This window comes from Streptomyces sp. NPDC026672, assembly GCF_040638185.1.
GTDB lineage: Bacteria > Actinomycetota > Actinomycetes > Streptomycetales > Streptomycetaceae > Streptomyces.
In genome coordinates, this window is sequence record NZ_JBEZXS010000020.1 from 1 (window position 1) to 55,085 (window position 55,085).

Consider the following 55,085-nt stretch of genomic DNA (forward strand, 5'->3'; position numbering starts at 1 on the left):
GGTTGATAGGCCGGATCTGGAAGCCAGGTGACTGGTGGAGGTGACCGGTACTAATAGGCCGAGGGCTTGTCCTCAGTTGCTCGCGTCCACTGTGTTGGTTCTGAAACCACGAACAACCCCACCCCCTATGGGGGGTGGTGCGGGTGTTGAGTGTTTCATAGTGTTTCGGTGGTCATAGCGTGAGGGAAACGCCCGGTTACATTCCGAACCCGGAAGCTAAGCCTTACAGCGCCGATGGTACTGCAGGGGGGACCCTGTGGGAGAGTAGGACACCGCCGAACAAATTGTGAGAAGGAGCTCCAACTCCAGGTGAAAGCCTGTGAGTTGGGGCTTCTTTTTTTGTTCGCGTCCATGCTGTGCCCGCGCTAGCGTGGCCCGCATGACTGCCTTGCCCAGCGATGACTATGTGATCCGTGCGATACGCGCCGACGAGTGGCAGAACGTGAAGCGGCTGCGGCTCGTCGCCCTCCAGGACCCGGTCGCGCACCTCGCCTTCCTGGAGTCGTACGAGACCGCCGCCGCCAGGCCGGACGTCTTCTGGCAGGACAGGGCTCAGGGAAGCATCGGCGAGACGGACGGTGCACGGCAGATCATCGCCGAGGCCCCCGACGGGACCTGGGCCGGCAGCGTGACCGTCCTCATCGAGGAGGCCGGAAGCATCGACTGGGCCGGGCACTCCGTCGATCAGCGGCAGGGACACGTCGTCGGAGTGTTCGTGCGTCCCGAACACCGCGGCAACGGGCTCATCAAGAGGCTGTTCGACGCCGCTCTGGACTGGGCCTGGGGGCACGGGGCCGAGCGGACGCGACTGCTGGTGCACGAGGACAACGGGCGGGCCCAGGCGGCGTACCGCAAGGTGGGGTTCGTGCCGAGCGGGGCCACCGTGGTGTTCGAGAAGGACGCCGGACAGCGGGAGCTGGAGTTCGTCGTCGAGCGGGGCTGACCGCCGCGGGCGCCGTCAGACGGGGAGTTCGTGGTGCGGCCAGCGGGCGCGGGCCTGTTCGCGGCTGCGCAGCAGGGCGAGGGTCGGCAGTCCCTGGTCCGTTCCTGTCGACAGCAGGTCCGGGAGTTGGGGGAGCGGGGCCACGGCCGCGACGTCGTCCAGGACGAGGGTCAGTGGTGGGTCGAGCCGACCGGAGGATGACCGTTCGGCCATGTGCCGGCCGTGCTCGACCACGCTTGAGACGAGAGCCGTCAGGAGGGGCATCGCACCCGGGTTCGTCCTGGGGTCCTCGATGGATTCACCGACCACATAAAGCGTTCCCCCTTCGTTGACGAAGGAATCCAAGGCGATCGCATCACTTCGATGGGGTGTGCACGCCTCGCGGATGTTGACCGTGAACAGCGCGGCGAGGGCTCGGCCGGCCAACTGCTGGGCCATGTCCCGGCGTTCGGGGTGGGCCGTCAGCGCGGCCTCCAGCTCGCCCGCGGCACCGGAGGCCGCCTTGGGGTTCGTACGGAGGGTGCGCACCGCGTCCTGGATCTGGGTGCCCTGGGTCCAGCGGTGGACGTGGCGGATGGTGCGGGCTTCTATCGCCGCGGCGTGCAGATAGCTGCGGAGCAGGGTCTCGGCGGTGTCGGCGACCGCCTGGTCGAGCCGGGCCGTCGGGCGGACGGGCGCGAGCAGGGCCGTGGCCCTGGCCAGCGCCGTCTGTCTGTCCTCGCAGCCCGCCGTGGGGGACCAGTGGAGGCGGGACGGGGTGTCGCACAGGTGCGTGGGGTCGTAGAGGAGGGTGGGGCCCAGTTTGGCCCTGCCGTCCTTGGTGTCCTGCCACACGTCGGCGTTGGAGGTCACGACGAGCACGGGGCCCGGCGCGTCCGTGATGGCTTGGACGGCCGTAAGACGTCGGGCGGCGGCCGGCGCGTAGTGGACCGGGCCGGGACGCTCCCAGGCGGCCGCCGGAGCGCCGTTCGCCGGCGGTGCGGCGAGTGGGACGGCGGCGACCGGTTCGAGGCCGGGAGCGGGGGTCGGGGTGCCCTGAGGGCCGGGGAAGCCGGGTGCCGGGGGCGCGGTTTCCGGGAGGGGCTCCGTCCTCGGCACCGGGACCTCGTGGAGCGGGGGCCGTTCCTCCCGCACCGGGGCCGGGGGCATGGCCTTGGCCGCAGGAGGCGAGACACGCGCGGCCGTGTCCTGGCGGCGCCGTGCCCGGCCCGCCCGCCATCGCGCCACCGTGCCCATGACGAAGACCGTCAGCACGAACAGGACCATCAGCTGACCGATGAACAGGCCCCAGAAGAGGCCGTACCCGGAGAGCTGGTCCGGCGGCGTGGTCGGCCAGGCGCCCGCCATGTCGTGGGGCCGGGTGACGAGGTGGCGCATGGCGAGCGCCGTGCGCGGGAACGTCACCCCGGCCGGCCAGGAGCCGTGCGAGAAGAGACCGGCGAGGCCCGTGGCGGTCCACACCAGCAGGGTCATGCCGAGGAGGAAGGCGAGGAGCCCGACGAGCAGGCCGTCGGGCATGCCGCCCTGGCCGGAGCGGCCGGGCTCCCGTTCTTCGGGTCTCATCTCAGGCCACCGTGGACTCGGACGGCCCGTATCCGTCCAGTTCGAGGTGTTGCTCCACGAAGGCCGCCGCCCGTTCCTCCGCCTCCAGCTCGGCGGCGAACAGCGCGTCGTCGGTGTCCTGGTCGGTGGAGGACTCGGTCATCGCGCGGTCGGTGAAGACCAGGGCGCGTTCCGCCTCGGTGACCAGGTGCTTGACCACCTGGACGTTGCCGTTGACGTCCCACACCGCGATGCCGGGGGTGAGGGTGGGGATGATCTCCACGGCCCAGCGCGGCAGGCCGATGACCCGGCCGGTGGCGCGGGCCTCGTCGGCCTTCTGGGCGTAGATGGTGCGGGTCGAGGCCATCTTGAGGATCGCGGCGGCCTCCTTGGCCGCCGCTCCGTCCACCACGTCGGACAGGTGGTGGACGACGGCCACGAAGGACAGGCCGAGTCGGCGCCCGAACTTCAGCAGCCGCTGGAACAGCTGGGCCACGAAGGGGCTGTTGATGATGTGCCACGCCTCCTCGACCAGGAAGATGCGCTTCTTCCGGTCGGGGCGGATCCAGGTGTGCTCCAGCCACACGCCGACGATCGCCATGAGGATGGGCATGGCGATGGAGTTGCGGTCGATGTGGGAGAGGTCGAAGACGATCAGCGGGGCGTCGAGGTCGATGCCGACGGTCGTGGGGCCGTCGAACATGCCCCTCAGGTCACCGTCGACGAGCCGGTCGATGACCAGCGCCACGTCCAGGCCCCAGGCGCGTACGTCGTCCAGGGCGACGTTCATCGCCTCGGCCGACTCCGGCTCGGGGTGCCGCAGTTGCTCGACGATGTCGGAGAGGACCGGCTGGCGTTCGACGATGGTCTCGTTGACGTAGGCGTGCGCGACCTTGAGGGCGAAGCCGGAGCGTTCGTCGAGGCCGTGGCCCATCGCGACCTCGATGATGGTGCGCAGCAGGGCGAGCTGGCCGGTCGTGGTGATCGACGGGTCCAGCGGGTTGAGGCGGATGCCGTGGTCCAGGGCGGCCATCGGGTCCAGGCGGATGGGCGTTATCCCCAGCTCCTGGGCGATGAGGTTCCATTCGCCGACGCCGTCCTCGCCCTGGGCGTCGAGGACGACGACCTGCCGGTCGCGGAAGCGCAACTGGCGCAGCACGTACGTCTTCTCCAGCGCCGACTTGCCGTTGCCGGACTCGCCGAGGACCAGCCAGTGCGGGGCGGGGAGCTGCTGTCCGTACAGCTGGAAGGGGTCGTAGATGTAGCCCTTCCCGGAGTACACCTCGCGGCCGATGATGACGCCGGAGTCGCCGAGGCCGGGAGCCGCGGTGGGCAGGTAGACCGCCTGGGCCTGGCCGGTGGACGTGCGCACCGGCAGCCGGGTCGTCTCGACCTTCCCGAAGAGGAAGGACGTGAAGGCTTCGGTGAGGGCGGACAGCGGATCCCGCATGAGGTCCTACCTCCGGATGCCGGTGGCGAAGGGAAGTGTGTTCACGAAGGCGCGGTGGTGCTCGCGGTCGCACCACTCCAGCTTCAGGTACGACTTTCCGGCCGAGGCCCTTATCGTCCGCTTGTCACGGGCCAGGGCCTCGGGGGAGCGGGAGGAGACGGTGATGTAGCCGACGAGGTTGACTCCGGCGGCGCCGCTGGCGAGGTCCTCGCCGCGCTGGTCGAGACGGTTGTGGGCGGCGATGTCGCGCGGGTCGACCGTGCGGTTCATCTTGGCGGCGCGGCTGGCCTCGGCCTCGTCGTTGGTCTTCTCGGTCAGCATGCGCTCGATGGCGACCTCGGTGGGTTCGAGGTCCATGGTGACGGCGACCGTGCGGATCACGTCCGGGGTGTGGACGAGGAGCGGGGCCAGGAAGTTGACGCCCACCGGGGTCATCGGCCACTCCTTGACCCAGGCCGTGGAGTGGCACCAGGGGGCGCGGGTGCTGGACTCGCGGGTCTTGGCCTTGAGGTAGGTGGGCTCCATGGCGTCGAGCTCGGCCGGCCAGGCGTTGCGCCTGGTCATCGCCTGGATGTGGTCGATCGGGTGGTCGGGGTCGTACATGGAGTGGATCAGCGAGGCCAGCCGGCCCTGGCCGAGGGGCTGGCGGACGCGGATGTCCGCCTCCTGGAGCCGGGAGCAGATGTCGGTCAGCTCACGGGCCATGACGACGGCGAGCCCCGCGTCCCGGTCCAGCTTGCGGCCCGCGTGGGGCCGGGCGGCGCGGGCCATGGCCTGGGCCTCGGCGGAGAGTTCGCGGGTGTAGTGCATGCAGGCGACGAGGTAGGCGCGGTGCTGCTCGCTGCTGGTGGACACCATGGACTGGAGCTGGTCGTAGGACCGGGCGAGCCAGTCGGGCGCCTTGTCGTCCCCGCGGACGGCGACGTCCTTGGCGTGGGCGTCGGGGTCGGCGGGGAGGGTGCGGGCGAGCATCTGGATGCGGGTGACGAAGCCGTCGCCGTTGGCCACGTGCTTGAGCAGCGTGCCGAAGCGGTCGACGAGGGCCTCCTGGTCCTCGGAGTCGCGCAGGCCGACGCCGGGGCCCTCGATCTCGATGGCGGCGGTGACGGTCTTGCGGTCGGCGTGCAGGAGCACGGCGATCTCGTCGGGGCCGAAGGGCGCGGCGAGCCAGCTGATGCGGCCGATGCCGGGGGGCGGGCCGATCTCGACCTCGCGTCCGTCGAGGCGGGTGCCGGCCTCCATGGCGGTCGACCGGTAGAGGGTGCCGTTGCGCAGCGTCCGCTTGTAACTGCGGTTGATCTCGAACCACTTGTAGAACGTGCGGCGCTTGTACGGCACGTAGACCGCCGCGAGCGCGAGCATCGGGAAGCCCGTGAGCAGCACGATCCGCAGGGGCAGGACCGGGACCAGGAGGCCGCACATCATGCCGAGGAACGCGCCGGCGATGATGAGGGCGATCTCGCCTGACTCACGGTTGCGGCCGACGATCGCGTTCGGCCGCGCGCGGCCGATGAGATACGTACGGCGGGGCGTGATCGGATGGGACAGATGGGACTCGGTCGTCAACGCCCTTCACCTCCCGGGCGGTTGGAGCTGCTGTTGCGGGTGTTGCCGGCGTGCGGGGTGTTGACCGGGCTCGGCGTGCGGGGTGCGGGTGCGGCGGAGGGGACAGATCCGCCGCCGCCCGGGGTGCGGGTGCTGTGGGCGGCGACTCCGCCCGAGGCGGGGTTGGCCGGGCGCGGGGCGGAGCCGGACTGGCCGCCGCCTCCGTTGCTGTCGGCGCGGGCGCTGTGCGTCTTGATGCCCTGGGCGACCAGGGTCGCGGGGGAGCTGATGACGGCGGCGGCCTTGCCCTCGGCGCCCTGCATGATGCGGTTGTTGCGGGAGTTGGCGATGTCGTCGCCGAAGCCCGGGACGAAGCGGTAGATCATTCCGCTGGCGAAGATGGCGAGCAGGATGATGGCGAGGCCGGAGACGACCGCGCTGAGCGCGTTCGGGCCGTCGTCGGTGGCGAGGGCGCCGGCGAGGCCGAGCACGATGACGATGACCGGTTTGACGAGGATGACCGCGATCATGATGCCCGCCCAGCGGCGGACGTGGCCCCACAGGTTCTTGTCGACGAGGCCGGCGTAGACGACGACGCCGAGGAGGGCGCCGACGTACAGGAGGACGGCGCGCAGGAAGAGTTCCAGGTAGAGGACGCCCGCGGCGAGGATCGAGACGAGGGAGACCAGGATCAGCATGATCGGGCCGCCGCCGATGTCGGTGCCCTTCTTGAGGGCGCCGGAGAACGTGCCGAAGAACGTGTCGGTCTGGTCGCCGGTGGCCTTGGCGAGGACGTCGCTGACGCCGTCGGTCGCGGAGACGACGGTGTAGAGGATCAGGGGGGTGAAGGCGGAGGCGAGGACGGTGAGCCAGAGGAAGCCGACGGCTTCGGAGACGGCGGTGGTGAAGGGGACGCCGCGGACCGCCCTCTTGGCGACGGCCAGGAGCCACAGGACGAGGGTGAGGATGGCGGAGGCGGCGAAGACGATGGCGTACTGCTGGAGGAACTTCTGGTTGGTGAAGTCCACGGTCGCCGTGTCCTTCACGGCCTCACTGAGCTTGTCGACGGTCCAGGAGGCGGCGTCAGCACATCCCTTGGCGAGCGAGGAGAGGGGGTCGAGGGTGGAGGTCAGCGGATTATCAGCACCACCACCGCCACCTTCCCCACTGCTGCCTTTTTCGCAGTAGTCCCTGGCGGGGCCGTGGATCAGGTCGCAGGGGTTGTTGCTCGGGCCGGGCGTGGGAGTGGGAGCGGCGAGGGCATGCGTGGCCATGAGGACGGCCGCTGTCTGTACGGCTGTGACGGCGGCGGCCAACGTGAGTACGCGGCGGTTAGCGGGCATAGGTGAACCCTCCGTACTCCTCGACGGCCTTCGACATCTCATCGGCGCTGGAAGCTTTGTCGTCGCCGGGGACGGGCGCCGGGCCTTCCTTCTGGGAATGCTCGATGATCTTCCAGTCCCCGTCGGTCCACTCCAGTTTCATGGTGATGGTGAACCAGCTGTTGGTGACGGGGTTGGTGGAGTTCTCGCCCGCCAGTCCGAGCAGACCGCTGCACCACACCTCGACGGTCGCGGCGTCGGCCGAGGACCCGGTGGTTCTTGTACCGATCGGGCTCGTACGGGAGATGAACGTGTAGCCCTGTGGTGTCGACCCGTCCTCGTTGAGGCCGACGCTCTTGTTGAACGCCGGGGTGTACGCCTGGTCGAGGGACGACTGGAAGGAGGCGACCCGGGAGGAAGTGATGATGTCCCGGAGGATGGTGTCCCGCCTCGGCTTGCTGAACATCTCGGCCGAGCCCAGTGCCACCGCGTAGTTCGCCGCTGCGCTTTCTGCTCCCTGTTGGTTGTGGGAGAAGCCTGTGGGGATGCCCGTGGACTTGGTTCGGACGGGCTTGTCGCCGGTGGGGGACGTGGGCGCCGCCGCGGGCTTGTCCGCGTTGTCGTCCGGGGACGAACCGTCGTCGCTGCGGTTTGCGAAGGCGATCGCTGCGATCAGGAGGACCACCACGCCGACGACGGTGACCAGGCTGCGCGAGGACGAGCGGCCGCCGCGTCGCGCGCCGCCGTAGGGGTCGCGCTCGGGCAGCCGCGTGCGCGTCTGTCCCGTGTCGGCGTAACCGCCGGAGGACCCGTGCTCGTCTCCGAGACTCATGCCGCGTACGCCCCCTCGACGTCGTCCGGGAACAACGGTAGCCGTGCTGGTTCCCGCGCGGGCGCGGTGTGGTGACTCGACATCAGGGAAACGCAACCTCAGCCGGTGGGCACGACGGGCGGGTGGGGTAGGGGGACCGGGCGCGCCCGGAGGGGGACCGGGGCGGTGGGCTAGACGGCCATGCCGTACACGATGGTGAACAGCGTGCCGAGCGAGCCGATGATGAAGACGCCCGTGAGGCCGGCGATGATGAGGCCCTTGCCCTGTTCCGCACTGAAGGTGTCGCGCAGGGCGGTCGCGCCGATGCGCTGTTTGGCCGCACCCCAGACCGCGATGCCGAGGCAGAGCAGGATGGCCACGGCCATGACCACCTCGATCATGACCTTCGCCTCGTTGCCCAGGCTGCCGAAGGGACCCCAGTCGGGAGCGATCCCGCCGATGATGGTGTTGATGTCTCCCTTGTCGGCCGCAAAGAGCATGTAAGTCACCGCCCCTGGTGGGTAGTTCTGAGATCTCTCTGCGGTGTGCAGAGGTCACTCCTCATTCTTCCCGACAATGCCGCCGTCGTATGTCGACTTGACGTCACTCATTGGCGGGTTTCGTACGAACGCCTCGCATGGTCACTCTGTGTATCACGGCAGGTCACGCCGGGCAATGATGTGTGAGCGAAACCTGTCGTGTGGTTCCGTCGTTGACCATTTTTACGGTCTGGCACGGTTTCTGACGGCTGGTCGGGTGAGCCGTCCAGACGATGCTCTCATGCCGCCCCGCGCCGGGGCGGGGCGCGAAGGGGGCTCAGCGGAGCGGCGGGCGGCCGGTTGCCGGGGCCCGTGTGCTGATTGGCGCCACTCTGCTCCGGACTCTGCCGCGAAATGGACGTGAACCCGCTTCGGATGGGGGAGGGTTGGGGGGTGCGGAAATGGTGGTACGTGGGAGGGGCCGTCGTCGGGCTCGGAGTCAGCTTCGTGCTGCTGCTCGTCGTCGGTGTGTACGTCGTCGCCGGGAACCTGGTGAACGGCGCCGGCGGGGGCAGCGTGGGACTGGCCAAGGGTGCCGTGCCCGCCGCCTACAAGTCGCTCGTGCAACGCTGGGGCAACCTCTGCCCCGCCCTCAACCCCGCTCTGCTCGCCGCCCAGCTGTACCAGGAGAGCGGCTGGGACCCGAACATCGTCAGCCCGGCCGACGCCCGCGGCATCGCGCAGTTCATCCCCGGCACCTGGGCCACGCACGGCATCGACGCCAACGGTGACGGGAAGCGCGACATCTGGGACCCGAATGACGCGATTCCGTCGGCCGCCTCGTACGACTGTGAACTCGCCAAGTACGTCAAGGACGTCCCCGGGAACGTCAGCGACAACATGCTCGCCTCCTACAACGCGGGCGCGTACCGGGTCATCAGGGCGGGGGGGATTCCGGCCATCCGGGAGACCCAGAACTACGTCAGGACGATCCGCACGCTGGAGAAGAGCTTCGCCGCCCCCGTCTCCCGCGTCGACCCCAGCCGGCAGGCCGCAGGCGCCATCGCCTACGCCCAGGACAAGCTCGGCACGCCCTATCTCTGGGGTGGCAACGGCACCGCCGACCAGGGCGGACGCTTCGACTGCTCCGGTCTGACCAAGGCGGCGTACGAGCACGTGGGCATCACCCTGCCCCGGGTCGCCAACGACCAGTACAACGCAGGACCGCACCCCTCCCGCGACCAGTTGCTCCCCGGCGACCTGGTGTTCTTCTCGGACGACCTCACCGATTCGCGCGCCATCCGGCACGTGGGCATCTACGTGGGCGGCGGATACATGATCGACGCGCCGCGCACGGGCGCCGTCATCCGCTTCGACCCGGTCGACACCCCCGACTACTTCGGCGCCACCCGGGTCACCGAGGATGGCGCGAAAGCGCTCCCCACCGCGGTCTGAACCGAGCGTGAACCCACCCCCTGAGCTGCGGCGATGAGTCTCTCTTCGATAACGTCTGCGTGATCATTCGGTGGAGGGTGGAACCTATCAAGAGGAGCCGTGCGTTCCTGGTGACGTAGCCGAGCGGACGTCAGGACAGCGGAAGCCGATCTACAACCACGGGGGTGGACAGCGGCGCACGCGAGGTGCGCCGGGAGAACGACGAAGGGGCCGCAGCATCATGGCTGTACTCGCCGCATCCGGGTCCAACCCCGACGTCGACCTGCTCTACGACATCAACGGCCTCGCCAAGGACGCCCCGCACTGGTTCGACCGGATCATGGAGTTCGTCGGTGAGTACGGACTGCTGGTCGCCATGGTGCTGCTGGTCCTGTCCTGCTGGTGGTCCGTGCGGCGCAGGGCCGAGAGCGGGGACGAGGCCGCCGCGTCCGTGGCCGCGCTGGTCTGGGCGCCGCTGGCCGCCGGCCTCGCCGTCCTCGTGAACGTGCCGATACGCGGGTTCGTCGAGCGGCCCCGCCCCTTCCTCGACCACCAGGGCATCGACGTCCTCGTCCAGGGCAAGACCGACTACTCCTTCGTCAGCGACCACGCGACGATCACCATGGCCCTCGGTGTCGGTCTGTTCGTCGCCCACCGCAGGTTCGGCCTCGTCGGGATCGCCCTGGCCCTGTTCGAGGGCTTCTGCCGGGTCTACATGGGTGTGCACTACCCGACGGACGTCATCGGCGGCTTCGCGCTCGGCACGGCCGTCGTCCTGCTGCTCTCCCCGGCGGCCACGGCCCTGCTCACCCCGCTGTTCAAGGCCGTCGAACGCTCGCCCAGGGCCGGCCGGCTCGTCCGGCGCCGCTCCGGGTCCGGCGCGGCCGTCGCCCCCGGGGCACAGACCCCGAGCACGTCCCAGGAGCGCGACCTGGCGGCCTGAGCCGCCACCGGCTCCCGGCCCGCGCGTCGACTCCCGGCCCGCGCGCCGGGTCCGGTTCCGCGCCGCGTCCGGCCCCGCGGCGGTCGTCATGGCCGTCCCGGGGCCGTCACAGCCCCTGCGGGTAGGAGAAGAAGCCCTTCGGGTCGTACTGCTTCTTCACCCGGCCCAGCCGTGCCGCCGCGTCCCCGTAGTACGCGCCCCGCCAGTCCTTCAGGGCCGGGTCCGTGTAGTTCTGGTAGGCCGCCCCGGACGCGTACGGCCGCATCGCCTCGTGGGCCGAGTCCAGCCACGACCGGGCCGCCGTCCCGGAGGTGCCCGCGTCCCAGGACGCGATGTACTGCGCGAGCATCCGCGAGCGGCGGTGCACGAACGCCGTCGCCGTGGGCGACACCCGGTTGACGGCGCCGCCGAGGGCGGTCAGGGCGATGCTGCCCGGTCCGCCCCGCACCGCTTCCGTCCGCCTCAGCAGCGTCTGTATGCCCGCCGCAGACAGGGATCGGTCGAAGAAGTCCGAGTGCGCCGCGTACGTCTCGCGGCCCAGCGCGCCCTGCGGGGAGCGGCCGGGCGTGGAGCCGGGCAGATGGCAGCGGGCGTCGGTGGCGAAGGACGAGCAGCCGGCGTAGACCTCCATGGCCTCCTCGTAGCCGCGCCGACGCAGGGACACGCTCGTCGCCGAGGCGCCCGCGCGGTCCGCGAGGCGGTCGACGGCGTTCTGCAACTCGCCGTACGTGCCCAGGGAGACCACGAACAACGACACCGTGGGCCGGCCGCCGGGCTTGTTCTCCAGGTGCAGCGCGGACCAGATCTCGTCGTCCTGGTCCGGGCCCCACTCCTGCCAGGCCCGCAGCAGCGCCGCCGCCCCGCTCCACGGCCAGGTCAGATAGCCGGTCACGAGCTGCGGCGCGGGGTGGGTGCGGAACTCCAGCTCGGTGACGACGCCGAAGTTGCCGTTGCCCGCGCCGCGCAGGGCCCAGAAGAGATCGGCGTGGGTGGTCGCGTCCGCGGTGAGCCGCTTGCCGTCGGCGGTGACGAGGGTGGCGCGGGTGAGACTGTCGCAGGTCAGGCCGTAGGCGCGGGAGACCACTCCGTGGCCGCCGCCGAGGACCAGGCCCGAGACCCCGACGGTGGGGCAGGAGCCCGCCGGTATGGTCACGCCCTGCGCGGCGAGCGCCCGGTAGACGTCGATCAGTTTGGCGCCCGCGCCGATCACGGCCCGGCCGCCGCCCACCCGGATCCGGTTCAGCCGGGAGACGTCGACGACGAGCCGGCCGTCGCCGGAGGACCAACCCGCGTACGAGTGGCCGCCGTTGCGTATCGCGACCCGGGTTCCGTGGTGTTGGGCGTAGGTGAGCGCCGTACGGACGTCGTCCTCGTGCGCGACATAGGCGACCGCCGTCGGTTTCAAGCCGTCGAAGCGGGTGTTGTAGAGCAGCCGGGCCGTCTGCCAGGCGCGGTCGCCGGGGCGGACCAGGGTGCCGTCCAGGTCGCGGGCGAGGGCGGGGAGATCGGGGGCCCGCGCCGGACTGGTGGTCTTCGGGGACATCCGCGAGGATGTGGACGTAACTGACGTACCGGACGCGGGGCCGCCGGTCGTCGGCCGACCGGCCGGGTCTCCGCTGCACCCCGCCACCGCGGCTGTCGCCAGGGCGGCCGCACCGCCCGAGATGAAGCTGCGCCGTTCCATGTCCGTGCCTTTCGTCGCCTTCCGTGGAACGAGACGGAGTGCCGGCCCCCCGGGTTCCGCCGGCATCGCCGTACCCCTTCGTGTGCCCGGGGATCGTCCGGTTCTGCCGGGTCCGGGTCCGCCGTGCGCGGTGCGCGAGTGGGACCTTCACGTGCCCTCCCCGTGAGCATTCCGTGACCTAACCGGGCCGACGGCAGGGGTTCACCCGCCGTTCACTTCCGGCCATCGGCGGCTTCACCTGATCTGCCTAATTTCGGCCGTACCGGGTGCGGAGTGCGGCGTAAGGGCGCACACGCACCAAGACGACTTCGCACGCCGCCGAGGGTGGCGGCTCCTGGAAGGAACTCCCGAAAGTGAAGCTTCAGCGCAAGAACCGGCTGCGCGCCCTTTCCCTCGGTGCGGTCGCCGTCTCCGGCGCCCTGGCCCTGACGGCGTGCGGCTCCGACGACACCGGCAGCAAGTCGGGCAGCGGCGACTCCGCCTCCGCGTCCGCCCCTGCTTCGGCCGGTTCCATCAAGTGTGACGACGCGAAGGGTCAGCTGCTGTCGGACGGCTCGTCCGCGCAGAAGAACGCGATCGACGCCTGGGTGAAGAACTTCTCGCAGGCCTGTGGCGTGCAGATCAACTACAAGGCCGGCGGCTCCGGTGCGGGCGTCACCGCCTTCACCCAGGGTCAGATCCCGTGGGCCGGTTCGGACTCCGCGCTGAAGCCCGAAGAGGTCGAGGCCTCGAAGAAGGTCTGCTCCGGCGGCCAGGGCATCGACCTCCCGATGGTCGGTGGCCCCATCGCGGTCGGCTACAACCTCAGCGGCGTGGACAACCTGGTCCTGGACGCCCCCACCCTGGCGAAGATCTTCGACGGCAAGATCTCCAACTGGAACGACTCGGCGATCGCGAAGCTGAACCCCGACGCGAAGCTTCCCGACCTCAAGATCCAGGCGTTCCACCGCTCGGACGACTCGGGTACGACGGACAACTTCACCAAGTACCTGATCGCCACCACCCCGGACAACTGGAAGTACTCCGGCGGCAAGACCTGGCAGGCCAAGGGCGGCCAGTCCGCCGCGCAGTCCTCCGGTGTGGCCCAGCAGGTCAAGCAGACCAACGGCGCCATCGGCTACTTCGAGCTGTCCTACGTCGGTGACGGCGTCAAGGCCGTCAGCGTCAACACCGGCGCCAGCGCCCCCGTCGCGCCCAGCACCGACTCCGCCACCAAGGCCATCGCCGACGCCAAGGTCGTCGGCACCGGCAGCGACCTGGCGCTGAAGCTGAACTACACCACCAAGGCGGACGGCGCCTACCCGATCACCCTGGTCACCTACGAGATCGTCTGTGACAAGGGCAACAAGGCGGACACCCTGCCCGCCACCAAGGCCTTCCTCAACTACATCGCCTCCGAGGACGGCCAGAAGATCCTGAGCGGCATCGACTACGCCCCGATGCCCGACGAGATCATCACCAAGGTCCGCAGCACCATCGCGACCCTGAGCTGACCTGAGTGTGCGGTCCGGTCCCCACGGGGCCGGGCCGCACCGTCCGGTGCACCGCCGCCAGGGGCCGCACGTCTGTACGGCCCCCCGCTGAGCCGCCATCCGCACACGGCTCCGCAGACCGGAGAACCCGATGGACATAACGACGCACAACACAACAGACGCCCCTCCCCCCACACCCCAGCCGACCGAGGCGGAGCGCAAACGCGCCGCCCGCGGCGCCACCCGACCCGGTGACCGGATCTTCCTCGGTCTCTCCCGCGGGTCGGGCATCCTGCTGCTCGTGATCATGGCCGCGATCGCGGTCTTCCTCGCCTACCGCGCCTCCCTCGCGATCAGCAAGGACCACGGGAACTTCCTGACCACCTTCGAGTGGAACACCAACCTCAACCCGCCGGTCTTCGGCATCGCCGTCCTGGCCTTCGGCACGGTGATCTCCTCGATCATCGCCATGGCCCTCGCGGTGCCGGTGGCGGTCGCCATCGCGCTGTTCCTCACGCACTACGCCCCGCGCCGGCTCCGCGGCCCCATCGCGTACGTGATCGACCTCCTCGCCGCGGTGCCGTCCATCGTCTACGGCCTGTGGGGCGCCCTCATCCTCGTCCCGCACATGAACGGCCTCTTCGGCTGGCTCAACGACTACCTGGGCTGGACGGGCATCTTCTCCTGGGAGGGCGGCGCCCCCCGCTCGATGCTCACCGTCGGCATCCTGCTCGCGATCATGATCCTGCCGATCATCACCAACGTGAGCCGTGAGGTCTTCCGCCAGGTCCCGCAGATGCACGAGGAGGCGGCCCTCGCCCTCGGCGCCACGCGCTGGGAGGTGATCCGGATGGCCGTGCTGCCCTTCGGGCGCTCCGGTGTGATCTCCGCCTCGATGCTCGGCCTCGGTCGCGCGCTCGGCGAGACGATGGCCGTGGCCACCGTGCTCTCCCCGACCTTCGACATCCAGGCCAGCCTGCTCGACCCGGGCGGCGGCACCTTCGCCCAGAACATCGCCAGCAAGTTCGGTGAGGCCTCCCAGGACGGCCGTGACGCGCTGATCGCCTCCGGTCTGGTCCTGTTCGTCATCACCCTGCTGGTCAACGGCGCGGCCCGAGCGATCATCGCCCGCCGCAAGGAGTACTCGGGGGCCAACGCATGAGCACCGCCGTCGCCAAGCCCAACAGCCTGCGCGGTGCGCAGCTGCCCAAGTGGTCGCCCTATGCGATCGCCGCCGGCTCGATCGTGGTCGCCATCGGCATCGGTGCCGCGGCCGGCCTCGACAGCAGGATCCAGTGGGGTCTGATCGCCGCGATCCTGTACGTGGTCGGCACCTACGGCATCGCGGCGGCCGTCGAAGGACGCCGCCAGGCCAAGGACCGGATCGCGACCTCCCTGGTGTGGGTGGCGTTCCTGCTCGCCGTGATCCCGCTGGTCTCCCTCGTGTGGACCACCCTCGTCCGCGGTGTGAAGGTCCTCGACGTCTACTTCCTCACCCACTCGATGGGTGTCGTCGCCGACTCCGAGCCGGGCGGCGGCATCTACCACGCGATCATCGGCAGCCTGGAGCAGGTCGGCTTCGCCACGGTGATCGCGGCGCCGATCGGCATCCTCACCGCGATCTACCTGGTGGAGTACGGACGCGGCGGCCTCGCCCGCGCGGTCACCTTCTTCGTCGACGTGATGACCGGTATCCCCTCGATCGTCGCGGGTCTGTTCATCCTCAGCCTCATGCTGATCTTCGAGATGCAGCCCTTCGGCTTCGCCGGATCGCTCGCGCTGGCCATCCTGATGATGCCGGTCGTCGTCCGGTCCACGGAGGAGATGCTCAAGCTCGTCCCGAACGAGCTGCGCGAGGCGTCCCTCGCGCTGGGCGTCCCGAAGTGGCGGACGATCCTCAAGGTGGTCCTGCCGACCTCGATCGGCGGCATCACGACCGGCGTCATGCTGGCCGTCGCCCGTATCGCGGGTGAGACCGCCCCGGTGCTGCTGCTGGTGTGGGGCAACTCCTTCATCAACACCAACCCGTTCGAGGGTGCCCAGCAGTCGCTGCCGCTGTACATCTACCAGCAGTACGCGAACAGTGCCGGATCGACCGCGGCGTACGACCGCGCGTGGGCGGCCTCGCTCACGCTGATCGCCTTCGTGATGATCCTCAACCTCGTGGCCCGCGGCATCGCCCGCTGGAAGGCCCCGAAGACCGGTCGCTGACGCGGCCATCGGCGACCGATCAAGACTTTCTGGAAGTGAAGCAGACATGGCCAAGCGCATCGACGTGAGCGGACTCACCGCGTACTACGGGTCCCACAAGGCGATCGAAGACATCTCGATGACCGTCGAGCCCCGCTCGGTGACGGCGTTCATCGGTCCCTCCGGCTGCGGCAAGTCGACGTTCCTGCGCACGCTGAACCGGATGCACGAGGTCACCTCCGGTGGCCGGGTCGAGGGCAAGGTGCTCCTCGACGACGAGGACCTGTACGGCGCCGGGATCGACCCGGTGTCGGTCCGCCGCGAGGTGGGCATGGTGTTCCAGCGCCCGAACCCGTTCCCGACCATGTCGATCTTCGACAACGTGGCGGCGGGGCTGCGGCTGAACGGCAGCTACAAGAAGTCGCAGCTCGCCGAGATCGTGGAGAAGTCGCTCAAGGGCGCGAACCTCTGGAACGAGGTCAAGGACCGGCTGAACAAGCCCGGTTCCGGTCTCTCCGGTGGTCAGCAGCAGCGGCTGTGCATCGCGCGGGCGATCGCGGTCGAGCCCGACGTGCTGCTCATGGACGAGCCCTGCTCCGCCCTCGACCCGATCTCCACCCTCGCCATCGAGGACCTGATCGGGGAGCTGAAGGAGCGGTTCACGATCGTCATCGTGACGCACAACATGCAGCAGGCGGCGCGGGTCTCCGACCGGACGGCGTTCTTCAACCTCGCCGCGGTCGGGCAGCCCGGGCGGCTCATCGAGATCGACGACACGGAGCGGATCTTCTCCAACCCGTCGGTCCAGGCGACGGAGGACTACATCTCCGGGCGCTTCGGCTGAGCCGACGTCAGACCCCTCGCGGTGCTGCATGGCGGTGCCACCGCGAGGACGCAAAGGGCCCGCCCCTGGCTCCCGGGGGCGGGCCCGCCCTTTTTTCGCCCACCCACCCGTCTCGCTCGGGAGAGGAGCGAGCGGAGGGACCTGCCGCGAGGCGAGCTGCGTACGACCCGCGGGCTTTTCCTGGGGCCGGGGGGGGGGAGTGGCGCCCGGCTCGCTCGCCAGAGGGCCGAACAGGAACGACCCGCCGCCGGGCGGGCCGGGTTCGGCGCGTGGTGTTGCCCTGGGGGAGGGGCTGGGGTGGGCGGCCTGGCTCGCTTGGGAGCGGGGGAGCGAGGCTGGGGTGTTGCCGGGCGGGCGCGTTCGACCTGCGGAGTTGCGCGGGCGGGGGAGGGGTGCGGCTCGGTGGGCCGAGGGGCGAATCCGGGGGTGGGCTGTGCCGCCGGGCGGGATGGGTTCGGCCGTGACGTTGCTCAGAGCCCTGGGAAGAGGGGGGCCGACTCGGTGGGGGAGGAGCGGACCGAGGGGGTGTCCCACCCGGAGGGGGAACGAGGGGGTGGAGCGGCGGGGAGGGTGAGGGGGCCTCGGCGCGGTGGGTGGGTTCGGCCTGCGGTTCTGCGTGGGGCCCGGAGGGGCTGGGCAGGGGCTTGTTCGGCGGGGAGGAGGGCCGAGTGGGGTGGGGGTGTGAGGTGGGGGCCCGCGTGGTTTGTCGGGTGGCTCGGCGGGCGGTGGGGTCCGGTCCGGGGTGTCCGGTGGTCGGGGTTCGGGGTGGTCGGTGCCCTGGTGCTTCGGCTGGGGAACGTACCCGTGGGGGGCTTGCCGGGTCAGAGGAGCGTTACGTCGATCAGGGCGAAGGACAGGGCCGCTACCAGGGCTGCCGCCGGCATCGTGATGAACCAGCCCAGGACGATGTTCTTGGCGACGCCCCACCGCACGGCGTTCACCCTCTTCGTCGCGCCCACACCCATGATCGCCGAGGTGATGACATGCGTCGTCGAGATCGGCGCCTTGAACAGGAACGCGGTCGTGAACATGATCGCCGCCCCCGTGGTCTCCGCGGCGAACCCCTGCGGCGGATCCAGCTCGATGATCTTCCGCCCCAGCGTCCGCATGATCCGCCATCCACCGGCGTACGTCCCCAGCGACAGCATCACCGCACACACGATCTTGACCCACACCGGAATCGGATCGCCGTACGTCTCGTGCCCGGAGATGACCAGCGCCATCACCACGACGCCCATGGTCTTCTGCGCGTCCTGCAGACCGTGCCCGAGCGCCATCCCGGCCGCCGAGACGGTCTGCGCTATCCGGAAGCCCCGCTTGGCCCGGTGCGGATTGGCCCGCCGGAAGATCCACATGATCGCGGTCATCACCAGGTACCCCACGATCAGACCGACGACCGGCGACAGGAACATGGGAAGCACGACCTTGTCGAGCACCCCGTCCCACAGCACCGTCGTCCCCCCGGCCAGCGCCGCGCCCACCAGACCCCCGAACAGCGCGTGGGACGAGGAGGACGGCAGCCCGAAGTACCAGGTGACGAGGTTCCAGACGATCGCGCCGAGCAGCGCGGCGAAGAGGATGCCCATCCCCTTGCCGCCCTCGGGCGTCTCGATCAGCCCCTCACTGACGGTCTTGGCGACCCCCGAACCGAGGAAGGCACCGGCGAGGTTCATCACCGCGGCCATCGCCAGCGCGGCCCGAGGGGTCAGCGCCCGCGTCGACACCGACGTGGCGATCGCGTTCGCCGAGTCGTGGAAGCCGTTCGTATACGTGAAGAAGAGCGCGACCGCGATGGTCACGAGCAGCGCGAAGGTGTCCATCGACGGCTCAGGACTCCTTGACGGCGATGGTCTCCACCGTGTTCGCCACGTGCTCGAACGCGTCCGCCGCCTCTTCCAGCACGTCCACGATCTGCTTGAGCTTCAGCACCTCAATCGCGTCGTACTTGCCGTTGAAGAGATGGGCGAGGAGCCGGCGGTGGATCTGGTCGGCCTGGTTCTCCAGCCGGTTGACCTCGATCCAGTACTCGGTGAGGTTGTCCATGGTCCGCAGGTGCGGCATCGCCTCGGCCGTCAGCTCCGCCGCCCGCGCCAGGACCTCGATCTGCTGCTCGACGCCCTTGGGCAGTTCCTCGACGTTGTAGAGGACGACCAGGTCGACGGCCTCCTCCATGAAGTCCATGATGTCGTCGAGGGACGACGCGAGGGAGTAGATGTCCTCGCGGTCGAAAGGCGTGATGAACGAGGAGTTCAGCTGGTGGAAGATCGCGTGCGTGGCGTCGTCACCCGCGTGTTCCGCTGCCCGCATACGCTCTGCGATCTCGGCCCGGGCGGATGCGTCCGCCCCGAGCAGTTCCATCAGGAGCTTCGAGCCCGTGACGATGTTGTCCGCGGATGCGGCGAACATGTCATAGAAGCTCGTCTCCCTGGGGGTCAGACGAAATCGCACGTGGGGTCCTTGGGGTGCTTCGGTTTCGGTCAGGCCGATGCTAAGCGCATCATTCGGCCACGGCTAATGGGCCGTCCTCCAGTGTCGCCCATCGGACAGAGTGATCAGCACGGGGGCGTACCAAGGGCCCTATACCCAGCAAAGTTGGTTACCATATACCCACCAGGGGTATATGAAACGAACGGGAGGACGCGATGACGACCACCGAGGCCGGCGTACCGGCGCCCTCCGAGGACGGCGGGGCCGTGGTGACCGACCACGACCGCGGGATCCACGGCTACCACAAGCAGAAGGACGAGCACCTCAAGCGGCTGCGCCGGATCGAGGGCCAGATCCGCGGGCTCCAGCGGATGGTCGACGAGGACGTCTACTGCATCGACATACTCACCCAGGTCTCCGCCTCCACGAAGGCCCTCCAGTCCTTCGCGCTGCAACTGCTGGAGGAGCACCTCCGGCACTGTGTCGCGGACGCGGCCCTCAAGGGAGGAAGCGAGATCGACGCCAAGGTCGAGGAGGCCACGAAGGCGATCGGCCGACTGCTGCGCACCTGACGGGAGGCCCTAACCGTCCAGGGTCTCCGGGGCCCGTTCCTCGGCCACCTTCAGGATCTCGTCGATGCTCTCCAGGCTGAGACGGTCCCCGCGGGCGGCCGAGGCCGCGATGATCAGGTCGCCGCACAGCTCGATCTCGGCGAGGGCCACGAAGTCCTCGACTGCCGTACCGCCGAGCGGAGCCACGTGCGTCACCTCATCTCTGCCGTCGTCGACTTCCTAGAGTAGGCAGCGCTCTACACACCGCGCATGGCACGGACGGGCTAGTTCGCGGACTGGTTACCGGCTAGTTCTCCCGCTGGTTCACCGGTCGGTCGGATGGCTGATTTTCGACGATCCGACCCGCGTAGATGTCCTTCGGACGCGGCAGCCGGACGTCCACGGGCGTGCCGAAGTCGTACAGCAGCGTCGTCGAGGCGACGTCCACGCTGGCCTGTTGTCTGCCGTTGACGAAGCTGAAGCGCTGGCGGAGCTTGCGGACGCGGCCCTGGTCGTCGAGGTAGGCGTCGAACGGGACTTCGGGCGTGGCGAACCCCTTTGCCGCGGCCGCCAGTGCCTTCCGGTTCCCGGTGGAGGCCTGCCGCGCCGCCGCGGCCAGGTCGGCGGTCCCCCGGAAGTGCCGCACCTCGGTGCCGGCGACCTCGGCGCGCCCCATGTAGGTCGCGGTGCGCGTCCCGCGCAGCAACTCCGCCGCGGCATAGGGGTCGGTGGCGCCGCCCGTGACCAGATTGCCGTCGGAGAGGGTCGCGGTGTCGACGCGCACCCATTTGTCGGCGGGCACTCCGGCGCCCCGGTTCTTCATGAACAGGGCTCCCGGCGCGAGGAGTTCGGTGATCGGCCGGTGTTCCGGCGTCCCCGCGGGGTCCTGCGGCAGGACGACGGTGAGCCGGCCGAGCTGCCGGCGGTAGTCGTAGACGCCCGTGCCGCGGATGGTGACGCGGGTGCCGCCGGTGGCCATCTCCATCGAGGTGGTGGCGCGCGAACTGCCCGACCTCCGCAGCACGTCGGCCGCGCGGTGCAGGGCGCCGACCGGGTCGGCCGCGCCGCGCGCGTCCTCGGCGGCGGCACCGCCGCCGCACCCCGTGGCGCCCACGCCCAGGGCCATCACGAGTCCGGTCGCGACGACCGTGCCGCCCCTGTGCCTGTGCTGCCGCCGATCCATCGCCTGCCTACCCCCAGCCGGTGCGTCCGTGGGCCCCCTGTCGTTCCGGTTAACGACGGGTAGGGGGTGCCGTCACGCGTTGCCGGGGGGCGGGAAAGCGCGTACGACCACTTGGGCCGTGAGCGACCGTGAGCTGGGTAACGTTGTCGTGTGGCGCAGCAGGCCGGGCCGGACCGGGCCCCAGAAGGACAGGACCACCGTACGACGACGCAGGAGCAGGGCCCGTTCTGTGTGGCCCGGTGCAGCTGCGGCTGGCGGGGACCGGCCCGCCGGGCCAGAAGCCAGGCCCGGACGGACGCGCAGTCGCACGCGGCGGCCTTCTGACCCGCTCCTTCTCCGTCAGCCGTCAGCCGTCAGGCGTCAGCCGTCAGTCGGCGGGCGTCAGGCGTCGTGCCGGGGCGGTTCGTCCTGGAGCAGCAGGGCGTCGACGAGTTCCCGGTCGCGCGGCTGGGTCAGCCGGTCGCGGGCCTGGGCGGCGCGCAGCCACAGGATGCGGTCCACCTCGTGGTTCGGGTCGAAGTGCCCGTCCACGGCCTGGGCCGCCCAGTAACGCACCTCCTTGGGACGGCCGCCCGCGAGGTAACGCAGGGTGGGCAGCTCCCCGCCGGGGGCCGCGGTGTAGCCGGTCTCCTCGGCCACCTCCCGCAGCGCGCCGGCCAGGGCTTCCTCACCTTGCTTCAGCTTGCCCTTGGGGTGGGACCAGTCGTCGTACTTCGGCCGGTGGACGAGGCAGAGCTCCAGTGCGCCGTCGAGGGGGGAGCGCCGCCACAGGACGCAGCCCGCCGCCAGGACCAGGGTGTCGTCGGTGTGCGTCACCGGTGTCACAGCCTCCTCGCCGGGTCAGGGTGTGCCGACCGTCTGCTTCTGCCACGACTGCTGGAACGCGAACCGGGCCGCCTCCACCTCGTGCCGCTGGTCGGCGTGGAGCACCCCGAGCGCGTACGCCGTCGCGGGCGCGATGCGCGGGGTGCGCGCCGCCTGCGCCGCCGCGGCGGCGGCCTCGGAGGCGTCCCGGTGCCGGTTGAGGGCCTGCCCGGCCGTGAGCAGCCGCACGTCGACCGGGGCGGCGCCGCCGTGCAGGACCTCCAGGGCGTAGCGGTGCAGGCGCAGCAGCAGCCGGACCTGGTGCCAGGGGCCGTCCTGGGGGTGCGGGGCGGGGTCCGGGGACAGCCCGTGGACGAGGGCCTCCGCGTTGTAGGGGTGCCCGGCGGTGACCAGGGGCAGCGCGCCGACCGCGGTCATGAGGCGTTCCTCGGCGGCGCCGGCCAGGGGGTGGAGGCCGGTGCTGGGCGCCGCGGGGGTGAGCGGCACCTCGCTGGCGAGGACGGCGACCTTGTCGGCCACGGCGTGGAAGCGGGAGGAGCCGAGGGCCTGGAGGGCGGTGGAGTGGGCCCGGGTCCGGGCGAGGGTGAGCTGGCGGTCGAGGAGGGCGCCCGCCTTGGCCGCGCCCACGGTGAGGCTGCCGCGTTCCGGCGAGGCCGTCATCGGCGGACCGGAGCCCGCGGCGGCGGACACCGGCGGTGCGGGGAACGCGGTGGAGCCGGACAGCCGGTGCAGGGCGAGCAGCAGCCGCTCCAGCCGGGCCTCGCAGGCGTGCTCCAGGCCCAGCGTGCCGGAGAGCCAGGCCAGTTCGGGGCGCATCTCCTCGGACCAGTCGGGGTCGAGGAGCGGCCGGAAGGTGTGCAGGCTGCCGCTGATGCGGCGGGCCGAGCGGCGCAGGGCGCGCGTCGCGTCGACGGACGGCTCCGCGGGGTTCTCCCCCACCCGCGCGTCCATGCGGGCGGAGGGACCCCCGCTGCCGTTCTCCCGTTGCAGGCGCAGCGCGCGGAGGAACTCCGTGGCCTGGGCGCGGAGGTAGTCCGCGAGGGCGTCCCCGGTCACCGCCCCGGCCGTGGGGTTCGTCGGGTCAAGGTGTTGCTGTGCCACGCCGGCGCCTCCGGGCGTCTATGAGCATCTCCTGGATGTTGCGCAGGGGCTGTCCGTCCGCGTCGGTCGCGTGCCGGTTCCACTCGCCGTCCGGGCCCAGGCGCCAGGACGAGGTGGTGTCGGACATGCCGGTGTCGAGCAGCCGGTTGAGGGCCGCCCGGTGGGCCGGGTCGGTGACCCGGACCAGGGCCTCGATACGGCGGTCGAGGTTGCGGTGCATCATGTCGGCGCTGCCCATCCACACCTCGGGTTCGCCGCCGTTGCCGAAGGCGAAGATCCGGGAGTGCTCCAGGAAGCGGCCGAGGATGGAGCGGACGCGGATGTTGTCCGAGAGTCCGGGCACGTCCGGCCTGAGCGCGCAGATGCCGCGCACCCAGACGTCCACCGGCACTCCGGCCTGGGAGGCGCGGTAGAGGGCGTCGATGATCGCCTCGTCCACCATGGAGTTGACCTTGATGCGGACGAAGGCGGGGCGGCCCGCACGGTGGTGCTGGACCTCCTTGTTGATCCGCGACACCAGGCCGTCCCGCAGGGACTTGGGGGCGACCAGCAGGCGGCGGTAGGTCTCCCGGCGGGAGTAGCCGGAGAGGCGGTTGAACAGGTCGGAGAGGTCCGCGCCGACCTGCGGGTCGGCGGTGAGCAGGCCCAGGTCCTCGTAGAGGCGGGCCGTCTTCGGGTGGTAGTTGCCCGTGCCGACGTGGCTGTAGCGGCGCAGGGTCTCGCCCTCCTGGCGCACCACCAGGGACAGCTTGCAGTGGGTCTTGAGGCCGACGAGGCCGTACACGACGTGGCAGCCGGCCTCTTCCAGCTTGCGCGCCCACTTGATGTTGGCGTGCTCGTCGAAGCGGGCCTTGATCTCGACGAGGACGAGGACCTGCTTGCCGGACTCGGCGGCGTCGATGAGCGCGTCGACTATCGGGGAGTCGCCGGAGGTGCGGTACAGGGTCTGCTTGATCGCGAGGACGTCGGGGTCGTCGGCGGCCTGCTGGAGGAAGGCCTGCACGGACGTCGAGAACGAGTCGTAGGGGTGGTGCAGCAGCACGTCCCGGCCGCGCAGCGCGGCGAAGATGTCGGGCTCGGAGGCCGACTCGACCTCGGCGAGGTCACGGTGGGTCCCGGCGACGAACTTCGGGTACTTCAGCTCGGGGCGGTCGAGGCTGTGGATGCGGAAGAGACCGGTGAGGTCCAGGGGGCCGGGCAGCGGGTAGACCTCGGCCTCGCTGATCTTCAGCTCGCGCACCAGCAGGTCGAGGACCTCGCGGTCGATGGACTCCTCGACCTCCAGGCGCACCGGCGGCCCGAAGCGGCGCCGCATGAGTTCCTTCTCCAGGGCCTGGAGCAGGTTCTCCGCGTCGTCCTCCTCGACCTCCAGGTCCTCGTTGCGGGTGAGCCGGAAGGCGTGGTGCTCCAGGACCTCCATGCCCGGGAACAGCTCCTCCAGGTGCGCGGCGATGACGTCCTCGAGCGGGACGTACCGGCCGGGCGCGGCCTCCAGGAAGCGGGACAGCAGCGGCGGCACCTTCACGCGGGCGAAGTGCTTGTGGCCGCTGACCGGGTTGCGCACGACGACGGCCAGGTTCAGGGACAGGCCGGAGATGTACGGGAAGGGGTGCGCCGGGTCGACGGCGAGGGGGGTGAGGACGGGGAAGATCTGGTGCCGGAAGAGCGTGAACAGGCGGGCCTGTTCCTTGTCGGTCAGCTCGTTCCAGCGGACCAGGTGGATGCCCTCCTCCGCGAGTGCGGGGGCGACGTCCTCGTGGTAGCAGGCGGCGTGCCGGGCCATGAGCTCGCGGGAGCGGGCCCAGATCATCTCCAGCACCTCGCGCGGCTGGAGCCCGGAGGCGGAGCGCGTGGCGACGCCGGTGGCGATGCGGCGCTTGAGGCCGGCGACCCGGACCATGAAGAACTCGTCCAGGTTGCTGGCGAAGATCGCCAGGAAGTTCGCCCGCTCCAGGAGGGGGGTGTTCGGGTCCTCGGCGAGTTCGAGGACCCGCTCGTTGAACGCGAGCCAGCTGCGTTCCCGGTCCAGGAACCGGCCCTGCGGCAGCCGGTCGCCCTCCGCCTGGGCCTCCTCGTACGCGTCGAGATCGGCGTCGATGTCGGGTTCCAGGTCGGAGACGACCGCGGCCACCGTGTGCGGGCGGTGGGCGGCTATGGAGCCCACGGAGGGCTGCGCGTGCTGGACCTCTGCCTGGGTGTTTGGCTGGCTCATGACCCCATTCTTCCGCGCCAGGGGCGAGACAGGCGCGTCGGAACGTGCGGGCGGGAGCGATACGGCCCCGTTTCCCGCGGGCCGCCCGGTGGGCGGCGAAGGTTCTGGCACGGCGGGTTGCATTGGCCGAGCGTCGCAAGCTCGTCTGAATCGATGGTTACGGAGACATGACGTGAGGGATATCGGGACACGGCTCCCCGGGGTACACGGCCCCCGCCCGGGGGCGGGGCGGGGAAGGTGAGGGGCGGCGGCGCGCGGGTTCGGGTGACGGGAGGCGCCGGGAGGTGACTCCCGCGTGTTCCGGCCACCCCGCCGGGGCCCCACGGGCCGCTGCCCGCCCCCGCCCACGGTCCCCGCCCGGCCTCCGCGCCCCGGGCGGGGAATCGGCGCCGGTCAGGTCGTGGATCAGGTCGTGGATCAGGTCTCCGTGCGGTACATCAGGTCCGTCTCGTACGTCGTGAAGCCGAGGCGCTCGTAGACGGTGACCGCCGCCTTGTTGTCGGCGTCCACGTAGAGCATCGCCGTCGGCATGCCCTGGGCCGCGAGGTGGCGCAGGCCGATCGCGGTGAGCGCCTTGCCGAGGCCGCCGCCCTGGGCGCCGGGGGCCACCCCGACGACGTACACCTCGCCCAGGCCCTCCTCCGCGTGGACCTTCGTCCAGTGGAAACCGGCGAGCTCGCCCGCGCGCTCGGCGAGGAAGAAGCCGGCCGGGTCGAACCAGGGCTCGGCCTTGCGGTCGTCCAGGTCGCGCTGGGTGAGGGAGCCCTGCTCGGGGTGGTGGGCGAAGGCGGCCGCGTTCACCGCGAGCCAGGCCGCGTCGTCCTCGCCGGGCACGAACGTGCGCACGCTCACGCCGTCGGGCAGCTTCGGTTCGGGCAGCTCCAGGTCGGTCAACGACCGCCGCATCTGGCGCAGTTCGCGGAAGAGGGTGAGCCCGAGGACCTGGGCGAGGTGCCGGGCGGCGGAGTGCCCGCCGTGCGCCCACACCCGCAGCCGCTTGCCGGACGCGGCGAGCAGCGCCGAGCCGAGCGCCCGGCCGTGCCCGTGGCCGCGCTGGGAGGGGCGCACGACCAGTTCGGCGGCCGGCGCCTCCACCGGGTCGGTGTCCTCCAGTTGTGCGTAGCCCACGAGTTCGTCGCCGACGCTCAGCAGCAGGTGCGAGACGCCCTCCCGGGCGCCGCCGCGAAGTCGCAGCCGGCCCTGCTCCGACACCGGCTGCTGCCCGTCGGCGCGGGCGGCCTCGGCGAGCAGCGCGAGCACGGCCTCGGCCTGCTCCGGGGAGAGTGCGGGATGGGTCCCGATGGAGCGGGACGGGAAGGGCCGTACGGTGTCGTCGCTGGTCATGCGTACGAGGGTACGGGGCGGCCCGCGTCCGGGGACGACTTCGGGGGACGTAAAGGGATGGGCAAAGGGAAACCAGGATGTAACCACGAACCCCCTGTCGTGCTACGCGCGTTGACCCTAGAGTGCGCCCTCGTCGGGCACTTCTCAGCAGACCCACAGGGGGGTTTCATGCCGGCCACGTCCCATCCGCCCCGGCGCACGCGCCGCCGTACCTACGCCGTGCTCGCGGGCACCGCCGCGCTCGCCACCGCGGCCGCGCTGGCCGCCGCGCTGCCCGCGCAGGCGCACTCCGACAAGGGCGGTCACCGGCACCCGAGCCGCTACCAGGACGTCCAGCTCCTGTCCTTCAACGACCTGCACGGCAACCTCGAACCGCCGTCGGGCTCCTCCGGCCGGGTCACCGAACTCCAGCCGGACGGCACCACCAAGAACGTCGACGCGGGCGGTGTCGAGTACCTCGCCACGCATCTGCGCCAGGCCCGCGAGGGCCACCCGTACTCCATCACCGCGGCCGGCGGTGACATGGTCGGCGCCTCCCCGCTGATCTCCGGCCTGTTCCACGACGAGCCGACCATCGAGGCGCTCAACGGCCTGAAGCTGGACGTGACCTCGGTCGGCAACCATGAGTTCGACGAGGGCCGCGCCGAGCTGACCCGTCTCCAGAACGGCGGCTGCCACCCGACGGAGGGCTGCTACACGGACAAGCGGTTCAAGGGCGCCGACTTCCCGTACCTGGCGGCCAACGTCCTCGACGAGAAGACGAAGAAGCCGATCCTCAAGCCCTACTGGGTGTGGAAGAAGAAGGACGTCAAGATCGGCTTCATCGGCGTCACCCTGGAGGGCACGCCGGGCATCGTCTCCGCGGACGGCGTCAAGGGCCTGGTCTTCAAGGACGAGGTCGAGACGATCAACAAGTACGCCAAGGAGCTCCAGCGCCAGGGCGTCCAGTCGATCGTGGCCCTGATCCACGAGGGCGGCTTCCCGGCGTCCTCGGCGTACAACTACGACTGCGACGCCCCGGGCGCGGGCGCCGGCGTCTCGGGTCCGATCGTGGACATCGCGAAGAACGTGACCCCGGCGGTCGACGCGCTGGTCACCGGGCACACGCACAACGCGTACGTCTGCACGATCGACGACCCGGCGGGCCGGCCCCGCATGGTCACCTCGGCCTCGTCGTTCGGGCGGCTCTACACGGACACCACGCTGACCTACGACCGCCGCACCGGTGACATCGCCCGCACGGCCGTGCAGTCGGCGAACCGCGTGGTCACCCGGGACGTCCCCAAGGCGCCCGACATGACGCGGCTGATCTCCCGGTGGAACACCCTCGCCGCGCCCATCGGCAACCGTGCCGTCGGCTACATCTCGGGCGACGTCAACAACGGCGGCACCGAGTCCCCCATGGGCGACCTGATCGCGGACGCGCAGTTCGCCCACGGCAAGGCTCTGGACCCGGGGACCGACCTCGCCCTGATGAACCCGGGCGGTGTGCGGGCCGGTCTGACCTACGCGGCCTCCGGCGCGGAGGGCGACGGCGTGGTCACCTACGCCGAGGGCTTCACCGTCCAGCCCTTCGCCAACACCGTGAACCTCCAGGACTTCACCGGCACACAGCTGATCCAGGTCCTCAAGGAGCAGGTGAGCGGCCCGAACGAGGCCGCGCCGAAGATCCTGCTGCCGTCGAAGGGGCTCACCTACACGCTGGACATGACGAAGTCCGGCGCGGACCGCGTCGTCACCGACTCGATCCGTCTCGACGGCGCCCCGATCGACCCGGCGGCCACCTACCGCGTCGCGAGCAACAGCTTCCTCGCGGGCGGCGGCGACGGCTTCACCACGCTGGGCCTGGGCACCAACGACCTGGTCGGCTCGGACGACCTGGCGGCCCTCGCCGACTACCTGACCGCCAACTCCACGCCCGCGACCCCGCTGGCGCCCCCGGCGGCGGACCGCATCACCGTCATCCGCTGACCCACCCGTCACACCCCGGGGGCCCGGCCCGCACCTCGTGCGCGGGCCGGGCCCCCGGTCTTCGTGTCCTTCGCCTCACACCTGGTCAGGAGGCGGCTGGGGGGCGCCCGGGAGGCGCAGCGTCGCCACCGTGCCGCCGGTGCCGGCCGGGGCCAGGGTGATCTCGCCGCCCACCTGCTGGACCGTGCGGGCCACGATCGACAGGCCCAGGCCCGAGCCGGGCAGCGCGCGGGCGCTCGGGGAGCGCCAGAAGCGGTCGAAGACGTGCGGGAGTTCGTCGGCCGGGATGCCGGGCCCGTGGTCGCGGACCGTGAGCACACCCCCGTCCAGGGCCACCTCGACCGTGCCGCCCTCGGGGCTGAACTTCACCGCGTTGTCGAGGACGTTGACGACGGCCCGCTCCAGCGCGGACGGCTCCGCCCGGACGTACCAGGGCTGGAGGTCCGCCGTGATCGTCAGCTCGGGCCCGCGCAGCCGGGCCCGGCGCAGCGCCGCCTCGACGGTGTCCCGCAGGGCGACCACCTGGAGCCGTTCCCCGTGCTGGCCCTCCGCCCGGGAGAGCTCCTGGAGGTCGCCGATCAGCGCGGCCAGCTCGGTCATCTGCGCCTTCACCGACGCGAGCAGCGCCTTGCGGTCCTCGGGGGGCAGCGGCCTGCCGGTCTCCTCGCTGCGGGTGAGCAGCTCGATGTTCGTGCGCAGCGATGTGAGCGGGGTGCGCAGCTCGTGCCCGGCGTCCGCGATCAGCTGCTGCTGGAGCTCGCGGGAGCTGGCCAGCGCCGAGGTCATCGAGTTGAACGAGTGCGACAGCCGCGCGATCTCGTCCTCGCTGTCCTCGTCCACCGGGATGCGGATGGACAGGTCCTCGGTGCGCGCCACGTGCTCGACGGCCTCGGTGAGCCGGTCGACGGGGCGCAGTCCGGCCCGTGCGACGGCGAGCCCCGCGACCCCCGCCCCGAGCACACCCACACCGGAGACCAGGAGCAGCACCAGCGCCAGGTCGTTGAGCGTGGACTCGGTGCCCTTGAGTGGGAGGGCGACCATGATGGCCGCGTTGGCGGTGGTCTGCGTGAGCCTGTCGCCGATGGTCATGGGGAGCGCCAGCACCCGCACGGTGTTGCCGTCCGCGTCGGTGCTGTTGTGGAAGACGCCGGCCGGATTGGTGCCGTTCGCGTTCTCGACCACCTTCCGGTCGGTCGCGGTGACCTTGATCCGTCCCACCGAGGTCAGGAACAGACAGGTGGTGCCCTCCTCGGTGAGCACCTGGGAGTAGGTGTTGCGGAAGCCGCTGACCGTGGCCTGGGGCTCGGAGGAGCAGTTGGTGAGCGCGTCGGTGATCTGCTCCTCCTGCTGGGGACGCCCGATGCCGACGGCCTTCTTGAGGGAGTCGTCGACCTCCGCGTACAGCTTGCCGCGCACGATGAACCAGCAGGTCACGGACACCGCGGCCACGGCGAACGCCACCGCCGCCGCCACCAGCAGCGACAGCCGGGAGCGGATGGGCAGGGTCCGGAACCGGCGGACGACCCGCTTCACTCCGCCCCGCCCTGCCGCAGGACATAGCCCACGCCCCGCACGGTGTGCACGAGCCGCGGTTCGCCGCCCGCCTCCGTCTTGCGCCGCAGGTACATGACGTACACGTCGAGGGAGTTGGAGGACGGCTCGAAGTCGAAGCCCCACACGGCCTTGAGGATCTGCTCGCGGGTGAGCACCTGGCGCGGGTGCGCCATGAACATCTCCAGCAGCGTGAACTCCGTGCGGGTCAGCTCCACCTGCCGGCCGCCGCGCGTGACCTCGCGCGTCGCCAGGTCCATCCGCAGGTCGGCGAAGGTCAGCGCCTCGTCCTGCGCTCCGTCCCCGGCCACCGCGTACGAGCTGCGGCGCAGCAGCGCCCGGATGCGGGCGAACAGCTCGTCCAGTTCGAAGGGCTTGACCAGGTAGTCGTCGGCGCCCGCGTCGAGCCCGGTGACCCGGTCGCCGACCGTGTCGCGGGCCGTCAGCATCAGGATCGGCGTGGTCGTGCCGGCGCCGCGGATGCGGCGGGCGGCCGTCAGCCCGTCCATGCGGGGCATCTGGATGTCCAGGACGACCAGATCGGGCTGGTAGGCGGCGGCCTTCTCCAGGGCGTCCGCGCCGTCGACGGCGACCTCCGTGTCGTACCCCTCGAAGGCGAGGCTGCGCTGGAGCGCCTCGCGTACGGCCGGCTCGTCGTCGACGATCAGGATGCGCTGCGGGTCACGGTCGCCATCGGCGGAGCTCATCGGTCGTGGGTCCTCGGGTCGTGGTGGGACGGGGTGGGGGAAGACCTTCAGCGTCGCACGTTTCGGGGCCGCCCGGTGGAGGCGCGGCCCCGTGCGTGCTGGGCGGGGTCAGTGACGCAGGGCGGTCAGTCGCCGCAGGGACACCTTGCGCACGTGCGGGTGCTCGGCCGGCAGCCGCAGCCCCATCAGCTGGGGCGGTGGGATCGTGGCGGGCGGCTTGGGCGGGGCCGGGACGTGGAGCTCGTGCGCCACGTCCAGGGCCGGGCCGACGCAGGTGGTGGTGGGGGTGGTGGTGGACTCGGGGTGCGTGATGTGCTTGATCATGACGTGCTCCCTCGGTTCCGGTGGGGGACGGGTTCAGCCGGTGGAGCCGGCCCGCAGCTTGGCCAGATCTGCCTTGACGGTGTCGACGGGGATCGCGAAGCCCAGGCCCACGCTGCCCGCGTCCGAGGACGAGGCGCTCGCCCCGGCCGAGTACATCGCGGAGTTGATGCCGATGACCTGGCCCGCGGCGTTGATCAGGGCGCCGCCGGAGTTGCCCGGGTTCAGCGAGGCGTCGGTCTGTATGGCCTTGTAGGTCGTGGTGGACGAGCCGGTGTCGCCGTTGAACTCACGGCCGCCGAAGGAGAACGGCCACTGTCCCTCGCCGCCCTGCTCCTGGCCCTGGTCCTCGTCGGTGGAGACGGTCACGTCACGGTGCAGCGCGGAGACTATGCCGCTGGTCACCGTGCCGGTCAGGCCCTCGGGCGAGCCGATGGCCACGACCTGGTCGCCGACCTGCACCGCGTCCGAGTCGCCCAGCGCGGCCACCTTCAGCCCTGAGGCGTCGTGCACCTTGACGAGCGCGAGGTCCTTGGAGCTGTCGGTGCCGACGACGTCGGCCGTGTACCGCTTGCCGTCGCTGGTGCGCACCGTGATGGCGGAGGCGCCGGCCACGACGTGGTTGTTGGTGACGATCTCGCCGTCCGCGGTGACGACGACTCCCGAGCCGGTGGACGTTCCGTTGGGCAGGGTCGCGTTGATCTCGACCACGCTGGGGCTCACCGCGGCGGCGATGGCGGCCACGTCGCCCCGCTTGCTGGAGGGCACCACGTTGGTGGTGGTCGCGGCGACGGCCGCGGAGTCCTTGCCGGTCAGCTCCTGCACGGCGTAGGCGGTGCCGCCGCCGACGGCCGCGGCCACGAGGGCGACGGCGGCCAGCAGCCCCACGGGGCCCCGGGTCCGCCTGCGGTGCGGCGGGGGAGCCGGCGAATAGGCCGGCGGTGCCGGCCACCGCGGGTCGACGGGGGAGGCGGAGGAGGGCTGCTGGGAGTCGTCGGGGTTCTCGTAAGCGCCGCTGTGGCGGAAGCTCTCGGTCATGTCATAAAGCTTGTCCCGCGACCATGAGAGCTCCCTGAGTGCTCCCTGAGAAGCCCGGCAGAACCTCGTTTGCCCGATATAAAGGCGCGCCTCGGCTGCGAGGACGTCTCTCGGTGAGCGTCAAGGCGCGCTCGGTGAAGGCAGGCCGGGTGAGCCCTCGCAGCCGCAGGAGCTGCGCAGCACCAGCCGGGGCGGGAAGGACTTCAGCCGCTCGCGCCGGGAGCCCGCCACCCGCAGCCCGTCGTCCAGGACCAGGTCGACAGCCGCCCGTGCCATCGCCGAGCGGTCCGAGGCGACCGTGGTCAGCGGCGGGTCGGCGAGCGCCGCCTCCTTGATGTCGTCGAAGCCGGCCACCGCGAGCTTCCCGGGCACGTCGATGCGCAGTTCCCGTGCGGCCCGCAGCACGCCGATGGCCTGGTCGTCGGTGGAGCAGAAGATCGCGGGCGGCCGCTCGGGCCCGGACAGCAGGTCGAGGGCGATGCGATAGGCGTCGTAGCGGTTGTACGGGGCCTCGAACAGCCGGCCCTCGGTCGGCAGCCCGGCCTCGGCCATCGCGCGCCGCCAGCCCTCGACGTGGTCGGAGACGGGGTCGCCGACGGCGGGCGTCTCGGCGGTGCCGCCCATGCAGGCGACGTACGCGTAGCCGTGCTCCAGCAGGTGGGCGACGGCCTGCTGGGCGCCGCCCAGGTCGTCCGTGACCACGGCGACGTCGTCGATGGCCTCGGGGCGCTCGTGCAGCAGCACCACACGGGCGTCCCACGCCTCGATCTCGGCGGCGGCCAGGTCGTTGAGGGCGTGCGAGACGAGGATGAGGCCGGAGACCCGCATCCCCAGGAAGGCCCGCAGATAGTGGACCTCGCGCTCGCCGACGTAGTCGGAGTTGCCGACCAGGACCATCTTTCCGCGCTCGGACGCGGCCTGCTCGACCGCGTGCGCCATCTCCCCGAAGAAGGGCTGGCGGGCGTCCGGGACGATGAGTCCTATGAGGTCCGTGCGCCGCGAGGCCATGGCCTGGGCGACCCGGTCCGGGCGGTACCCCAGTTCCTTGATCGCTGCGAGGACACGCTCGCGCGTGGCCGGGGCGACCGGCCGGGGTCCGTTGTTGATGACATAGCTGACGACGGCAGTGGACGTCCCTGCCAGCCGCGCCACGTCATCGCGAGTCACCTTGGCCACGCGCGGAGTCTACGCGGAGAGACCCGCGCTGGGCAGGGCATATCGCGGCTTGACCGTGCCGTGATGATGCCCCGCCCCGGCCTTCGTCACGCCTCGGCCCGTACGTCCGCCGTGCCCGGAACGGCCGATTCGTCCGCTTCCTCCGCCTTTGGCCGGGCGGCCTTGGCCCTGGCCTCGTCGGCGGCGCGCTCCACCTTCTCGGGGGTGACGAACCGGTAGCCGACGTTGCGGACGGTGCCGATCAGCGACTCGTGCTCCGGGCCGAGCTTGGCCCGCAGCCGCCGTACGTGCACGTCCACGGTCCGGGTGCCGCCGAAGTAGTCGTAGCCCCAGACCTCCTGGAGCAGCTGGGCGCGGGTGAACACCCGGCCCGGGTGCTGCGCCAGGTACTTCAGGAGCTCGAACTCCTTGAAGGTGAGGTCGAGGACCCGGCCCTTGAGCTTGGCGGAGTAGGTCGCCTCGTCGACGGAGAGGTCGCCGTTGCGGATCTCCATGGGGGAGTCGTCGTTGACGATCTGCTGGCGGCCCATGGCGAGCCGCAGCCGCGCCTCGACCTCGGCCGGTCCGGCGGTGTCGAGCAGGACGTCGTCGATGCCCCAGTCGGCGGTGACCGCGGCGAGGCCGCCCTCGGTCACCACGAGGACCAGCGGACAGCCGGGTCCGGTGGAGCGGAGCAGCTGGCACAGGCTGCGGACCTGGGGCAGGTCGCGCCGCCCGTCGATCAGGATGACGTCGGCGCCGGGGGTGTCCACGAGCGCCGGGCCCTCCGCCGGGGCCACCCGCACGTTGTGCAGCAGCAGGCCGAGGGCGGGAAGCACCTCCGTCGACGGCTGGAGAGCGTTGGTCAGGAGCAGCAGAGAACTCATACGTCTGGTTCCTCCTCGGTCCCTGCGAGGACGTTTGCGGTACTGCGCTGCGATCCCGGGGCCCGTACACCTGCGGTTTCCCGCCTCGTATACAACGCTTCCGAAAGCACAAAAGGACCCGGGGGCTACGCTGCCCGAGTCCTCTGCACAGCAGAATAGCCGACATGAGCAACGGTCCGGCAGGTCATCTGGCACGTTCCGTCATTCGTCCGCACTCCGAGACGAGCAGACACGCACCTATGCGGACGTTTCTGCACACCGCCGACGGCGTTTCGATCGATTCCGTATACGATCCGGGCTCCACCGTCGCCGACCCCTCCCGGCCATCCGCCCGTGACCTGGCGTTCGTCGTGGCCCACGGCTTCACCGGCGACGCGGACCGGCCCCATGTGCGCCGCGTCGCCGCCGCCCTCGCCCCGTACGGCGCCGTCGTCACCTTCTCCTTCCGCGGCCACGGCGCCTCCGGCGGGCGCTCCACGGTCGGCGACCGCGAGGTCCTCGACCTCGACGCCGCGGTGGCCTGGGCGCGCGGCTTCGGGCACACCCGCGTGGCGACCGTCGGCTTCTCCATGGGCGGCTCGGTGGTGCTCCGGCACGCGGCGCTGCACCGGGGCGTCGACGCGGTCGTCTCCGTCAGCTCGCCGGCCCGCTGGTACTACCGCGGCACCGCCCCCATGCGCCGGCTGCACTGGCTGGTCACCCGCCCCGCGGGCCGCCTCGTCGGCCGCTACGGGCTGCGCACCCGCATCCACCACCGCGACTGGGACCCGGTGCCGCTCTCCCCGGCCGAGGCCGTCCCGAGGATCGCGCCCACGCCCCTGCTGATCGTGCACGGCGACCTCGACGGCTACTTCCCGCTCGACCACCCGCGGATGCTCGCCGACGCCGCGGGCGACCAGGGGGAACTGTGGCTGGAGCCCGGCATGGGACACGCCGAGAACGCCGCGGCCGACGACCTGCTGGCCCGCATCGGGGACTGGGCGGCCTCCCGGGCGGGCTAGCCTGACCGTATCGATGTGCGAAGGCTGCTTCGCCGAAGGACCAGAGGGACGAGATGGCAAAGGTCACGGTGCGCTATTGGGCCGCCGCGAAGGCCGCGGCCGGGGTCGCCGAGGAACCGCACGAAGCGGCCGACCTCGCCGAGGCGCTGGACGCCGTGCGCGAGCGGCACCCCGGTGAACTGACGCGCGTGCTGCTGCGCTGCTCGTTCATCGTCGACGGCGATCCCGTGGGGACCCGCGGACATGAGACGGTACGGCTGGCCGACGGCGGCACGGTCGAGGTGCTCCCGCCGTTCGCAGGAGGGTGAGCGATGACCGACCAGCCGTATGAGGGCGGGACGTACGAGGGGTACGACCCGTACCGGCAGCAGCCGCAGCAGCAGCCGCCGCAGCAGCCGCCGCAGGCGTGGCCGCCGAACGGGCAGCAGGGCCAGAGCCAGGGCGGGGGGTACCCGCAGAACCCGTACGCCCAGAACGCCCCCGGGCAGAACCCGTACACCCAGAACGGCTACGGGCAGGGCGCCTACGGCGGGCAGGCCCATACCGCGCAGCCGGCCGCCCAGGACGACCCCTACACCCAGCAGTGGCAGGGCCAGACCTGGGAGACGCAGACCCACGCACCCGTCACGGCCGCCGCCGAGACGTCCTACCTGCCCGCCCAGCCCTACGACCGGCCCGCCGCGCCCCCCGCGGCGGCCCGGACCACCGCGCCCCCGCAGCCGGCACCGGACGCCGGGCCGTCCTACGGTCCCGCCACCGTCGCCGGCAACACCCGCGTCACCGACGCCCAGCGCGCCCGCATGGAGGGCCGCTCCCCGATCATCGAGCCCGGTTTGCAGCCCGCGGCCCTCACCGCCGTCCTCGGCCTGCTGCTGTCGGGCGCGGCGGCCCTCGGCTCGTACGCCCTGGTCGTCCCGCTCGTGATCCTCCAGGCCGTCACCGCCGCCGGCTGGTTCCGGCTGAACGGCATGTGGCCCGCCCGGCAGGGCATCGCGCTCGCCTTCGCGGGCGGCCTCGCGGCCGACGCCGCGGTGCTGGTCGCCGGCCGTGAGCACGCGCCCGCGGCCATCCTCGGCCCGCTCGGCGTCTGGGTGCTGCTCGCCCTCGTCCTCCAGCTGCGCTCGCACGCCGACCCGGACGAGCGGATGTACGGCCTGATGGCCACGGTCGCCTCCTCGGCCCTGACCGTCATCGCCACCGGCTACCTGGGCGCCGACCCGGACGCGGCCACCGTCGGCGCGGCGGCCGTCGCCGTGGCGCTGCTCGCCCGCGCCCTGCCGCTGCCCACCCCCGTCTCGGTGGTCGTCGCGCTGCTCGCGGGAGCGGGCGCCGGCCTCGCGGCCGGCGGGCTCACGGACTACGGCACCGAGGGCGCCCTGCTCGGCGCGGCCGCCGCGGTGTGCGGGCTGATCGGGCACCGGGTCGCCTCCTACGACTACCCGTCCCGGTTCGTCCACTTCACCGCGGGCGTGGCCCTGCCGCTGTCGGCGGCGGCGCCGGTGGTGTGGGTGCTCGGGCGGGCCCTGGGCTGAACGGCGGGGGCGGGCGGGCTTGTCACAGGTGATCGACAATTCTCCGTCCGCCCCGGCCGCCGGGGATACCGTGGGTCGGTCGTGCCACCGCCGACCTGACCGCCTAGCCGGGGGATCCCCACCATGCGCGCCCTGCGAATACTCCTGATCGTCGTCGTGATCCTGGGCGGCCTGTTCGTGCTGGTCGACCGCGTCGCCGTGCACTTCGCCCAGGGCGAGGCGGCGGACAAGCTGCGCACGACCGAGGGCCTCTCCCGGACACCGGACGTCTCCATCAAGGGCTTCCCCTTCCTCACCCAGGTCGCCGGCGGCTCCCTGGACGACGTCCAGGTCGGCATCAAGGACTACGAGGCGGCCACCGGCCAGGGCGACCGGAAGATCCGCATCGACGACCTCAAGGCCGACATGAAGGGCGTCGCCTTCTCCGGCGACTACAGCTCCGCCACCGCGGCCACCGCCACGGGCACCGCGACCATCTCCTACGACGAGCTGCTGAAGTCCGTGGCGTCCGAGGGCACCGAGGTCGTGCCCGGGGTGACCGCCCAGGTCACCGGGCTCTCCGACGGCGGCAACGGCAAGATCAAGGTCACGGTCCGGGCCAAGGGCACCTTCGCCGGGACCATTCCCGTCGACCAGACGATGTCCGTGCTCAGCTCGGTGTCCGTGGACGACAACAAGGTGCGGTTCCACGCGGACTCCCTGCCCTCGATCGACGGTCTCTCGCTCGCCGAGGGCCGGGTCCGTGAGATCACCGACTTCCAGCAGGCCGTGGACCAGCTGCCCGGCGGCATCGAACTGGACCAGGTGAAGGCCGCCGAGGACGGCGTCGCGATCACGGTGAAGGGTTCGAACGTCAAGCTGGCGGGGTAGGACGAACACCGCCGCGGGCCGACGGGCGTCCGACAGGCGAGACGACCCCGCCCGTATCGCAGATGCGCCGACCGAAGGACGCGCCCGGGAGCCGCACGACGGCGGCCCGGGCTTTTGCTTGCTCTCACATCGCGGACATTCACGTCTCAACATGCGACACACCGGTGACACGCCCCGCTGTCCGTCCCTACGATCGACGGCATGCAGTGCCAACCGAGCGTCCTCCGGTCACGGGGACAGGCGGATCTGACGAAGCGGCGGGCAGTCGACCTGTGCCGTGTCGCCGCCATGCTCTGTCGCACCTTCTGAGCGAAAGTCCCCGACTTCCGCGTCTTCACCCCAGCCCTGCTGGAAGGGCACCCCTGCGCGCCGCGCCCTGTCCGCGCGCCCCAAGCATTCGCACGCCCCGCCGCTACTGCCCCGGAGGAGAAGGAATGAGCCGCAGCGACGTCCTCGTAGACGCCGACTGGGTCCAGGACAACCTGGACGACCCGAACATCGCGGTCGTCGAGGTGGACGAGGACACGTCCGCCTACGACAAGAACCACATCAAGAACGCGATCCGCATCGACTGGACCAAGGACCTCCAGGACCCGGTCCGCCGCGACTTCATCGACCAGGAGGGCTTCGAGAAGCTCCTGTCGGCGAAGGGCATCGCCAACGACACCCTGGTGATCCTCTACGGCGGCAACAACAACTGGTTCGCCTCGTACGCGTACTGGTACTTCAAGCTGTACGGCCACGAGAACGTCAAGCTCCTCGACGGCGGCCGCAAGAAGTGGGAGCTGGACGCCCGCGAGCTGGTCGAGGAGGTTCCCGAGCGGCCCGCCACCGACTACAAGGCCAAGGCGCAGGACACCTCGATCCGTGCCTTCCGCGACGACGTCGTCGCCGCGATCGGCGAGCAGAACCTGGTCGACGTGCGCTCGCCCGACGAGTTCTCCGGCAAGCTGCTCGCCCCCGCGCACCTGCCGCAGGAGCAGTCGCAGCGCCCCGGCCACGTGCCGAGCGCCCGCAACATCCCGTGGTCGAAGAACGCCAACGACGACGGCACCTTCAAGTCGGACGACGAGCTCAAGGCGCTCTACACCGACGAGCAGGTGGACCTGGCCAAGGACACCATCGCCTACTGCCGCATCGGTGAGCGCTCCGCGCTGACCTGGTTCGTGCTGCACGAGCTGCTCGGTGTGCAGAACGTCAAGAACTACGACGGCTCCTGGACCGAGTACGGCTCCCTCGTCGGCGTGCCGATCGAGCTCGGCGCCGCGAAGTAAGTCCCTCCCGACCGACCGTTCAAGACCTCTGGAGTCAGACATGTGTGGAGCGAAGGCCGGCGGCCCGGACCCCTCGACGATCAAGCCCGGTGAGACCACCATCCAGGGCCAGGTGACCCGCGACGGCGAGCCCGTGACGGGCTACGTCCGCCTCCTGGACTCGACGGGCGAGTTCACCGCGGAGGTCCCGACCTCCGCGACCGGACAGTTCCGCTTCTACGCGGCCGAGGGGACCTGGACCGTCCGCGCCCTCGTTCCCGGCGCCACCGCCGACCGCACGGTCGTCGCCCAGCAGGGCGGGCTCGCGGAGGTCGCGATCGCGGTCTGATCCGCGTCGAACGGCCAGGAGGGCCGCGCCACGGCCGCATGCCGGGGCGCGGCCCTCCGGCGTGTCCGGGCCTACTCTGGAGACATGTACGCACGGCGACGTCACGTGTACTTCGCCCTGATGGGAGTCTGCGTCGGACTCTTCGTCCTGGCGTGGGGAGTCGTGCGCATATGGTCCGTCCCCGCGGCCGTCGTGATGTGCGTGGTCGCCATGGTCATCCCGCCGGTCGCCGCGATGGTCGCCAACCGCCGCGGCCCCGAGGACCGCTGGTGGGACGACCCGTCGGGGGACCCCCAGTCCGACGAGTGGTGGGACGAACTGGACGGCAAGAAGCGCCGCTAGGGCGTGTTTCGAAAGTCCCGCCTGGCCCGCGACGCCTGGCACGCACACTCGCCGCGTTGTCGGAACGCCCGAGTACATCCAGTACGAGGGCGATCCTCCGCCTTGCGATTGCACGCACCAGACGCCGCGGACCCCGCCCTCCGGGCGGACGGCGCCACTTTCGAAACACGCCCTAGCCGCCGCGCCGCCGGCCGCTCAGTAGACCAGCGCCTGGGTGCCGTCGGTCAGGGCCTCCTGGACGAAGACCTGTGCGCCCGCGATCCGTACGCCCTCGATGACGTCCTTCTCCGTGATGTCCCGCCGGGCCGCGCACTGCGAGCACAGCGTGACCCGGCCGCCCGCCAGGAGCGCGTCCAGCAGGTCGGGCAGCGGCGCGGCGTGCGGCAGCTCGAACTCGGCGGCCCTGCCCGGCAGCGCGAACCACGCGGACTCGCCGGTCAGCCACAGCGAGACGTCCACACCACTGGCCACGGCCACGGCCGCGACGGTGAACGCCTGGGAACACCGCTCGGGAGCATCGCTCCCGGCCGTCACCTTGATCACAAGCTTTTTCGCCATGCCCGAATCGTAATCAACTTCCCTGCAACTCCAGGCGGGAGGCATGGGTCTCCTGTGCGTCGTGGATCATGGAATCCGCGCTTCCCGTTCATCTGGGAGACCACGTGGAAACGACCGAAGACCCCGAAAGACCCCAGCCGCTCACCGAACCGGTCGCGGCGCCCCGCCCGCGCCGACGCGGGCGTACGACCCTGCTGATCGCCACCGCCGCCGGGCTCGGACTGGTCGCCGGCACCTGCACCGGCTATCTGATCCAGGCCGACCGGAAGCCCACCGCGCTGCCCCCGCTCCCGCAGCCGGTGCTCACCCGGGCCGGGGGCACGGCCCCCGAACCGCTGTCGGCCGCCGAGGACCGTGCGGTGAAGACGGACGGCGACCTGCGCAAGCTGCTGCTCACCCGGCCGGGCGGTGCCCGGGACGCGAGCTTCGAGGTGGGCGAGGACGGCTGGCTGAACCTCGCCGGTTACGCCGAGACGTTCAACGAGCCGGGCTCGGTGTTCGGTGAACTCCTCACCGACGAGTTCCGGCGCGCGGCCGTCACCACCTGGCGCGAGGACAACGCGTACGACGTCGAGATCCGGCTCGTCCAGTTCCGTCAGGAGGAGAACGTCGAGGCGTCCCAGCGAGCCGGGCAGGGCTACTTCTGGGCGAACAAGGACCCGGACACCGAGGGCTCGCCCATCGGGGGAACGGGCGACGGCACGGCGTACGTGCGTCACCGTCCCGACAGCGGGGGCGAGTACTCGGCCGAGGCACACGCCTGGCGCGGGGACGTCGTGATGGAGATATGGGTCTCCGGCACGAAGCCGGTCCCGAAGCGGAAGATCGTCGATCTGGCGGAACGGCAGATGGAGCGGCTGTGAGCGAGAACTCCGTGAACCCGGAGACCACCGTCGGGACCGGACCCGCAGCGGGCACGTCCGCAGCGGGCACGTCCGCCGAGGAGACGCCTGCCGAGGAGACGTCCGCCGTGCCCGCCCGCGGGCGCCGCCGTGTCGCCGCCACCGTCGGCGCGGCCGTCCTGCTCGTCGTGGTCGCCGCGGGCACCGGGTACACCGTGGTGACCGTGAACGGCGCCGACCGGGCCCCGGGGACCCCGCTCTGGGCGCAGCCGAAGGCCGCCGGGGAGAAGAAGACCGGGGAGCGCGCGGCCACCGGGCTGAAGGGCGCGCTCCTGCCGTACGGCGGCGACTCCTACGAGCGGGGCCCGGACCTCGGGGCGTTCGGCTCCGAGGCCGAACTGTCCGGCCGCCAGGCCGCGGCCCTGCGCAAGGAATCGGTCAAGGACTTCCCGCGTTCCGAGCGCCGGAAGCTGGAACGGCAGATCGACGAGCAGCGGATCAAGGGCATGGCGATGCGCAGCTACCAGAACGTCGACCGCTTCGGCGACGACGGCTACACGGTCGACATCGTGCTGTCGCGGATGGCCGACCGGCGCACCGCGCGGTCCGTCGTCACGGCCCAGCGGGGGTTCCTCGAAGCCGTGAAGGCCTTCCGCAAGGGTCCGGCGATCGAGGGCCACGAGGACGCCGTCTGCTTCCTGCCGCCCGACTACTCCGAGGAGAAGCTCGACCTGATGGTCTGCTCCGGATACGTCGGCGACGTCCTGGTCACCGCCACGGCCACCGCGGCCAAGCCGCTCGACAAGAAGGGCGTGGCACAGATGCTGCGCGAGCAGTTCGACCGCATCGAGGACCCGGGGCAGGCGGTATGACGACCGAGCAGCAGCCACAGGCCGAGCGGCAGGAGACCGAGCGGCAGGAGATCGAGCGGCAAGAGGCCGAGCAGCCGCTCCCGGACGTGCCCGAGCCGCCCGCGGCGGACGCGCCCGAGCCGGTCGCGGCGGCGGGCGCCGGGGTACCGCCGACCCTCCCGCCGACCCTCCCGCCGTCCCCGCCGCAGGCACCCGCGCCGAAGAAGGACCGGCGGGCTCTGCGCGCAGCCCTGCGCTGGACCGCCGCGGTCGTCGTGTTCGCGTCGGTCGGGGCGGGCACGGCGTACGGCATCAGCCGTATGGAACGCACGGACGTGCCGGGTCTCGCCACCGGGTCGGACGGCCGCTGGAACTACCCCGAACTGAGGAAGCCGCCGCTGCCGGCCGGCAGCCCGGGGCCCCTCGCCGAGGCGAACAAGGCGGGCACCCACTACGCCGACCTGCGCTCCCTGCTGCTCCCGGCGCCCGAGGGCGCCACGGAGAACCGCGCCCTGCGCGGCAGGAACGGCTGGCTCGCGACGAAGGACTTCCTGGCGGAGTACCCCGGCAAGGAGGACCGCGGGACGATCGGCCAGACGCTGACCGACTACGGTCTGCGCCACGTCGCCGCCCGCGGCTGGACGGCCCCGGACGGCACGAGCACCCGTGTCTACCTGCTCCAGTTCGGCACCGCGGTGGTCGCGGACCGTGTCCTGGGCAGCGAACTCACGGACTACCGGCTGCCCAGGTTCCCGGTGCGCGGCGGCGGGACGTACGAGCACGACGAGGCGTTTCCCGAGGCCGCGGAGGCCGAGGACATCACCTTCGTCCCGTACACCGAGGCCAGGCCGTACGGTGCCGAACAGGTCCGGGGGGCCTACGTGGGGGCCGGCGACACGCTCGCCGTGATCGTCCAGTCCCGCAGGGGCACGGTCCCCGCCGTCCCCTTCCAGCAGACCGTGGCCCTCCAGAGCCGGCTGCTCGGCTGAGGGCCGTACGGAGGGCCGGGCTCCCGGCCGCGTAAGCTGGGGGCCGGTCCTGTCGTACGTACGCACCGCGCTCATCCGAGGAGCACCCGTGGAGATCTTCTTCGAAACCCTGCTGGTCCTGGTCTGCGTCGGCGTCCTCGCCTTCGCCTACCTGACCGTGAAGAAGCTGTACCAGGGCCAGCGCTGAAACCCCGTCCAGGAAGCCGCACCTCATGATCGAGATCCCGTCCGACCTCCACAAGGACCTGGTCCCCCTCGCGTTCCTGCTCGGCGACTGGGCCGGCGCGGGCGTGCACGACTTCCCCGGCGCCGAGAAGTGCAACTTCGGCCAGGAGGTCACCTTCAGCCACGACGGGCGCAACTTCCTCGAGTACCACTCCCACACCTGGGTGCTGGACAACGACGGGAACAAGGTCCGCCCGCTGGAGACCGAGTCCGGCTTCTGGCGCGTCCACCCGGACCGCAAGGTCGAGGTCACGCTGACCCGCGACGACGGCGTGGTGGAGGTCTGGTACGGCGAACTGGCGGCCAAGAAGCCCCAGATCGACCTGGTCACGGACACCGTCGCGCGCACCGCCGACGCCCGCCCCTACAGCGGCGGCAAGCGGCTGTACGGCTACGTCAAGAGCGACCTCATGTGGGTCGGCGAGAAGCAGACCCCCGAGGTGGAGCTGCGCCCCTACATGTCCGCCCACCTCAAGAAGGTCGTCACCCCGGAGGAGGTCGAGCGCTGGGCCAAGGCCCTCCCCGACGACCTCCCGGACGACGGGATCGCCTTCTTCAAGTAGTCCGCCGCCGTGATGGTCCTAGACTTTCACTGTGGTGAGCACCGACTGGAAGAGCGATCTGCGGCAGCGCGGCTACCGGCTGACCCCGCAGCGGCAACTCGTGCTCGAAGCCGTGGACACCCTGGAGCACGCGACCCCCGACGACATCCTCTGCGAAGTGCGCAGGACGGCGTCGGGGGTCAACATCTCCACGGTCTACCGGACCCTGGAGCTGCTGGAGGAACTGGGCCTGGTCAGCCACGCCCACCTCGGCCACGGCTCCCCGACGTACCACCTCGCGGACCGGCACCACCACATCCACCTGGTGTGCCGGGACTGTCAGAACGTGATCGAGGCGGACGTCTCCGTGGCGGCCGAGTTCACCTCCCGGCTGCGCGACACCTTCGGCTTCGAGACCGACATGAAGCACTTCGCGATCTTCGGCCGCTGCCGCGACTGTTCCTCCGATGGGCCGACCACCACGTCGTAGTCTTGTCGGTATGAAGAGCCCCCTGCTGTCCCTGCCCGGCGCCGTCCCCGCCGAGGGTGTGGACGAAGGTGTCGCCGCCCACTACGGCGACCTGTTCCGCGAGCAGCGCGCCCTCGCCGACGGCACCGGATTCGTCGACCTCTCGCACCGCGGAGTCGTCACCGTCTCCGGCGAGGACCGGCTGAGCTGGCTGCACCTCCTCCTCACCCAGCACGTCAGCGACCTCCCGGCCGGCGAGGCCACCGAGGCGCTGATCCTCTCCGCACACGGCCACATCGAACACGCGCTCTACCTGGTCGACGACGGCGCCACGGTCTGGGCCCATGTCGAGCCCGGCACCCAGGACGCGCTGATCGCGTACCTGGAGTCGATGAAGTTCTTCTACCGGGTCGAGGTCGCCGACCGCACGGCCGACACCGCGGTGGTGCACCTCCCGGCGGGCTCGATCACCGAGACCCCCGACGGCGCCGTGGTGCGCGAGACGCCGTACGGCCGTGACGTCTTCCTGCCCCGCGCCGACCTGGAGGCGTACGCGGAGAAGGCGGGCCCGCCCGTCGGCATCCTCGCCCACGAGGCGCTGCGCGTCGAGCGGCACCGGCCCCGCCTGGGCTTCGAGACCGACCACCGCACGATCCCGCACGAACTGGGCTGGATCGGCACCGCCGTGCACCTCCAGAAGGGCTGCTACCGCGGTCAGGAGACGGTCGCCCGCGTGCAGAACCTGGGCAAGCCGCCGCGCCGGCTGGTCTTCCTGCACCTCGACGGCAGCGAGGTCCACCTGCCCCCGGCCGGCACCGGCATCCACCTCGCCGACGAGGGGCCCGACGGGCGCAAGGTCGGCTTCATCACCACGTCCGTGCGCCACCACGAGCTGGGGCCGGTCGCCCTCGCCCTGGTGAAGCGGAACGTGCCGCTGGACGCCCACCTGGTCGCCGACACGACGGCCGCCGCCCAGGAGGTCGTGGTCGAGCCGTAGCGTCGACCTGAACCTGAACCTGGACCTGGACCTAGACCTCGACGAGGACGGTGAACGGGCCGTCGTTGGTGAGGGAGACGCGCATCCGCGCCCCGAACCGGCCCGTCTCCACCGTCGCGCCCAGCGCGCGCAACTGGGCCACCACCTCGTCCACCAGCGGCTCGGCGACGTCGCCGGGCGCGGCCGCGTTCCAGGTGGGCCGGCGGCCCTTGCGAGCGTCCCCGTACAGCGTGAACTGGCTGATCACGAGCAGCGGGGCGTCGACGTCGCTGCACGACCGCTCGTCGTGCAGCATCCGCAGGGACCACAGCTTGCGCGCGAGCCGGCCCGCCTGCTCCTTGGTGTCGTCGTGCGTGACCCCGACGAGGACGCACAGCCCCTCGCCCTCGATCGCGCCGACCGTCTCGCCGTCCACGACGACGCTCGCGCCGTCCACCCGCTGCACCACCGCTCGCATGGGGACCATGATGCCGGGTGCGCCGGACGGCCGTGCCGGGGGCCTCCCCGAGCATCCCGGCGCCTCCCGGAGACCTCGCGAGTGGTCCTTTTTTGATCTTAAGCGGCCATCCGGGGCCGTTCGGGGGCACTCGGTCACATAGCGGCCGTTCGGGGTGGCACGATGCTCCCGTACGCCGGTCGAGGGGACGGGTAGAGGCACATGAGCACACCGAGTACCGGGCAGCAGACGCCCGGTGCCGTCACGGCGCCGCCCGGCGCCGACGTGGCCCGGCTGAGCCTGCCGGAGCTGCGCGCCCTGCGCCGGGACGCCCAGCGCGACGAGGCGGATCTCAGTTATGTACGGCGGCTGCTCCAGGGCCGGATCGACATCCTGCGCGCGGAGCTGGCCCGCCGGGGCTCGGCCGGCGCCACCGTCGTGGACCGCCTCCCGGAGATCCTCACCGACGCCCCGGCCCGCAACCGCTCCTCGGCCCGCCACGTCACGCTGGGCCCGCCGCACGGCGAGGAGTACGGCAGGCTGGCCGCCGAGATGCTCGCCGAGGTCGAGCTGTCCGACCTCGGGGCCCGCACGGACCGGGAGCTGACCGCGGCGATGGGCCGCCTGATCGGCTACGAGCAGCAGGTCTCCCGCCGCCGCCAGCGCCTCCAGAACACGACGGACAACTGCACGGCGGAGATCGCCCGCCGCTACCGCGTGGGCGAGGCCCAGGTGGACGACCTGCTGCTGTGACCCGGCGGCGTGCTCCTTTTCCGCGGCTGGGGGGAAAGCGGCGTGCTCCTCCTCCCCGGCTCGGGGGAAAAGCGGGCGACAGCCGGGTACTTCCTGCCTAGCGTGGGCGCCATGAGCCCTGCCGCTGACATCGACATCCACGCCGTCACCGAGGACGAGTTCCCCGACTGGCTCCGGGCCGTGCAGACGGGGTTCCTGCGGGCGCCGACCGTGTCGCCCGAGACGCTGGAGGCCCGCCGCGAGCAGTTCTCCGCCGGCCGTTTCGTCGGAGCCTTCGACGCCGGCCGCTGCGTCGCGACGTTCCGTTCCTTCCCGCAGGAGGTCACGGCGGTCGGCGGCGCCCCCGTCCGGGCCACCGGCATCACCGGGGTCACCGTCACCGCGACCCACCGCCGCCGCGGCCTGCTCACCCGCATGATGGGGCAGGACCTCAGGCGCGCGAAGGACGACGGCGACGTGGTGGCCACGCTGATCGCCGCCGAGTACCCGATCTACGGCCGCTACGGCTTCGGGCCCGCCACCTGGACCTCCCAGTGGACGATCGAGGTCCCGCGCACCGGCTTCGACCCCCGCTGGTCGGGCCCGGACGACGGCGGCCGCATCGACCTCGTGGACGCCGAGGAGGTCCGCAAGACCGGCCCCGAACTGCACGAGCGCATTCGCCGCACCCAGCCCGGCGCGGTCAGCCGCACCGACATGTGGTGGCGGATGAACACCGGCGCCGTACGCCTCGACTCCGACTGGACCGAGCCGTTCTACGCCCTGTACCGCTCGGCGTCCGGCGAGGTCGAGGGCCTGGTGTCGTACGAGTGCGACGACGACTGGCGGCAGAAGCAGCCGCACGACACGGCCGACGTGAACTGGCTGATCGCCTCGACGCCGGCGGCCGAGCGCGCCCTGTGGCACTACCTGTGCTCGATCGACTGGATCACCAAGGTCAAGACCGGCTGGCGCGGCCCCGACGACCTGCTGCCCTTCTTCCTGCCCGACCCGCGCGCCGCCCGCCTCACGGACCACGCGGACTGGCTCTGGATCCGCGTCCTGGACGTCGTACGGGCCCTGGAGGCGCGGACGTACGAGGGGACGGGCGGCCTCGTGCTGGAGGTGGTGGACCCCGCGGGGCTGAGCGGCGGCCGCTACCGCCTGGACGCCTCGCCCGCGGGCTCCTCCTGCGCGCCCACCACCGCGACCGCCGAACTCACCCTGGGGGCGTCGGAGTTGGCCGCCCTGTGGCTCGGGGACGAGTCGGTGGCACGGCTGGCCGCGCTGGGCCGGGTCCGGGAAGAACGAGAGGGCGCCGCCCGTGAGGCCGACGCCCTGCTGCACACGCCCCGGCGACCGTGGTGCCCGGACCTGTTCTGAGTGTTCCTTCCTGCCGACCGACAGTGCTGAGCGGTGGTGCTGAGCAGTGGTGCTGAGCAGTGGTGCTGACTCATCCGTGCTGACTCATCCGTAGCGAGCTGTTCAGTTGTGACTGTGCTCTGCGCTTGTTGAGTTGTCGGTGTTCAGTTGTGGCTGTGCGGGGGCGGCCGTAGAGCGGTGGTCTCCGGCAGCGGCGGTTCGACCGTGGTCGAGCCGGACCGACCGAGCTCCCGGCTCCCCTCCGGAAGGGAGCCCGGTCGGCCAACCACCAGGAAGTGCGACCATGTTGCTCAAGTTGGCTACCAACTTACTGTACTTATCTCCGCTTGGAAGCGGCTCATAACCACCTTCCCATGAACTGCCCAAAGATGGCGAGAAGTTGTAGTGTTTGTGCGTGGAACCGGAAAATGCCCCCGTCAATGGTCGGGAGACGTCACGACGGCCACAGAGGTCCCACCACGAGGTGGCCGACGAACTGCGCACCAGGATCCGCTCCGGCGTACTGCGACCGGGACAGCGCATGCCCACCCAGGCGAAGCTGGCGGACGAGTTCGGCGTCGAAAGGGGCGCGGTCCGTCAGGCGCTGCGCATCCTCCAGTCGGAGCGGCTGCTCACCAACGTTTCGAAGGGCGCCCCGGCCACCGTCGCCCCCGACCTGGGCCGGGATCCCGTCCCCGAGGGCCCCGCGTCACCGCCGCAGCCCACCATGGTGGCCCTTGCCCCGCGCATAGCCGCCGCGTTCGCCGAGCCGCACGTCGAGATCGACGCCCTGTGCCTGACCTCGGTCTCCCTCACCCTCGCCATCGGTGAGCCGCTGCGCCGCATCCACGCGGGGGTACTGAAACCGGCCAAGGTCGACGTCCGTGTCCTGCTGCCCAGCCGGGACATCGACCTCGCCTTCCCGGCGCCGGTGGACTCCTCGGCCGCGGGCCTGCTGCACCGGCGCTGGCTGGCCCAGCGCAACGCCCAGGGGCAGGTGCTGCGGCACAATCTGCTGGCACTGCGCGCCACGCACGGCATCGACGTCCACGTCACGTTCCGGGCGCTGCCGTTCACGCCGCCGGTGAAGCTGTACCTGCTCAACGGCTCGGAGGCGCTGTTCGCGTACTACACGCTGACCCGGCGTGCGCGGGAGGTCGAGCACGAGCACCTGGAGATGTACGACTCCGACGGCACCCGCTCGATGCTGTTCGGCTTCCGACAGGGAGCGGGACTGCGCGACACCACGTTCGTCGAGCAGTCCCACCTGTGGTTCAACGCCCTGTGGGAGACGATCAGTTCGGATCTGCACCTGTCATAGGGCGGGGCCGGCGACCAGCACGGCGAGCAGAACCGCGCCCGCGGAGCTGACGGCCGGGCTCTTGGCCTTGACGCCTATGGTGAGCAGCATCAGACCGACGATTCCGGTGGCACCGTACTTCCACTGCACGAGCTGTTCGAAGCCGACGACGAAGACCGCGGAGATGAGGGCGAGGGTCGGCACGGTGATTCCCCCTTCGGGCTGCCAGGAAGCAAAACTTCCGCCAACTCCTGAAAGTTGGCAGCCAACTATGCTTATGTTGTCCCCACTTGGCTACTATCCATAAACAACTTCCGGGCAACTCCCGTCAGATGGATCGAAGTTGTAGCGTTTGGTCGTGACTCAGGAGAACGTGGCAGTGAACGGCAGCAGAAGGCTCACGCCGCAGGAGATCGCCGAGGCCCTGCGGGAACGCATCCGCACCGGCGACCTCAAGGCGGGGGACCGCCTGCCCACACAGGCCGAACTCGCCGAGGAGTTCGGTGTGGAACGCGGTGCCGTCCGCCAGGCCCTGCGCGCGCTCCAGGACGACGGCCTGCTCAGCAACGTCAGCAAGGGCAGCCCGCCCCGCATCGCCGAGCCGGCCCCCGCCGTGGACGAGCCCCAGCCGACGATGGTGAGCCTCGCGCCCCGCCTGGCCGAGGCGTTCGCGGCACCGCAGGTGCGGATCGACGCGGTCTGCCTCACCGCCGAGACCCTGATGCTGGCGCTGGGCGAGCCGCTGCGCATGATCCACGAGGACCGGGCCCGCCCGAGCCGCATCGACGTCCGCATCCTCCTGCCGTCCCGCGAGATCAACCTCGCCTTCCCGGTCCCCGTGGAGGGCCGGGGCGACGCCGACCCGGTGCACGAACGCTGGCTCGCGATGCGCAACGCCCAGGGCCAGGTGCTCAAGTACAACCTGAACGCCCTCCGCGGCACCCACGACATCGACGTCCACGTCACGTTCCGCGCCCTGCCGTTCACCCCGCCGGTGAAGCTGTACCTGCTCAACGGGTCCGAGGTCCTGATCGGCTACTACATGGTGACCCGCCGCGAGGAGGCGACGGACTCGGGAAAGCTGGAGATGTACGACACCCTCGGCTCCAAGTCCCTGCTGTTCTCCTTCGAGAAGCGCAGGGGACAGCGGGACCAGGCGTTCGTCGAGCAATCCCAGAAGTGGTTCGACGCCCTCTGGGAAACCATCACGACGGACCTGACACTCTCCTAGTGACCTCTGATACGACGCAGACTGAAGCGGTGACGGAAGACACGGAGCGAGAGATCGAGGAGCTGCGCGCACGGATGCGGTCCGCCCGGGTCGTCCTCTGGGACTTCGACGGTCCGATCTGCCGTCTGTTCGCCGGATATTCGGCGACCAAGGTGGCCGGCGAACTGGTGGACTGGCTCGCGGTGCGCGGGATGCGCAACCTGCTCACCGCGGAGGAGCGGGTCGATCCGGACCCGCACGTGGTGCTGCGTGCCGTCGACCGACGTCACCCCCGCAGCGATCTGGTGACCGCGATCGAGGAACACCTGACGGCGGAGGAACTGCGCGCCGTTCCCTCCGCGATGCCCACCGCCTGGGTGGACCCGGTGATCCGCACCTGGTCGGCCGTCGGCGCCCGGCTGGCGATCGTCACGAACAACTCTCCCGTCACGGTGCGCCAGTACCTCACGGGCCGCGGACTCCACGACTGCTTCGCCCCCCATGTGTACGGCCGGACGACGGACCTGGACCGCCTCAAGCCCGACCCGCACTCCCTGAACCGCGCGCTGAGCGCGACCGGAGCCGATCCCGCGGCCTCCCTGATGATCGGCGACTCCCCGTCGGACGTCGCCGCCGCGCGGAAGGCCGGCGTCCCCTTCCTGGGCTACGCCCGCAACGCGCAGAAGGAGGAGCTGCTGCGGGACGCGGGCGCGGAGGTCGTCGTCGACTCGTTCGCGCCCGTGCTGCGCGAGCTGCGGCGGCGGGATTTCACGCCTGGGTCATGAGCAGGACGAAGACCACGGCACCGAGCGACAGACAGACGGTGCCGTGGGATTGGCCTGCCTTGCCGGTGTCACGGCCCTCCGCCGAACCGGAGGGCCGGAGCGCCGCCGTCAGGGCGAGGAGTGTCAGGACACCGAGGAACCCGTAGTACGCCTGGACAAGGTGATCGAGGCCCATCATGACCAGCGCCGACACCAGTCGAGAAAGGATCATTACTCCCCCAGCTTCCATTTCCCGAGAAGCGATCAACTAGCGGTCCAATTGGACTGGTTGACTCTTTTTGGTTCTGCCCGGAGGGGTAGATCCTCTAACCGTCAGTCAAGTTGGGCTGTAACCGGTTTGCTCATGACCGATGAGCGGTACGGTCGGCGTGTGGACGGCGAGCACATCAGCGAGAGCAGTGGCAGGGAGTTCCAGCGCGTCGCGGACGAGCTGCGCACGCGGATGATCGACGGCACCTACCGCAAGGACACGCTGCTCCCGCCCCAGCGCGAACTGGCCGACAGCTTCGGTGTCTCGCGCGACACCATCCAGCGGGTCCTCAAGGAGCTGAAGAGCGAGGGCTGGATCGAGACGCGCCAGGGCAGCGGATCCCGCGTGATCAAGACGCAGATCATCCAGTCCGTGCGGGCGGGGGACCGCGACGGCGGCATGCCCACCCTGAGTGACCTGCTCAGCGACGCCTTCGAACAGCAGGTGGTGACCCTGGACGTCCACACCCTGACGTCGGAGGCCCTGGACGCCCACATCAGGACCCAGGTGGCACGCATAGCCAGCGGCACGATCGCCCCGCAGCGCATCTCCCTGCGCATGCTGCTTCCCGACGAGGACCTGCTGTTCCCCTACGGGCGGAGCAGGGAGCGCGCGCACGACCAGCAGCTCAGGACGCGCTTCCTCGACATCACCCACCGGCACATCGAGTCCCTGCGTACCGCGCTCGACGACCTGAAGTCCTGGAAGCCGGAGCTGGAGACGAGCTTCGAACTGCGCCACCTGAAGGCGGTGCCGACCAGCAAGCTGTACCTGTTCAACGGGGTGGAGGCACTGCACGGCTTCTACGAGGTCAGACAGCGCAGCATAGAGCTGGACGGCGGCACCGAGGTCGACGCCATCGATGTGTGGGGCCTCGGTACCACGCTCACCCACCACGTCATGGACGAGGACGACCCCGGCTCCCCGGGCAGCGTGTTCGTCAGGAGCGCCCAGGAGTGGTTCGACTCGGCCTGGGACCTGCTCACCCGGGAGTCGCCCTGGTGGTCAGCGGACGGTTAGGGCTTGCCGGACGGGCCCCGGCAGCCGCTCGACGATCTCCAGGTGCGAGGACACCACCGCGTTCGCCCCACCCTGCCGCATGTCCTCGGCCCGCTCCGGGTCCGTGGTGTGGCCGAGGAAGCAGGTCCCCGCGGCACGGGCCGCCTTGAGGTCCGTGAGCTGGTCGCCCACCAGGAGACAGGCGGAGGCCGGTAGCGAGAGGAACGCCAGGGCGCGGTTCACACAGTGCGGATCGGGCTTCATCAGACGCGCGTCATGGGGGTCCCGGCCGAAGACGGCGCCGAACGCGTCGGTGAGCCCCACGTCCGGGCGGCCGAGGTACCGGCGGATGGGGGCCTCGGCGTTGTTGCTGACGACGACCAGCGGGATGCCGCGTCCGCGCAGCAGCTCCACCAGGCCGCCGATGTGCGGGGCCGGTGCGGCGTGCGTCGCGGCCTCGGCCTCCAGCGCGGTGACCCGCTCCTCCGCGGCGGTCAGCGGGGTCCTGTCCCGCAGCCGCGGGGCGGACCGCTCGTACATGTCGGCGAGGCGGCGCAGGATGTCGTGGGAGTCGTCACAGGACTCGACCTCCGGGTCGAGCCGGCCCCAGTGCCGCCGTGCCACGGCCTTGACCTCGTCCGCCACCCCCGCCGTGGACGTGCGCCCGAACAGGTCGCACACCGGGCCGTCGAAGTCGAGCAGCACGGCACGGGTGCCGGCGAGCAGGTCCCGCAGGCCGTCCTGATCCCCGGCGGCGTCGTCCGGGGGCCTCCAGTCGGTCATCGCGTCAGTCTCCCCCAGCGGAACGCCCGCACGCCAGCGACGCGGCCCCGGGGGCGAGCGCTTGTGGAGGTTCGCTCACAAAGACACCGGTTCGCCCGCCGGCGGGTACCTCCCCCACCGGATGGCGGGTTCTCCAGCGATGCTTTACTCCCGTGGAGTAACGTGCGTCCCCACTTACCACTGCGTCACTCGTGACGCCGCGTCACCCTCACGACCGCGTCACCGCTCCCTGTCGGCACCACCGGAACGGGCTGAACCCAGCCGATGACACCTCGACCAGTCTCCGCCCTTCGGCACCGGGCCGACGAGATGAGCGGCGACGCGAGCGTGGTCCTGGGCCCGCTGGAGGGGTACCACCACGAGACGTACGTCTTCCCCCTGCCGGACGGGACGCGGGTGGTGAAGTGCCGGGAGCCGCGTGCCCACATCCTCTGGTTCGACCGCAGGTGCTTCGGGTCGGAGGAGGAACTGCTCCGGGCGCTGAAGGGGCACGTGGCCAGGGTCCCCGAGATCGTCGACATAGAGGGCGTCGGGCTCCAGGGGTTCATCGAGGGCCGCACCCTCGGCCCCGGCCGGTGGCCCACGCGCCGGGTGCCCGACGAGATCCTCGACCAGATCGTCGGCCTGTTCCGGGACATGGTCCGCCTCTCGCCGGACCGGCTGCGGCACGTCGATCGCCGCTGTCTGCCCGAGGACCGCGCCGAGGACGGGGACAGCGACGGGTTCCTGGAACGGCTCGTCGTCTTCAGCGAGGAGAACGTCCACAACCGCAACAGCGCGCGGTTCGGCTCGCTGTACCGGGCGTTCGGGGTGCGCGAGGATTCGTTCACACGGCTGCGCAAACGGGTGCTGGGGCTGCGGCAGCGCCCCTTCTGCCTGCTGCACGCGGATCTGCACCGGGAGAACTTCATCGTCGATCCGCAGCGCCGACTGTGGACGATCGACTGGGAGTTGGCCATGCTCGGCGATCCGCTCTACGACCTCGCGACCCATCTGCACCTGATGCGCTACCGGGCCGACCAGGAGACGCGGATGGTCCGGGACTGGTGCGAGGCCGTGGAAGGCGTACGGCCGGGAAGCTCGTACGGGTGGCAGCAGGACCTGGAACGCATCCTCGAGTTCAAGCGGGCGCAGTCCGTGTTCACCGACGTGATCCGTGTGTCGCTTTCACTGGTGGACGGAACGGATCTCAACTGGTTCGCCCTGCCCAGGGCCACGCGCAAACTGCACCGGGCGCTGACCGCCGCCGCCGCACCGCTGGGGCTGGATACGGTACCGAGCCGTGCGGACATCGGGGCGGCGCTCGTCGGATGGCACCGGGATCAGCGCACGGCGTAACGGCGGGGGCCGGTGTTCGTATGCTTGTATCCGCTTAGGTGATGGCCCGAGCAACCAGGAGTGGCCCAGTGGCGGCACCTCACCCTCCCCGACGTCCCCTCGGGGAACGCACCGACGCCCCCCGATCCGGCGCCCTCCTCGCGGACTTCGTGCGCACCGCCGAACTGGCGGGCCGGGCCGTCAGCGGGTTTCACAACCGGAACTACGTGCTGCCGTTGACGGCGGACGTGGCACGGCTGCTGGGGCGCGCACCGGGTCTGCCCGTGACCGTGCGCATCCGCCGCACGGAGGCCCTGCCGGTGGTGATCAGGACCTGGGCGAACGAGTCCGAGATCCTCACCGCCGTCGGACGGAGGCTGCCGCACGTGCCCGAATGCCTCGTCAGGGGCGACGGGTTCGCCGTCCACAGCTATGTGGACGGTGTTCCGCTCTCCAGCGTCTGCGCGGGCGGCAAGCCCGTCGACCGGCTGCTCCTGGGGTCGCTCGCCGGGCTGTTGGCGCAGATGACCCGGGTGCGACGGGCGGAGCTGCCGCCGCTGCCGTGGCTCTGGCCGAGCGACGGCGCGGACAGCCGGGGATTCCTGTGGACACTGGCCCACCTCGCCGACCGCCAGATACGACGGCCCAACGCGCCTGTGTTCGGGGGCCTGTTCAGCGCCCTCGGCATACCCGAGGACGCGCTCGTCCGCTGGGGGGAGCGGGTACCGGCCCTGACCCGGCGGCCCTTCGGCCTGCTCCACGCGGACCTGCACCGGGACAACCTGATCCTGTCCCACGACGGCGCGTCCCCGCCCGTGATGTGCGTCGACTGGGAACTGGCCAGCTTCGGCGACCCGTTGCACGACCTCGCCACCCATCTCGTCCGCATGCGCTACCCGGCCCACCAGTGGCCCGAGGTGGTCGACGCCTGGGCGGACGCGATGGCCCACGAACGCCCGGCGGCCGTCCGCGGTCTGGCCGAGGACCTGCGGTGGTACGTCGCCTTCGAGCGGGCCCAGTCCGTGTATCCCGACGTGATGCGGGCCGCCCGGTCGTTGGAGGGCCCCCGGGACCAGAAGGCGCTGCACGAGGCCACGGCGGTGGTACGCCGGGCCCTGGAGACCGCGGCCGAGCCCCTCGGGCTGCGCAGGGTGCCGGA

General features: G+C 71.0%; 57 protein-coding genes and 1 rRNA gene (1 of these 58 running past the window's edge). 32 read left to right on the forward strand and 26 right to left on the reverse strand.

Annotation, left to right across the window (positions count from 1 at the left end; all coding sequences use genetic code 11):
- Positions 1-164 precede the first annotated feature (164 nt).
- Positions 165-281 (forward strand): 5S ribosomal RNA (rrf, locus tag AB0F77_RS22990).
- A 98-nt stretch (positions 282-379) separates the two neighbouring features.
- Positions 380-943, forward strand: a complete 564-nt coding sequence (locus AB0F77_RS22995) for a GNAT family N-acetyltransferase (protein WP_358079795.1) — start codon at positions 380-382, stop codon at positions 941-943.
- Between the two features lie 15 nt (positions 944-958).
- Here the strand turns inward: AB0F77_RS22995 and AB0F77_RS23000 are convergent, their stop codons facing one another.
- The 6 genes from AB0F77_RS23000 to AB0F77_RS23025 form a co-directional block, all read right to left on the reverse strand.
- Positions 959-2,506, reverse strand: a complete 1,548-nt coding sequence (locus AB0F77_RS23000; protein WP_361951625.1) for a type IV secretory system conjugative DNA transfer family protein — start codon at positions 2,504-2,506, stop codon at positions 959-961.
- 1 nt (position 2,507) lies between these two features.
- Entirely contained in the window at positions 2,508-3,935 is a 1,428-nt protein-coding gene (locus AB0F77_RS23005) for an ATP-binding protein (RefSeq protein WP_361951628.1), read from the reverse strand.
- Positions 3,936-3,941: 6 nt separating this feature from the next.
- Entirely contained in the window at positions 3,942-5,501 is a 1,560-nt protein-coding gene (locus AB0F77_RS23010) for an SCO6880 family protein (RefSeq protein WP_361951631.1), read from the reverse strand.
- Positions 5,498-6,823, reverse strand: coding sequence for a hypothetical protein (locus AB0F77_RS23015; RefSeq protein WP_361951634.1), 1,326 nt, complete (start codon positions 6,821-6,823; stop codon positions 5,498-5,500). The genes AB0F77_RS23010 and AB0F77_RS23015 overlap by 4 nt, the downstream gene beginning before the upstream one ends.
- Entirely contained in the window at positions 6,813-7,634 is an 822-nt protein-coding gene (locus AB0F77_RS23020) for a hypothetical protein (RefSeq protein ID WP_361951637.1), read from the reverse strand. The genes AB0F77_RS23015 and AB0F77_RS23020 overlap by 11 nt, the downstream gene beginning before the upstream one ends.
- 170 nt (positions 7,635-7,804) lie before the next feature.
- Entirely contained in the window at positions 7,805-8,113 is a 309-nt protein-coding gene (locus AB0F77_RS23025; protein ID WP_014673544.1) for a hypothetical protein, read from the reverse strand.
- 414 nt (positions 8,114-8,527) lie between these two features.
- Here AB0F77_RS23025 and AB0F77_RS23030 point away from each other — a divergent pair, with 414 nt between their 5' ends.
- Both AB0F77_RS23030 and AB0F77_RS23035 read left to right on the forward strand, forming a co-directional pair.
- Complete coding sequence (locus tag AB0F77_RS23030) at positions 8,528-9,547, forward strand: bifunctional lytic transglycosylase/C40 family peptidase (protein WP_361951640.1); 1,020 nt, start codon at positions 8,528-8,530, stop codon at positions 9,545-9,547.
- Between the two features lie 220 nt (positions 9,548-9,767).
- Entirely contained in the window at positions 9,768-10,469 is a 702-nt protein-coding gene (locus AB0F77_RS23035; RefSeq protein WP_361951643.1) for a phosphatase PAP2 family protein, read from the forward strand.
- A gap of 106 nt (positions 10,470-10,575) precedes the next feature.
- On the opposite strand, the gene AB0F77_RS23040 is transcribed toward AB0F77_RS23035, so the two are convergent.
- A complete protein-coding gene (locus AB0F77_RS23040; protein ID WP_361951646.1) occupies positions 10,576-12,153 on the reverse strand; it encodes an FAD-binding oxidoreductase in 1,578 nt (525 codons plus the stop codon).
- Positions 12,154-12,506: 353 nt separating this feature from the next.
- Between AB0F77_RS23040 and pstS the strand changes: the two genes are divergently transcribed.
- The 4 genes from pstS (at position 12,507) to pstB (ending at position 16,659) form a co-directional block, all read left to right on the forward strand.
- The gene (gene pstS / locus AB0F77_RS23045; RefSeq protein WP_361951649.1) at positions 12,507-13,646 is read left to right on the forward strand and encodes a phosphate ABC transporter substrate-binding protein PstS; all 1,140 of its coding nucleotides are present in this window, start codon (positions 12,507-12,509) and stop codon (positions 13,644-13,646) included.
- A 130-nt stretch (positions 13,647-13,776) separates the two neighbouring features.
- Positions 13,777-14,787, forward strand: a complete 1,011-nt coding sequence (pstC, locus tag AB0F77_RS23050; protein ID WP_361951652.1) for a phosphate ABC transporter permease subunit PstC — start codon at positions 13,777-13,779, stop codon at positions 14,785-14,787.
- Positions 14,784-15,836: a phosphate ABC transporter permease PstA gene (gene pstA, locus AB0F77_RS23055; RefSeq protein WP_361951655.1), complete on the forward strand. Its 1,053-nt coding sequence runs from the start codon at positions 14,784-14,786 to the stop codon at positions 15,834-15,836. Before pstC ends, pstA begins: the two co-directional genes overlap by 4 nt.
- A 46-nt stretch (positions 15,837-15,882) precedes the next feature.
- Positions 15,883-16,659, forward strand: a complete 777-nt coding sequence (gene pstB / locus AB0F77_RS23060; protein ID WP_361951658.1) for a phosphate ABC transporter ATP-binding protein PstB — start codon at positions 15,883-15,885, stop codon at positions 16,657-16,659.
- An 821-nt stretch (positions 16,660-17,480) separates the two neighbouring features.
- On the opposite strand, the gene AB0F77_RS23065 is transcribed toward pstB, so the two are convergent.
- Together AB0F77_RS23065 and AB0F77_RS23070 are read right to left on the reverse strand one after the other, a co-directional pair.
- Entirely contained in the window at positions 17,481-18,479 is a 999-nt protein-coding gene (locus AB0F77_RS23065; RefSeq protein ID WP_361951661.1) for an inorganic phosphate transporter, read from the reverse strand.
- Between the two features lie 7 nt (positions 18,480-18,486).
- The gene (locus AB0F77_RS23070; RefSeq protein WP_030204253.1) at positions 18,487-19,107 is read right to left on the reverse strand and encodes a DUF47 family protein; all 621 of its coding nucleotides are present in this window, start codon (positions 19,105-19,107) and stop codon (positions 18,487-18,489) included.
- A 194-nt stretch (positions 19,108-19,301) separates the two neighbouring features.
- On the opposite strand from AB0F77_RS23070, the gene AB0F77_RS23075 reads away from it, so the two are divergent.
- Positions 19,302-19,658: a metal-sensitive transcriptional regulator gene (locus AB0F77_RS23075; protein WP_361951664.1), complete on the forward strand. Its 357-nt coding sequence runs from the start codon at positions 19,302-19,304 to the stop codon at positions 19,656-19,658.
- Positions 19,659-19,667: 9 nt separating this feature from the next.
- On the opposite strand, the gene AB0F77_RS23080 is transcribed toward AB0F77_RS23075, so the two are convergent.
- The 6 genes from AB0F77_RS23080 to mshD form a co-directional block, all read right to left on the reverse strand.
- On the reverse strand, positions 19,668-19,853 hold the full coding sequence (locus AB0F77_RS23080) for a hypothetical protein (protein ID WP_361951667.1): 186 nt from the start codon (positions 19,851-19,853) through the stop codon (positions 19,668-19,670).
- A gap of 91 nt (positions 19,854-19,944) precedes the next feature.
- A complete protein-coding gene (locus tag AB0F77_RS23085; RefSeq protein ID WP_361951669.1) occupies positions 19,945-20,820 on the reverse strand; it encodes a hypothetical protein in 876 nt (291 codons plus the stop codon).
- A 381-nt stretch (positions 20,821-21,201) separates the two neighbouring features.
- Positions 21,202-21,636, reverse strand: coding sequence for an NUDIX hydrolase (locus AB0F77_RS23090; protein WP_361951672.1), 435 nt, complete (start codon positions 21,634-21,636; stop codon positions 21,202-21,204).
- 24 nt (positions 21,637-21,660) lie between these two features.
- Positions 21,661-22,746, reverse strand: coding sequence for a CHAD domain-containing protein (locus AB0F77_RS23095; protein ID WP_361951675.1), 1,086 nt, complete (start codon positions 22,744-22,746; stop codon positions 21,661-21,663).
- Positions 22,727-24,958, reverse strand: a complete 2,232-nt coding sequence (locus tag AB0F77_RS23100) for an RNA degradosome polyphosphate kinase (RefSeq protein ID WP_361951678.1) — start codon at positions 24,956-24,958, stop codon at positions 22,727-22,729. Before AB0F77_RS23100 ends, AB0F77_RS23095 begins: the two co-directional genes overlap by 20 nt.
- 417 nt (positions 24,959-25,375) lie before the next feature.
- On the reverse strand, positions 25,376-26,302 hold the full coding sequence (mshD, locus tag AB0F77_RS23105) for a mycothiol synthase (RefSeq protein ID WP_361951681.1): 927 nt from the start codon (positions 26,300-26,302) through the stop codon (positions 25,376-25,378).
- A 168-nt stretch (positions 26,303-26,470) separates the two neighbouring features.
- Here mshD and AB0F77_RS23110 point away from each other — a divergent pair, with 168 nt between their 5' ends.
- Positions 26,471-28,273 carry a bifunctional metallophosphatase/5'-nucleotidase gene (locus AB0F77_RS23110; RefSeq protein WP_361951684.1) on the forward strand — a complete coding sequence of 601 codons (1,803 nt, stop codon included), beginning with the start codon at positions 26,471-26,473 and terminating at the stop codon, positions 28,271-28,273.
- A 75-nt stretch (positions 28,274-28,348) separates the two neighbouring features.
- Here the strand turns inward: AB0F77_RS23110 and AB0F77_RS23115 are convergent, their stop codons facing one another.
- The 6 genes from AB0F77_RS23115 to AB0F77_RS23140 form a co-directional block, all read right to left on the reverse strand.
- The gene (locus AB0F77_RS23115; RefSeq protein ID WP_361951687.1) at positions 28,349-29,806 is read right to left on the reverse strand and encodes a HAMP domain-containing sensor histidine kinase; all 1,458 of its coding nucleotides are present in this window, start codon (positions 29,804-29,806) and stop codon (positions 28,349-28,351) included.
- Positions 29,803-30,531 carry a response regulator transcription factor gene (locus AB0F77_RS23120; protein ID WP_361951690.1) on the reverse strand — a complete coding sequence of 243 codons (729 nt, stop codon included), beginning with the start codon at positions 30,529-30,531 and terminating at the stop codon, positions 29,803-29,805. The genes AB0F77_RS23115 and AB0F77_RS23120 overlap by 4 nt, the downstream gene beginning before the upstream one ends.
- A 108-nt stretch (positions 30,532-30,639) precedes the next feature.
- The gene (locus AB0F77_RS23125) at positions 30,640-30,855 is read right to left on the reverse strand and encodes a hypothetical protein (RefSeq protein WP_361951692.1); all 216 of its coding nucleotides are present in this window, start codon (positions 30,853-30,855) and stop codon (positions 30,640-30,642) included.
- A 33-nt stretch (positions 30,856-30,888) separates the two neighbouring features.
- Positions 30,889-31,890 (reverse strand): trypsin-like peptidase domain-containing protein, encoded by a 1,002-nt coding sequence (locus tag AB0F77_RS23130; protein WP_361951695.1) that lies wholly within the window; start codon positions 31,888-31,890, stop codon positions 30,889-30,891.
- A gap of 120 nt (positions 31,891-32,010) precedes the next feature.
- Complete coding sequence (locus AB0F77_RS23135; protein WP_361951698.1) at positions 32,011-33,066, reverse strand: LacI family DNA-binding transcriptional regulator; 1,056 nt, start codon at positions 33,064-33,066, stop codon at positions 32,011-32,013.
- Between the two features lie 86 nt (positions 33,067-33,152).
- Positions 33,153-33,932, reverse strand: coding sequence for a response regulator transcription factor (locus AB0F77_RS23140; protein ID WP_361951701.1), 780 nt, complete (start codon positions 33,930-33,932; stop codon positions 33,153-33,155).
- Between the two features lie 164 nt (positions 33,933-34,096).
- On the opposite strand from AB0F77_RS23140, the gene AB0F77_RS23145 reads away from it, so the two are divergent.
- From AB0F77_RS23145 to AB0F77_RS23180, 8 genes are all read left to right on the forward strand, one after another.
- Positions 34,097-34,933 carry an alpha/beta fold hydrolase gene (locus AB0F77_RS23145; protein ID WP_361951704.1) on the forward strand — a complete coding sequence of 279 codons (837 nt, stop codon included), beginning with the start codon at positions 34,097-34,099 and terminating at the stop codon, positions 34,931-34,933.
- Between the two features lie 53 nt (positions 34,934-34,986).
- Positions 34,987-35,241, forward strand: a complete 255-nt coding sequence (locus tag AB0F77_RS23150; protein ID WP_361951707.1) for a MoaD/ThiS family protein — start codon at positions 34,987-34,989, stop codon at positions 35,239-35,241.
- Positions 35,242-35,244: 3 nt separating this feature from the next.
- Positions 35,245-36,465, forward strand: a complete 1,221-nt coding sequence (locus AB0F77_RS23155; RefSeq protein WP_361951710.1) for a hypothetical protein — start codon at positions 35,245-35,247, stop codon at positions 36,463-36,465.
- 123 nt (positions 36,466-36,588) lie between these two features.
- Positions 36,589-37,335 carry a DUF2993 domain-containing protein gene (locus AB0F77_RS23160; RefSeq protein WP_361951713.1) on the forward strand — a complete coding sequence of 249 codons (747 nt, stop codon included), beginning with the start codon at positions 36,589-36,591 and terminating at the stop codon, positions 37,333-37,335.
- Between the two features lie 201 nt (positions 37,336-37,536).
- A complete protein-coding gene (locus AB0F77_RS23165) occupies positions 37,537-37,644 on the forward strand; it encodes a putative leader peptide (RefSeq protein WP_361951716.1) in 108 nt (35 codons plus the stop codon).
- Positions 37,645-37,769: 125 nt separating this feature from the next.
- Complete coding sequence (locus AB0F77_RS23170; protein ID WP_361951719.1) at positions 37,770-38,609, forward strand: sulfurtransferase; 840 nt, start codon at positions 37,770-37,772, stop codon at positions 38,607-38,609.
- Positions 38,610-38,649: 40 nt separating this feature from the next.
- Positions 38,650-38,937, forward strand: coding sequence for a DUF1416 domain-containing protein (locus tag AB0F77_RS23175; RefSeq protein ID WP_361951722.1), 288 nt, complete (start codon positions 38,650-38,652; stop codon positions 38,935-38,937).
- Positions 38,938-39,021: 84 nt separating this feature from the next.
- Entirely contained in the window at positions 39,022-39,279 is a 258-nt protein-coding gene (locus tag AB0F77_RS23180; protein ID WP_361951725.1) for a DUF3099 domain-containing protein, read from the forward strand.
- A gap of 195 nt (positions 39,280-39,474) precedes the next feature.
- Here AB0F77_RS23180 and AB0F77_RS23185 read toward each other — a convergent pair whose 3' ends face one another.
- Positions 39,475-39,837, reverse strand: coding sequence for a DsrE family protein (locus AB0F77_RS23185; RefSeq protein ID WP_361951728.1), 363 nt, complete (start codon positions 39,835-39,837; stop codon positions 39,475-39,477).
- A 104-nt stretch (positions 39,838-39,941) separates the two neighbouring features.
- Between AB0F77_RS23185 and AB0F77_RS23190 the strand changes: the two genes are divergently transcribed.
- From AB0F77_RS23190 to AB0F77_RS23215, 6 genes are all read left to right on the forward strand, one after another.
- Entirely contained in the window at positions 39,942-40,700 is a 759-nt protein-coding gene (locus AB0F77_RS23190; RefSeq protein WP_361951731.1) for a hypothetical protein, read from the forward strand.
- Positions 40,697-41,551 carry a hypothetical protein gene (locus AB0F77_RS23195; protein WP_361951734.1) on the forward strand — a complete coding sequence of 285 codons (855 nt, stop codon included), beginning with the start codon at positions 40,697-40,699 and terminating at the stop codon, positions 41,549-41,551. Before AB0F77_RS23190 ends, AB0F77_RS23195 begins: the two co-directional genes overlap by 4 nt.
- Positions 41,548-42,519 carry a hypothetical protein gene (locus AB0F77_RS23200; protein WP_361951737.1) on the forward strand — a complete coding sequence of 324 codons (972 nt, stop codon included), beginning with the start codon at positions 41,548-41,550 and terminating at the stop codon, positions 42,517-42,519. The genes AB0F77_RS23195 and AB0F77_RS23200 overlap by 4 nt, the downstream gene beginning before the upstream one ends.
- A gap of 212 nt (positions 42,520-42,731) precedes the next feature.
- A complete protein-coding gene (locus tag AB0F77_RS23205) occupies positions 42,732-43,307 on the forward strand; it encodes an FABP family protein (protein WP_361951740.1) in 576 nt (191 codons plus the stop codon).
- A gap of 31 nt (positions 43,308-43,338) precedes the next feature.
- Entirely contained in the window at positions 43,339-43,776 is a 438-nt protein-coding gene (locus tag AB0F77_RS23210) for a transcriptional repressor (RefSeq protein ID WP_361951743.1), read from the forward strand.
- Between the two features lie 10 nt (positions 43,777-43,786).
- Positions 43,787-44,752, forward strand: coding sequence for a folate-binding protein (locus AB0F77_RS23215; RefSeq protein WP_361951746.1), 966 nt, complete (start codon positions 43,787-43,789; stop codon positions 44,750-44,752).
- Positions 44,753-44,783: 31 nt separating this feature from the next.
- Here AB0F77_RS23215 and dtd read toward each other — a convergent pair whose 3' ends face one another.
- Positions 44,784-45,209, reverse strand: coding sequence for a D-aminoacyl-tRNA deacylase (dtd, locus tag AB0F77_RS23220; protein ID WP_361951749.1), 426 nt, complete (start codon positions 45,207-45,209; stop codon positions 44,784-44,786).
- Positions 45,210-45,410: 201 nt separating this feature from the next.
- Here dtd and AB0F77_RS23225 point away from each other — a divergent pair, with 201 nt between their 5' ends.
- From AB0F77_RS23225 to AB0F77_RS23235, 3 genes are all read left to right on the forward strand, one after another.
- Complete coding sequence (locus AB0F77_RS23225) at positions 45,411-45,941, forward strand: aerial mycelium formation protein (RefSeq protein ID WP_361951752.1); 531 nt, start codon at positions 45,411-45,413, stop codon at positions 45,939-45,941.
- A 111-nt stretch (positions 45,942-46,052) separates the two neighbouring features.
- On the forward strand, positions 46,053-47,303 hold the full coding sequence (locus AB0F77_RS23230) for a GNAT family N-acetyltransferase (protein WP_361951755.1): 1,251 nt from the start codon (positions 46,053-46,055) through the stop codon (positions 47,301-47,303).
- A 388-nt stretch (positions 47,304-47,691) separates the two neighbouring features.
- Positions 47,692-48,603 carry a winged helix-turn-helix domain-containing protein gene (locus AB0F77_RS23235; RefSeq protein ID WP_361951758.1) on the forward strand — a complete coding sequence of 304 codons (912 nt, stop codon included), beginning with the start codon at positions 47,692-47,694 and terminating at the stop codon, positions 48,601-48,603.
- On the opposite strand, the gene AB0F77_RS23240 is transcribed toward AB0F77_RS23235, so the two are convergent.
- Positions 48,598-48,786: a hypothetical protein gene (locus AB0F77_RS23240; RefSeq protein ID WP_361951761.1), complete on the reverse strand. Its 189-nt coding sequence runs from the start codon at positions 48,784-48,786 to the stop codon at positions 48,598-48,600. The genes AB0F77_RS23235 and AB0F77_RS23240 overlap by 6 nt on opposite strands.
- 148 nt (positions 48,787-48,934) lie before the next feature.
- Here AB0F77_RS23240 and AB0F77_RS23245 point away from each other — a divergent pair, with 148 nt between their 5' ends.
- Both AB0F77_RS23245 and AB0F77_RS23250 read left to right on the forward strand, forming a co-directional pair.
- The gene (locus AB0F77_RS23245; protein WP_361951764.1) at positions 48,935-49,813 is read left to right on the forward strand and encodes a GntR family transcriptional regulator; all 879 of its coding nucleotides are present in this window, start codon (positions 48,935-48,937) and stop codon (positions 49,811-49,813) included.
- The gene (locus tag AB0F77_RS23250) at positions 49,762-50,577 is read left to right on the forward strand and encodes an HAD family hydrolase (protein WP_361951767.1); all 816 of its coding nucleotides are present in this window, start codon (positions 49,762-49,764) and stop codon (positions 50,575-50,577) included. The genes AB0F77_RS23245 and AB0F77_RS23250 overlap by 52 nt, the downstream gene beginning before the upstream one ends.
- Here AB0F77_RS23250 and AB0F77_RS23255 read toward each other — a convergent pair.
- The gene (locus AB0F77_RS23255) at positions 50,561-50,788 is read right to left on the reverse strand and encodes a hypothetical protein (RefSeq protein ID WP_361951770.1); all 228 of its coding nucleotides are present in this window, start codon (positions 50,786-50,788) and stop codon (positions 50,561-50,563) included. The two genes, AB0F77_RS23250 and AB0F77_RS23255, sit on opposite strands and share 17 nt — an antisense overlap.
- A 159-nt stretch (positions 50,789-50,947) precedes the next feature.
- Here AB0F77_RS23255 and AB0F77_RS23260 point away from each other — a divergent pair, with 159 nt between their 5' ends.
- Positions 50,948-51,847, forward strand: a complete 900-nt coding sequence (locus AB0F77_RS23260; protein WP_361951773.1) for a GntR family transcriptional regulator — start codon at positions 50,948-50,950, stop codon at positions 51,845-51,847.
- Here AB0F77_RS23260 and AB0F77_RS23265 read toward each other — a convergent pair.
- A complete protein-coding gene (locus AB0F77_RS23265) occupies positions 51,833-52,609 on the reverse strand; it encodes an HAD family hydrolase (RefSeq protein ID WP_361951776.1) in 777 nt (258 codons plus the stop codon). The genes AB0F77_RS23260 and AB0F77_RS23265 overlap by 15 nt on opposite strands.
- Before the next feature lie 264 nt (positions 52,610-52,873).
- On the opposite strand from AB0F77_RS23265, the gene AB0F77_RS23270 reads away from it, so the two are divergent.
- Positions 52,874-53,947 (forward strand): aminoglycoside phosphotransferase family protein, encoded by a 1,074-nt coding sequence (locus AB0F77_RS23270; RefSeq protein ID WP_361951779.1) that lies wholly within the window; start codon positions 52,874-52,876, stop codon positions 53,945-53,947.
- A gap of 68 nt (positions 53,948-54,015) precedes the next feature.
- On the forward strand, positions 54,016-55,085 hold the 5' portion of the coding sequence (locus tag AB0F77_RS23275; RefSeq protein ID WP_361951782.1) for an aminoglycoside phosphotransferase family protein. Its footprint extends 100 nt past the window's final position; 1,070 of the gene's 1,170 nt are visible here — the first part of the coding sequence; it begins with the start codon at positions 54,016-54,018; the stop codon falls past the right edge of the window.

Bases quoted from the DNA above. Each gene is read 5' to 3' on its own strand.
- AB0F77_RS22995 (WP_358079795.1), top strand. From the start codon at position 380: ATGACTGCCTTGCCCAGCGATGACTATGTGATCCGTGCGATACGCGCC.
- AB0F77_RS23000 (WP_361951625.1), bottom strand. From the start codon at position 2,506: ATGAGACCCGAAGAACGGGAGCCCGGCCGCTCCGGCCAGGGCGGCATG.
- AB0F77_RS23005 (WP_361951628.1), bottom strand. From the start codon at position 3,935: ATGCGGGATCCGCTGTCCGCCCTCACCGAAGCCTTCACGTCCTTCCTC.
- AB0F77_RS23015 (WP_361951634.1), bottom strand. From the start codon at position 6,823: ATGCCCGCTAACCGCCGCGTACTCACGTTGGCCGCCGCCGTCACAGCC.
- AB0F77_RS23020 (WP_361951637.1), bottom strand. From the start codon at position 7,634: ATGAGTCTCGGAGACGAGCACGGGTCCTCCGGCGGTTACGCCGACACG.
- AB0F77_RS23025 (WP_014673544.1), bottom strand. From the start codon at position 8,113: ATGCTCTTTGCGGCCGACAAGGGAGACATCAACACCATCATCGGCGGG.
- AB0F77_RS23030 (WP_361951640.1), top strand. From the start codon at position 8,528: ATGGGGGAGGGTTGGGGGGTGCGGAAATGGTGGTACGTGGGAGGGGCC.
- AB0F77_RS23035 (WP_361951643.1), top strand. From the start codon at position 9,768: ATGGCTGTACTCGCCGCATCCGGGTCCAACCCCGACGTCGACCTGCTC.
- AB0F77_RS23040 (WP_361951646.1), bottom strand. From the start codon at position 12,153: ATGGAACGGCGCAGCTTCATCTCGGGCGGTGCGGCCGCCCTGGCGACA.
- pstC (WP_361951652.1), top strand. From the start codon at position 13,777: ATGGACATAACGACGCACAACACAACAGACGCCCCTCCCCCCACACCC.
- pstA (WP_361951655.1), top strand. From the start codon at position 14,784: ATGAGCACCGCCGTCGCCAAGCCCAACAGCCTGCGCGGTGCGCAGCTG.
- pstB (WP_361951658.1), top strand. From the start codon at position 15,883: ATGGCCAAGCGCATCGACGTGAGCGGACTCACCGCGTACTACGGGTCC.
- AB0F77_RS23065 (WP_361951661.1), bottom strand. From the start codon at position 18,479: ATGGACACCTTCGCGCTGCTCGTGACCATCGCGGTCGCGCTCTTCTTC.
- AB0F77_RS23075 (WP_361951664.1), top strand. From the start codon at position 19,302: ATGACGACCACCGAGGCCGGCGTACCGGCGCCCTCCGAGGACGGCGGG.
- AB0F77_RS23085 (WP_361951669.1), bottom strand. From the start codon at position 20,820: ATGGATCGGCGGCAGCACAGGCACAGGGGCGGCACGGTCGTCGCGACC.
- AB0F77_RS23100 (WP_361951678.1), bottom strand. From the start codon at position 24,958: ATGAGCCAGCCAAACACCCAGGCAGAGGTCCAGCACGCGCAGCCCTCC.
- mshD (WP_361951681.1), bottom strand. From the start codon at position 26,302: ATGACCAGCGACGACACCGTACGGCCCTTCCCGTCCCGCTCCATCGGG.
- AB0F77_RS23110 (WP_361951684.1), top strand. From the start codon at position 26,471: ATGCCGGCCACGTCCCATCCGCCCCGGCGCACGCGCCGCCGTACCTAC.
- AB0F77_RS23120 (WP_361951690.1), bottom strand. From the start codon at position 30,531: ATGAGCTCCGCCGATGGCGACCGTGACCCGCAGCGCATCCTGATCGTC.
- AB0F77_RS23125 (WP_361951692.1), bottom strand. From the start codon at position 30,855: ATGATCAAGCACATCACGCACCCCGAGTCCACCACCACCCCCACCACC.
- AB0F77_RS23130 (WP_361951695.1), bottom strand. From the start codon at position 31,890: ATGACCGAGAGCTTCCGCCACAGCGGCGCTTACGAGAACCCCGACGAC.
- AB0F77_RS23140 (WP_361951701.1), bottom strand. From the start codon at position 33,932: ATGAGTTCTCTGCTGCTCCTGACCAACGCTCTCCAGCCGTCGACGGAG.
- AB0F77_RS23145 (WP_361951704.1), top strand. From the start codon at position 34,097: ATGAGCAACGGTCCGGCAGGTCATCTGGCACGTTCCGTCATTCGTCCG.
- AB0F77_RS23150 (WP_361951707.1), top strand. From the start codon at position 34,987: ATGGCAAAGGTCACGGTGCGCTATTGGGCCGCCGCGAAGGCCGCGGCC.
- AB0F77_RS23155 (WP_361951710.1), top strand. From the start codon at position 35,245: ATGACCGACCAGCCGTATGAGGGCGGGACGTACGAGGGGTACGACCCG.
- AB0F77_RS23160 (WP_361951713.1), top strand. From the start codon at position 36,589: ATGCGCGCCCTGCGAATACTCCTGATCGTCGTCGTGATCCTGGGCGGC.
- AB0F77_RS23165 (WP_361951716.1), top strand. From the start codon at position 37,537: ATGCAGTGCCAACCGAGCGTCCTCCGGTCACGGGGACAGGCGGATCTG.
- AB0F77_RS23170 (WP_361951719.1), top strand. From the start codon at position 37,770: ATGAGCCGCAGCGACGTCCTCGTAGACGCCGACTGGGTCCAGGACAAC.
- AB0F77_RS23175 (WP_361951722.1), top strand. From the start codon at position 38,650: ATGTGTGGAGCGAAGGCCGGCGGCCCGGACCCCTCGACGATCAAGCCC.
- AB0F77_RS23180 (WP_361951725.1), top strand. From the start codon at position 39,022: ATGTACGCACGGCGACGTCACGTGTACTTCGCCCTGATGGGAGTCTGC.
- AB0F77_RS23185 (WP_361951728.1), bottom strand. From the start codon at position 39,837: ATGGCGAAAAAGCTTGTGATCAAGGTGACGGCCGGGAGCGATGCTCCC.
- AB0F77_RS23200 (WP_361951737.1), top strand. From the start codon at position 41,548: ATGACGACCGAGCAGCAGCCACAGGCCGAGCGGCAGGAGACCGAGCGG.
- AB0F77_RS23205 (WP_361951740.1), top strand. From the start codon at position 42,732: ATGATCGAGATCCCGTCCGACCTCCACAAGGACCTGGTCCCCCTCGCG.
- AB0F77_RS23215 (WP_361951746.1), top strand. From the start codon at position 43,787: ATGAAGAGCCCCCTGCTGTCCCTGCCCGGCGCCGTCCCCGCCGAGGGT.
- dtd (WP_361951749.1), bottom strand. From the start codon at position 45,209: ATGCGAGCGGTGGTGCAGCGGGTGGACGGCGCGAGCGTCGTCGTGGAC.
- AB0F77_RS23225 (WP_361951752.1), top strand. From the start codon at position 45,411: ATGAGCACACCGAGTACCGGGCAGCAGACGCCCGGTGCCGTCACGGCG.
- AB0F77_RS23230 (WP_361951755.1), top strand. From the start codon at position 46,053: ATGAGCCCTGCCGCTGACATCGACATCCACGCCGTCACCGAGGACGAG.
- AB0F77_RS23255 (WP_361951770.1), bottom strand. From the start codon at position 50,788: ATGATCCTTTCTCGACTGGTGTCGGCGCTGGTCATGATGGGCCTCGAT.
- AB0F77_RS23265 (WP_361951776.1), bottom strand. From the start codon at position 52,609: ATGACCGACTGGAGGCCCCCGGACGACGCCGCCGGGGATCAGGACGGC.
- AB0F77_RS23270 (WP_361951779.1), top strand. From the start codon at position 52,874: ATGACACCTCGACCAGTCTCCGCCCTTCGGCACCGGGCCGACGAGATG.